General features: G+C 63.1%; 56 protein-coding genes and 3 tRNA genes (1 of these 59 cut by a window edge). 32 read left to right on the top strand and 27 right to left on the bottom strand.

The window, feature by feature from the left end; genetic code table 11:
• The 6 genes from QZ650_RS09415 to QZ650_RS09390 form a co-directional block, all read left to right on the top strand.
• Positions 1-755, top strand: the 3' portion of a protein-coding gene (locus QZ650_RS09415) for an FprA family A-type flavoprotein (protein ID WP_292518727.1). 460 nt of this gene lie to the left of the window's left edge; the window shows 755 of its 1215 coding nt (coding positions 461-1215); the start codon falls outside the window, past its left edge; it ends in the stop codon at positions 753-755.
• 460 nt (positions 756-1215) lie between these two features.
• Positions 1216-1350, top strand: a complete 135-nt coding sequence (locus QZ650_RS09410) for a hypothetical protein (protein ID WP_292518726.1) — start codon at positions 1216-1218, stop codon at positions 1348-1350.
• A 92-nt stretch (positions 1351-1442) separates the two neighbouring features.
• On the top strand, positions 1443-2501 hold the full coding sequence (locus QZ650_RS09405; protein WP_292518724.1) for a flippase-like domain-containing protein: 1059 nt from the start codon (positions 1443-1445) through the stop codon (positions 2499-2501).
• Between the two features lie 101 nt (positions 2502-2602).
• Positions 2603-3280 carry a DUF5612 domain-containing protein gene (locus tag QZ650_RS09400; RefSeq protein WP_292518722.1) on the top strand — a complete coding sequence of 226 codons (678 nt, stop codon included), beginning with the start codon at positions 2603-2605 and terminating at the stop codon, positions 3278-3280.
• Positions 3280-3858 (top strand): L-threonylcarbamoyladenylate synthase, encoded by a 579-nt coding sequence (locus QZ650_RS09395; protein WP_292518720.1) that lies wholly within the window; start codon positions 3280-3282, stop codon positions 3856-3858. The genes QZ650_RS09400 and QZ650_RS09395 overlap by 1 nt, the downstream gene beginning before the upstream one ends.
• Positions 3855-4784 (top strand): DNA polymerase subunit beta, encoded by a 930-nt coding sequence (locus tag QZ650_RS09390; RefSeq protein WP_292518718.1) that lies wholly within the window; start codon positions 3855-3857, stop codon positions 4782-4784. Before QZ650_RS09395 ends, QZ650_RS09390 begins: the two co-directional genes overlap by 4 nt.
• Here QZ650_RS09390 and QZ650_RS09385 read toward each other — a convergent pair whose 3' ends face one another.
• Positions 4785-5447: a Dna2/Cas4 domain-containing protein gene (locus tag QZ650_RS09385; protein WP_292518715.1), complete on the bottom strand. Its 663-nt coding sequence runs from the start codon at positions 5445-5447 to the stop codon at positions 4785-4787. It lies immediately after the preceding gene.
• A 148-nt stretch (positions 5448-5595) separates the two neighbouring features.
• On the opposite strand from QZ650_RS09385, the gene QZ650_RS09380 reads away from it, so the two are divergent.
• From QZ650_RS09380 to QZ650_RS09365, 4 genes are all read left to right on the top strand, one after another.
• Positions 5596-5892 carry a DUF3467 domain-containing protein gene (locus QZ650_RS09380; protein ID WP_292518713.1) on the top strand — a complete coding sequence of 99 codons (297 nt, stop codon included), beginning with the start codon at positions 5596-5598 and terminating at the stop codon, positions 5890-5892.
• A 73-nt stretch (positions 5893-5965) separates the two neighbouring features.
• A tRNA-Thr gene (locus QZ650_RS09375) sits at positions 5966-6037 on the top strand.
• 296 nt (positions 6038-6333) lie between these two features.
• Positions 6334-8406 (top strand): copper-translocating P-type ATPase, encoded by a 2073-nt coding sequence (locus QZ650_RS09370; RefSeq protein ID WP_292518711.1) that lies wholly within the window; start codon positions 6334-6336, stop codon positions 8404-8406.
• Between the two features lie 261 nt (positions 8407-8667).
• A complete protein-coding gene (locus tag QZ650_RS09365; RefSeq protein ID WP_292518709.1) occupies positions 8668-8859 on the top strand; it encodes a hypothetical protein in 192 nt (63 codons plus the stop codon).
• A 65-nt stretch (positions 8860-8924) separates the two neighbouring features.
• On the opposite strand, the gene QZ650_RS09360 is transcribed toward QZ650_RS09365, so the two are convergent.
• Positions 8925-9590 (bottom strand): dihydrofolate reductase family protein, encoded by a 666-nt coding sequence (locus QZ650_RS09360; RefSeq protein WP_292518707.1) that lies wholly within the window; start codon positions 9588-9590, stop codon positions 8925-8927.
• A gap of 154 nt (positions 9591-9744) precedes the next feature.
• Between QZ650_RS09360 and QZ650_RS09355 the strand changes: the two genes are divergently transcribed.
• The 3 genes from QZ650_RS09355 to QZ650_RS09345 all read left to right on the top strand — a co-directional run bounded on the left by QZ650_RS09355 (position 9745) and on the right by QZ650_RS09345 (position 12337).
• The gene (locus tag QZ650_RS09355) at positions 9745-10986 is read left to right on the top strand and encodes an HD domain-containing protein (protein ID WP_292518704.1); all 1242 of its coding nucleotides are present in this window, start codon (positions 9745-9747) and stop codon (positions 10984-10986) included.
• 48 nt (positions 10987-11034) lie between these two features.
• Entirely contained in the window at positions 11035-11376 is a 342-nt protein-coding gene (locus tag QZ650_RS09350; protein WP_292518703.1) for a hypothetical protein, read from the top strand.
• Between the two features lie 88 nt (positions 11377-11464).
• Positions 11465-12337 carry an alpha/beta fold hydrolase gene (locus QZ650_RS09345; protein ID WP_292518701.1) on the top strand — a complete coding sequence of 291 codons (873 nt, stop codon included), beginning with the start codon at positions 11465-11467 and terminating at the stop codon, positions 12335-12337.
• Here QZ650_RS09345 and QZ650_RS09340 read toward each other — a convergent pair.
• Positions 12294-12584 (bottom strand): hypothetical protein, encoded by a 291-nt coding sequence (locus QZ650_RS09340; RefSeq protein WP_292518700.1) that lies wholly within the window; start codon positions 12582-12584, stop codon positions 12294-12296. The genes QZ650_RS09345 and QZ650_RS09340 overlap by 44 nt on opposite strands.
• Before the next feature lie 267 nt (positions 12585-12851).
• Here QZ650_RS09340 and QZ650_RS09335 point away from each other — a divergent pair, with 267 nt between their 5' ends.
• The 3 genes from QZ650_RS09335 to cysE are packed head-to-tail and all read left to right on the top strand — an operon-like array spanning position 12852 to position 15387.
• Positions 12852-13436 carry a hypothetical protein gene (locus QZ650_RS09335; RefSeq protein WP_292518698.1) on the top strand — a complete coding sequence of 195 codons (585 nt, stop codon included), beginning with the start codon at positions 12852-12854 and terminating at the stop codon, positions 13434-13436.
• Between the two features lie 56 nt (positions 13437-13492).
• Positions 13493-14419, top strand: coding sequence for a cysteine synthase A (gene cysK, locus QZ650_RS09330; protein WP_292518695.1), 927 nt, complete (start codon positions 13493-13495; stop codon positions 14417-14419).
• A 14-nt stretch (positions 14420-14433) separates the two neighbouring features.
• Positions 14434-15387, top strand: coding sequence for a serine O-acetyltransferase (cysE, locus tag QZ650_RS09325; protein ID WP_292518693.1), 954 nt, complete (start codon positions 14434-14436; stop codon positions 15385-15387).
• 55 nt (positions 15388-15442) lie between these two features.
• Here the strand turns inward: cysE and fdhD are convergent, their stop codons facing one another.
• Complete coding sequence (gene fdhD, locus QZ650_RS09320; RefSeq protein ID WP_292518691.1) at positions 15443-16222, bottom strand: formate dehydrogenase accessory sulfurtransferase FdhD; 780 nt, start codon at positions 16220-16222, stop codon at positions 15443-15445.
• On the bottom strand, positions 16222-17406 hold the full coding sequence (locus QZ650_RS09315) for a cysteine desulfurase (RefSeq protein WP_292518689.1): 1185 nt from the start codon (positions 17404-17406) through the stop codon (positions 16222-16224). The genes fdhD and QZ650_RS09315 overlap by 1 nt, the downstream gene beginning before the upstream one ends.
• A gap of 175 nt (positions 17407-17581) precedes the next feature.
• On the opposite strand from QZ650_RS09315, the gene QZ650_RS09310 reads away from it, so the two are divergent.
• Positions 17582-18370: a 4Fe-4S binding protein gene (locus QZ650_RS09310; RefSeq protein WP_292518687.1), complete on the top strand. Its 789-nt coding sequence runs from the start codon at positions 17582-17584 to the stop codon at positions 18368-18370.
• Positions 18371-18391: 21 nt separating this feature from the next.
• Here QZ650_RS09310 and QZ650_RS09305 read toward each other — a convergent pair whose 3' ends face one another.
• The 3 genes from QZ650_RS09305 to QZ650_RS09295 all read right to left on the bottom strand — a co-directional run bounded on the left by QZ650_RS09305 (position 18392) and on the right by QZ650_RS09295 (position 21863).
• Positions 18392-19090 (bottom strand): hypothetical protein, encoded by a 699-nt coding sequence (locus QZ650_RS09305; RefSeq protein WP_292518685.1) that lies wholly within the window; start codon positions 19088-19090, stop codon positions 18392-18394.
• A gap of 110 nt (positions 19091-19200) precedes the next feature.
• Positions 19201-21459 (bottom strand): RND family transporter, encoded by a 2259-nt coding sequence (locus QZ650_RS09300; protein ID WP_292518684.1) that lies wholly within the window; start codon positions 21457-21459, stop codon positions 19201-19203.
• Complete coding sequence (locus QZ650_RS09295) at positions 21456-21863, bottom strand: hypothetical protein (RefSeq protein WP_292518681.1); 408 nt, start codon at positions 21861-21863, stop codon at positions 21456-21458. The genes QZ650_RS09300 and QZ650_RS09295 overlap by 4 nt, the downstream gene beginning before the upstream one ends.
• Positions 21864-22147: 284 nt before the next feature.
• On the opposite strand from QZ650_RS09295, the gene QZ650_RS09290 reads away from it, so the two are divergent.
• Together QZ650_RS09290 and QZ650_RS09285 are read left to right on the top strand one after the other, a co-directional pair.
• On the top strand, positions 22148-22789 hold the full coding sequence (locus QZ650_RS09290) for a helix-turn-helix domain-containing protein (RefSeq protein ID WP_292522495.1): 642 nt from the start codon (positions 22148-22150) through the stop codon (positions 22787-22789).
• 382 nt (positions 22790-23171) lie between these two features.
• On the top strand, positions 23172-23927 hold the full coding sequence (locus QZ650_RS09285; RefSeq protein ID WP_292518677.1) for a TrmB family transcriptional regulator: 756 nt from the start codon (positions 23172-23174) through the stop codon (positions 23925-23927).
• Positions 23928-23957: 30 nt separating this feature from the next.
• Here QZ650_RS09285 and QZ650_RS09280 read toward each other — a convergent pair whose 3' ends face one another.
• The 4 genes from QZ650_RS09280 to QZ650_RS09265 all read right to left on the bottom strand — a co-directional run bounded on the left by QZ650_RS09280 (position 23958) and on the right by QZ650_RS09265 (position 28151).
• Positions 23958-25271: a serpin family protein gene (locus QZ650_RS09280; protein WP_292518675.1), complete on the bottom strand. Its 1314-nt coding sequence runs from the start codon at positions 25269-25271 to the stop codon at positions 23958-23960.
• A gap of 76 nt (positions 25272-25347) precedes the next feature.
• Entirely contained in the window at positions 25348-26322 is a 975-nt protein-coding gene (locus tag QZ650_RS09275; RefSeq protein WP_292518673.1) for a TIGR03885 family FMN-dependent LLM class oxidoreductase, read from the bottom strand.
• 94 nt (positions 26323-26416) lie between these two features.
• Positions 26417-26680, bottom strand: a complete 264-nt coding sequence (locus QZ650_RS09270) for a bacteriophage holin (protein ID WP_292518671.1) — start codon at positions 26678-26680, stop codon at positions 26417-26419.
• Positions 26681-26762: 82 nt separating this feature from the next.
• Entirely contained in the window at positions 26763-28151 is a 1389-nt protein-coding gene (locus tag QZ650_RS09265; RefSeq protein ID WP_292518669.1) for an Nramp family divalent metal transporter, read from the bottom strand.
• 245 nt (positions 28152-28396) lie between these two features.
• Between QZ650_RS09265 and QZ650_RS09260 the strand changes: the two genes are divergently transcribed.
• A complete protein-coding gene (locus QZ650_RS09260) occupies positions 28397-28810 on the top strand; it encodes a pyridoxamine 5'-phosphate oxidase family protein (RefSeq protein WP_292522494.1) in 414 nt (137 codons plus the stop codon).
• 279 nt (positions 28811-29089) lie between these two features.
• Here the strand turns inward: QZ650_RS09260 and QZ650_RS09255 are convergent, their stop codons facing one another.
• Together QZ650_RS09255 and QZ650_RS09250 are read right to left on the bottom strand one after the other, a co-directional pair.
• On the bottom strand, positions 29090-31681 hold the full coding sequence (locus tag QZ650_RS09255; RefSeq protein WP_292518665.1) for a PAS domain S-box protein: 2592 nt from the start codon (positions 31679-31681) through the stop codon (positions 29090-29092).
• Positions 31682-32002: 321 nt separating this feature from the next.
• Positions 32003-32075, bottom strand: a tRNA-His gene (locus QZ650_RS09250).
• Between the two features lie 374 nt (positions 32076-32449).
• Between QZ650_RS09250 and infB the strand changes: the two genes are divergently transcribed.
• On the top strand, positions 32450-34231 hold the full coding sequence (infB, locus tag QZ650_RS09245; protein ID WP_292518663.1) for a translation initiation factor IF-2: 1782 nt from the start codon (positions 32450-32452) through the stop codon (positions 34229-34231).
• Between the two features lie 116 nt (positions 34232-34347).
• Positions 34348-34746, top strand: coding sequence for a 30S ribosomal protein S6e (locus QZ650_RS09240; RefSeq protein ID WP_292518661.1), 399 nt, complete (start codon positions 34348-34350; stop codon positions 34744-34746).
• A gap of 124 nt (positions 34747-34870) precedes the next feature.
• Here the strand turns inward: QZ650_RS09240 and QZ650_RS09235 are convergent, their stop codons facing one another.
• Positions 34871-35338, bottom strand: coding sequence for a DUF2240 family protein (locus tag QZ650_RS09235; RefSeq protein ID WP_292518659.1), 468 nt, complete (start codon positions 35336-35338; stop codon positions 34871-34873).
• Entirely contained in the window at positions 35335-35757 is a 423-nt protein-coding gene (locus tag QZ650_RS09230; RefSeq protein WP_292518657.1) for a hypothetical protein, read from the bottom strand. The genes QZ650_RS09235 and QZ650_RS09230 overlap by 4 nt, the downstream gene beginning before the upstream one ends.
• An 89-nt stretch (positions 35758-35846) precedes the next feature.
• Between QZ650_RS09230 and QZ650_RS09225 the strand changes: the two genes are divergently transcribed.
• Both QZ650_RS09225 and QZ650_RS09220 read left to right on the top strand, forming a co-directional pair.
• Positions 35847-37286 carry a bifunctional metallophosphatase/5'-nucleotidase gene (locus tag QZ650_RS09225; RefSeq protein WP_292518655.1) on the top strand — a complete coding sequence of 480 codons (1440 nt, stop codon included), beginning with the start codon at positions 35847-35849 and terminating at the stop codon, positions 37284-37286.
• Positions 37283-37621, top strand: coding sequence for a DsrE family protein (locus QZ650_RS09220; RefSeq protein WP_292518653.1), 339 nt, complete (start codon positions 37283-37285; stop codon positions 37619-37621). Before QZ650_RS09225 ends, QZ650_RS09220 begins: the two co-directional genes overlap by 4 nt.
• Before the next feature lie 10 nt (positions 37622-37631).
• Here QZ650_RS09220 and QZ650_RS09215 read toward each other — a convergent pair whose 3' ends face one another.
• A complete protein-coding gene (locus QZ650_RS09215) occupies positions 37632-38009 on the bottom strand; it encodes a 30S ribosomal protein S8e (protein ID WP_292518651.1) in 378 nt (125 codons plus the stop codon).
• Between the two features lie 104 nt (positions 38010-38113).
• Positions 38114-38761: a hydrogenase nickel incorporation protein HypB gene (gene hypB, locus QZ650_RS09210; RefSeq protein WP_292519338.1), complete on the bottom strand. Its 648-nt coding sequence runs from the start codon at positions 38759-38761 to the stop codon at positions 38114-38116.
• Between the two features lie 54 nt (positions 38762-38815).
• Between hypB and QZ650_RS09205 the strand changes: the two genes are divergently transcribed.
• The 4 genes from QZ650_RS09205 (at position 38816) to QZ650_RS09190 (ending at position 41184) form a co-directional block, all read left to right on the top strand.
• Positions 38816-39088: a signal recognition particle subunit SRP19/SEC65 family protein gene (locus tag QZ650_RS09205; protein WP_292518649.1), complete on the top strand. Its 273-nt coding sequence runs from the start codon at positions 38816-38818 to the stop codon at positions 39086-39088.
• A 2-nt stretch (positions 39089-39090) separates the two neighbouring features.
• The gene (locus QZ650_RS09200) at positions 39091-39735 is read left to right on the top strand and encodes a histidinol phosphate phosphatase domain-containing protein (protein WP_292518647.1); all 645 of its coding nucleotides are present in this window, start codon (positions 39091-39093) and stop codon (positions 39733-39735) included.
• Between the two features lie 338 nt (positions 39736-40073).
• Positions 40074-41090, top strand: a complete 1017-nt coding sequence (locus QZ650_RS09195) for a transcription initiation factor IIB (protein WP_292518645.1) — start codon at positions 40074-40076, stop codon at positions 41088-41090.
• 22 nt (positions 41091-41112) lie between these two features.
• Positions 41113-41184 (top strand) — tRNA-Ala (locus tag QZ650_RS09190).
• Positions 41185-41484: 300 nt separating this feature from the next.
• Here the strand turns inward: QZ650_RS09190 and QZ650_RS09185 are convergent.
• Both QZ650_RS09185 and QZ650_RS09180 read right to left on the bottom strand, forming a co-directional pair.
• Entirely contained in the window at positions 41485-41733 is a 249-nt protein-coding gene (locus QZ650_RS09185) for a hypothetical protein (protein WP_292520857.1), read from the bottom strand.
• Positions 41734-41829: 96 nt separating this feature from the next.
• Positions 41830-43005, bottom strand: a complete 1176-nt coding sequence (locus tag QZ650_RS09180; protein WP_292520859.1) for a PQQ-binding-like beta-propeller repeat protein — start codon at positions 43003-43005, stop codon at positions 41830-41832.
• Positions 43006-43132: 127 nt separating this feature from the next.
• Here QZ650_RS09180 and QZ650_RS09175 point away from each other — a divergent pair, with 127 nt between their 5' ends.
• Positions 43133-43612, top strand: a complete 480-nt coding sequence (locus tag QZ650_RS09175; protein ID WP_292520861.1) for a C-GCAxxG-C-C family protein — start codon at positions 43133-43135, stop codon at positions 43610-43612.
• On the opposite strand, the gene QZ650_RS09170 is transcribed toward QZ650_RS09175, so the two are convergent.
• Positions 43584-44690, bottom strand: coding sequence for an acyltransferase (locus tag QZ650_RS09170; protein WP_292520863.1), 1107 nt, complete (start codon positions 44688-44690; stop codon positions 43584-43586). The two genes, QZ650_RS09175 and QZ650_RS09170, sit on opposite strands and share 29 nt — an antisense overlap.
• 67 nt (positions 44691-44757) lie before the next feature.
• Here QZ650_RS09170 and QZ650_RS09165 point away from each other — a divergent pair, with 67 nt between their 5' ends.
• A complete protein-coding gene (locus QZ650_RS09165; protein WP_292520865.1) occupies positions 44758-45543 on the top strand; it encodes a YhfC family glutamic-type intramembrane protease in 786 nt (261 codons plus the stop codon).
• Here QZ650_RS09165 and thiL read toward each other — a convergent pair.
• Genes thiL through QZ650_RS09150 form a run of 3 tightly spaced genes read right to left on the bottom strand, consistent with a single transcriptional unit; the run spans position 45540 to position 49202 of the window.
• Positions 45540-46406, bottom strand: coding sequence for a thiamine-phosphate kinase (gene thiL / locus QZ650_RS09160; RefSeq protein ID WP_292520867.1), 867 nt, complete (start codon positions 46404-46406; stop codon positions 45540-45542). The two genes, QZ650_RS09165 and thiL, sit on opposite strands and share 4 nt — an antisense overlap.
• Positions 46399-48348 (bottom strand): DUF460 domain-containing protein, encoded by a 1950-nt coding sequence (locus tag QZ650_RS09155; protein WP_292520869.1) that lies wholly within the window; start codon positions 48346-48348, stop codon positions 46399-46401. Before QZ650_RS09155 ends, thiL begins: the two co-directional genes overlap by 8 nt.
• Positions 48345-49202, bottom strand: a complete 858-nt coding sequence (locus QZ650_RS09150) for an RIO1 family regulatory kinase/ATPase (RefSeq protein ID WP_292520871.1) — start codon at positions 49200-49202, stop codon at positions 48345-48347. The genes QZ650_RS09155 and QZ650_RS09150 overlap by 4 nt, the downstream gene beginning before the upstream one ends.
• Positions 49203-49251: 49 nt before the next feature.
• On the opposite strand from QZ650_RS09150, the gene QZ650_RS09145 reads away from it, so the two are divergent.
• A complete protein-coding gene (locus tag QZ650_RS09145; protein WP_292520873.1) occupies positions 49252-50241 on the top strand; it encodes an ATP-binding protein in 990 nt (329 codons plus the stop codon).
• A 369-nt stretch (positions 50242-50610) separates the two neighbouring features.
• Here the strand turns inward: QZ650_RS09145 and QZ650_RS09140 are convergent, their stop codons facing one another.
• Together QZ650_RS09140 and QZ650_RS09135 are read right to left on the bottom strand one after the other, a co-directional pair.
• Positions 50611-51333, bottom strand: coding sequence for a glucose-6-phosphate isomerase family protein (locus QZ650_RS09140; protein WP_292520878.1), 723 nt, complete (start codon positions 51331-51333; stop codon positions 50611-50613).
• Positions 51333-52616, bottom strand: coding sequence for a CARDB domain-containing protein (locus QZ650_RS09135; protein ID WP_292520880.1), 1284 nt, complete (start codon positions 52614-52616; stop codon positions 51333-51335). The genes QZ650_RS09140 and QZ650_RS09135 overlap by 1 nt, the downstream gene beginning before the upstream one ends.
• A 64-nt stretch (positions 52617-52680) precedes the next feature.
• On the opposite strand from QZ650_RS09135, the gene QZ650_RS09130 reads away from it, so the two are divergent.
• Complete coding sequence (locus QZ650_RS09130) at positions 52681-53472, top strand: TrmB family transcriptional regulator (protein ID WP_292520882.1); 792 nt, start codon at positions 52681-52683, stop codon at positions 53470-53472.
• On the opposite strand, the gene QZ650_RS09125 is transcribed toward QZ650_RS09130, so the two are convergent.
• Entirely contained in the window at positions 53466-54212 is a 747-nt protein-coding gene (locus tag QZ650_RS09125) for a DUF128 domain-containing protein (protein ID WP_292520884.1), read from the bottom strand. The two genes, QZ650_RS09130 and QZ650_RS09125, sit on opposite strands and share 7 nt — an antisense overlap.
• Positions 54213-54283 lie beyond the last annotated feature (71 nt).

Genomic DNA, 54283 nt, shown 5'->3' with positions numbered 1-54283 from the left:
CCGAGGACGCTATCCTCTTCCCGAACGACGCCTTCGGCCAGCACATTGCAAGCGCCGCCCGGTTTGACGACGAACTCGGAAGGGACGCGGCGCTTGGGCATGCACAGAAGTTCTTTGCGAACCTCATCATACCGCTCGCACCGAAGGTCTTAAAGAAACTCGACGAGGTCGGGGGTCTCGGGATCGATATCCGGATGATCGCACCGAGCCATGGGATCATCTGGCGGTCGCATGTCGGGGATATCCTCAAGGCCTACACCGACTGGAGTCTGGGAGTCTCGAAGGACAAAGTCACGATCGTCTACGACACTATGCACGGATCGACCACGATGCTGGCAAAGGCGATCGCCGAGGGTGTCATGGCCGAAGGTGCCGATGTCCGGGTCTGCCTCCTCGCCGACGGCCGCTACGAGGGGACGCACCGGAGCGAGATCGTCACGGATATCCTCGACTCGAAGGCGGTCCTCGTCGGGTCGCCGACGCTCCAGGACGAGGTCCTCCCCACGGTGGCCGGGTTCCTCAGTTACCTCCGCGGGCTTCGACCCGGTCGTCTTGGAACGAAGAAGATCGGGTGCGCGTTCGGGTCGCACGGCGGCATGGGCGGTGCGGTCGCCCAGGCGAATGATGCCCTGAAGGCTGCCGGGATCGAGGTGATCGACGGCGGATTTCAGGTGAATTACCGGCCGGACAGCGACGAGATCGCCCGGGCCTACGAACTCGGCCGGAAGGTGGCGCAGGAGATCCGGTCACGGTGACGCCTCCCCGAACTCCGGACTGCACGTCCAACCGGGATCGGGGGGAGCGACTCCGGTCTGCGTGCCCGGAGTCGGAGGGGACGCGGCACGGCCCGGTGCCCTGCCGTCCATGAGAGCGATATCACCACTCCTATCTCTAAACTCTTCATGCCGCGCGCCAGATCCCGCTCCACCTACTCCCCGGGCGGATACCCTTTTTTACCACCTATGTCGCTCTCCCACGCATGATCCTTTTCTTCAGGACTTAATCAGGAAATACGGCATTTCCCGGGGCTGCATCGACGATGCCCTCGACCCGGATGCGCTGGGCCGGGTCAGGAGGCTTGACGGCTCCGTCTGTATCACCCTGCTCCCGTGACCTCGACGTGATCTCCGACCTGATCCGGAAGGCGCGTATGCAGTCACCACCGACCGGAAGGGCGCATTCCTCCTGGCGATTCTGCTGGAAAGCAACCGCAGGATGAACTTGACCCTCCCGTTCGAGAGGCACGCCCTCGCGTTCAGGATCATCGCCTTGATGGTCGTTCTTGCGGCGACGACCTTTGTGATCACGAGGATTGGAGAACTCTTCGGTCTCGCCCGGCACCGGGGATGAGATCTGAAGGGAGGAAACGTAATCATGGTCTGCGTCCTCTTCCCCACGGTGCTCCACGGAACAGGTGATCCGCAGGGGGGCGGGGAACGGGCATGAGGAGCCGGCGCTGGATCGCGCTCTCGCTCCTGGTCAGCGGCGCGGCTCTCGCAGGCCTCCTCGCGGCGACCATCACCCCCGAGACGTGGGCCTACCTTGGAGAGGTCAACGTCACTGCCCTCCTCCTCCCCGTGGGGCTCAGGGCCGGGGCAATCTTCTGCCGGATCCTGAGACTCGGGATTCTCTGCCGCGGCCTCGGCTACACGGTGCCGTTTCGGAGCGTTATGACCGCTCAGTTCCTCTCGCTCTTTGCCGGGTCACTTACCCCCGGCCAGGTAGGCGGTGAGCCGGTCCGGATCCACCGGCTCTCGCGCGCCGGGCTCGCCGTCGGGGATGCCGTCGCCGTCGTCGTCGTCGAGCGGGTCATGGACCTTGCCGTCTTTATCACCCTCACGTTCGCCGCCCTCCTTGCCGTCCGGCATCTCTGGAGTTACCTTGCCGCCACCGTCTTCTACCCGGTGGCGACATTTCTGCTCCTCGTCCTCGCCCTACTCACCGCGCTCGTCGTCCTGGTCCGCCGCCCGTCCCTCATGAAGCGGGTGGTCGGCGGCGTCGCCGACCGGGTGCTCGACCGGTGCGGCCGGAGCCGGCGCTGGCTCCGGTTCTGTCCGGCCACCCGGAGCGCGGAAACCCTCGCGGAGCGGATCGGCCGCGAGACCGAGACCTTTGTCGCGGGCTCTTCCCGGTTTGCACGGGCCGGCCGGCGGGCTCTCGCCGGCGCGCTTCTCCTCGCGGTCATTGAGTGGATCCTCTACTTCTCCGTGGCGTCCGCCCTCCTCACCGCGCTCGGCCTGCCTCCTTCGCTCGCGGAATCGCTCCTCTTTCAGGGTATCCTCCAGATGGTCGCGACCATTCCGCTCATCCCCGGCTCTGCCGGGATCGCCGAGATCGGCGCCGCCACGCTCTACCATCGGGTTGTCCCCACCTACCTCCTCGGCCTCTATGTCGTCCTCTGGCGGCTGTTCCTCTACTACCTCAACATCCCTCTCGGCCTCCTTGCGGGCGCTCTTGCCGCGAGGAATGAGGCCGATCCCCACCACATCGAAAACCTATAACCCTTATGAGACCAAAATCTATCAATCAGCGTGAATATGACCGAATTTTTACGGTTCAGCAGACGATTGGAGAGTACCCGGATCTCCGGCGAGGGAGGGTCATGACCACCGATACCGATATGTATGCCTTAAGTATCATCACCGAGAACCGGGCCGGCGTGCTGCGCGACGTGGCCACGGTGATGGCGGATTATCAGGCCAACATCCAGATGATCCAGCAGTCGATCATCACCACCGGCCCGAACACCGGGAAGGCCTACCTCTACTTCGAGTTCGAGGAGTGCGGGAACCACGGCGAGCTCATCGCCGATCTCGCGCGGGTCCCGTCGGTCGTCGACGTCACGATCTACCCGCCGTTCTCCCGGATTTTTGGGTGCAGGGTGATCATCATCGGCGGCGGCGCACAGGTGGCGCAGGTGGCACTCGGCGCCGTGAACGAAGCGGACCGCCACAACATCCGCGGCGAGCGGATATCGGTCGATACGATCCCCCTTGTCGGGGAGCAGAACCTCGCGCTTGCCGTGGACGCGGTTGCCCGGCTTCCCCGTGCGTCCATCCTGGTGCTCGCGGGGTCGCTGATGGGCGGCGAGGTCTCGCGGGCCGTCGATCGGGTCCGGCAGGCGGGCATCCCGGTGATTGCCCTCAAGATGGCCGGGAGCGTCCCGGAGCATGCCGACCTGGTCGTGACCGATCCCATCCAGGCCGGGGTCTTTGCCGTGATGCACGTCAGCGGCAAAGGAGTCTTTGATATCAATCGTGTGCGTGGGCGTGAGTTCTGATGGATCCGATCGATATGGCTGTGCGGGTGCTCTCGCGGGACGGGCTCATCGTCTATCCGACCGAGACGGTCTATGGCCTCGGGGCGGATGCCCTCTCCGAGGACGCAGTGATGCGCGTCTACGAAGCCAAGAACCGGCCGCTCAGTAAACCGATATCGGTTGCGGTCTCGGATATGGAGATGCTTGCCGCCATCGCGGTGGTGGACGACGCTGCCCGGGCCTTCATCGAGCGGTTCCTGCCCGGGCCGGTGACGGTGATCCTCCCGGCGAAGTCCTGCCTGCCGGAGATCCTCACGGGCGGCACCGGTCTCATCGGCATCCGGTGGCCCGACCATCCGATCGCCCTCGCTATCATCGCCCGGCTCGATTCTCCCATCACGGCCACCAGCGCGAACATATCCGACGACATCGCGCCGACCCGGCCCGAGGAGGTCTCTGTCCCCCACGACTACCTGGTCGACGGCGGGGAACTCCCCGGGACGCCGAGCACGGTGGTGGACCTCCCCGCCCGGCGCATCCTGCGGAAGGGCGCGGAATGGGAAGCGGTGGGCGCGTTCCTGGAGGCTCTGCAACCATGACCTCAATACGACTCCGTGACTTCATCGAGGATCGCGAGGGCTGCCTCTACGCGGTCTCAAACTACGACAACGCCGACCGGATCGGGTGTATCCTCCGCTACGTCCCCGACGCGGACGGGGGGCGGACGAGCCTCTCCGGCCGGCGCTACCGGAAATACGACTTTTCAGAGGCCTTCGCCTGGGTCCGGGAGCATAGACCGGAGTACCTCGATTCGGTTCACCGGGTGCCACGCTCCGACGTCGTCCGGGTCTACAAGCCGGAGGAGGAGATCGGGAAGGTGGCGGTCCGAAACGAGCGGGTCCGAAGGCTCCTCTCCCGCTTCGACCTCCCGGCGGGCTCGTTCGGATGCACGGGGTCGCTCCTCTGCGGCCTGGAGAACGCCGCCTCCGATATCGATCTCGTGGTCTACGGGGACGCCTGGTTTGCCGCCCAGCGCCAGTTCCGGCGCCTCGTCGAGACCGGGGTGATCCCGGGGATGAGCACTGCGATGTGGCGGAAGGTCTACGACAAGAGGGTTCCGGAGATATCGTTCGACGCCTTTGTCCTCCACGAGCAGCGGAAGTGGAACCGTGGGGAGTTCGAGGGGACCTACTTCGACCTCCTCTACACCCGGGCCTACGGGAACCTGGACGCAGTCCCCGCCGGGAAGGGCGGGGTTCTTGGCCGGGCGACGATCGAGGCGACGGTCACGGACGCCTCCCTCTCCTTCGACAGCCCGGCGGTCTACGCGGTGGACCACGACGAGATATCCCGGGTGCTCTCCTTCACCCATACCTACTCGGGCCAGGCGCTTGCCGGGGAGGTCATCGAGGCCAGGGGCGTCGTCGAGGAGCACGGCGACGAGCGGTGGCTGATCGTCGGGACGACCCGCGAGGCGAAGGGCGAGTACATCATCTCGAAGACGCTGCTGGAGAACGCAGGGTAGTCAGAAAAGGTCCGAGAGCCGCCGCGGGCCGGCCGTGCACCGCTCGAAGTGCGGGCAGCCCTCGCAGGGGGCCCGGAGGGGTCGCGGCGGGACGTCGCCGGCCACAACCTGTTTTGCCGCCCGGACCGCCTTGATCATCTCTCGCCGGTCGCGCGGCTGGGGCTCGACGAACCTGCAGGCCCCGCCTGTGACGTACTCGACGTAACCGCCGGTGACAGGTTTCCCGAGGGTCTCGTGCAGGCAGGCAACGTAGCAGGCGACCCGGAGCCGATCGGTGCCGTAGGCCCCGGCCTTCGGCGCGGTGCTCGACCGGGCGATGGCGAAGGTGCCGTCGGAGAAGACCTTGTCCACCCTCCCGCGGATACCGAGGATGTCCGACTCGACGGCGAGGTCGGTCTGGACCGGTGTCTGCCAGGTGGTCTCCCGGCAGGCGGCGACGCATTGGTCGAGGAGGTCCCGGGCCTCCGGCGGTGCTTCGGGGAGGACGCAGAGGACCTCCCGCCAGATCTCCTCCTCATCAAGGAGTTCGCCGAGGTGTGTGGAGACCTGTTTGCAGACGGTGTAGCGGAGCGACTCTTCGCGCTCCTCCGACCGCTCGAAGTAGTAGCGCCGGGGGCATATGTGGCAGGCGATGACGGCGGATACCGGGATGTAGTCGGTCATGTGCAGCGAGTCCGTTGGAGGAGAGGTTCGCTTTCCCCCTTTATATCCGGATACCCTCCGCACCGGCGCGGTCTTCCCGGCCGCCGGAGGAGGGTGGGGATCGGGCAAAGACCAACTCTTATGCCGGAGCGGATCACAGAAGAAAGGTATGGCTAACCGCGAGATATCGGTCAACATCCCCGGCGACCTCGACCCGGTCTACTCGAACCGAATCCAGATTGCCTACAAGGAGGACGAGTTCACGTTCCTCTTTCTGCACGAGATCCCCGGCATGAACCAGGCCCGAGGGAAGGCGATCGTCTCGATCAGCCCTCGCCACGCGAAGAACCTGGTCGCGGTGCTCGCGAAGAGCGTCGCGGACTACGAGCAGAAGTTCGGCGCGATCACCACCCCGGAGGCCGCCCCGCACCAGGAGAGCAACGTCACCATCCGGGGGTACTCCTGAACGGGAGCGGACCGATGGGTCCCCGGCAGGTGATACCTTTTTAATTCCGGACGTGCAACAGTATAAGGCAGTTGCCGCTGTGGCTTAGTGGTATAGCGGCTGATTCGTAATCAGCAGGTCGGGGGTTCGAATCCCTCCAGCGGCTTTTTTGCAGGTTCACGTCTCTTCTCGATTTTGAGCATTCTTCCGTATCCGCATGTGCCTGCTCGAGGTTCTTTCGGGGACCTGATGTATCCATCGTTATCCCGGCCCCGGACCGTATTCCCCTCCGGAAATCCCCGGTGAACGAGGGGGATGATAAAGATAATTTACTCGCGATAATATCCGTTGCTATCTGGAGTTCGGGATCACTCTCTGCGTGGTGTCCTGTAGCGTCCCGGCCGGGTGAGCAGGGATCTGAGTTACGTGTCGCGCGAAGGTCCCCACCCAGAGGTGTAGTGTATGGATCGGGAAGACGAGAGCACCACGCATCAGCACCATGCGGGGGTACATGAAGAAACGCCCGGCAAAGGGCAGCAGTACGGGGAACAGGTTAAGGAAGCAGAGCACCACGCCAAACACCACCCGGGAGCCCACACGCACGCGATGGTGGACTTCCGGCAGCGGTTCATCGTCTCGACAATCCTCACCATCCCGATCCTTGCACTCTCCCCCATCTTCCAGTCCGCTCTCGGCTTCACACTCGTCTTTCCGGGCTCCAACCTTCTCCTCTTCCTGCTGGCTACGGTTGTGTACTTTTACGGCGGCTATCCGTTTCTGAACGGTATCCTCGACGAGGTGCGCGTCCGGTTGCCCGGCATGATGACCCTGATCGCGGTCGCCATCACCGTCGCCTACGTCTACAGTTCGGCCGCGGTCTTCGGGTTCGTCGGGGGCGAGGGATTCTTCTGGGAACTCGCCACCCTGATCGACATCATGCTGCTCGGGCACTGGATCGAGATGCGGTCGGTGCTCGGGGCTTCCCGCGCGCTTGAAGAACTGGTCCGGGTGATGCCCTCGGAGGCCCACCGCCTGCGGAACGGCTCGACTGAGGATGTGGCCGTGGAGAGACTGAGAGTGGGGGACCGCGTCCTGATCCGCCCGGGGGAGAAGGTGCCGGTCGACGGGGTGGTGGTGGACGGAGTCTCCACCGTGAACGAGGCGATGCTGACCGGCGAATCGGCGCCGGTCACCAGAGGTCCGGGAGATACCGTCACGGGCGGTTCGATCAACGGTGAGGGATCCCTGGTGGCCGAGATGAAGAAGGCCGGAAAGGAGACCTACCTTGCCCAGGTTGTCGAACTCGTGCGCACAGCACAGGAGAGCAGATCCCGCGCTCAAGATCTGGCGAACCGCGCCGCCTTCTATCTGGTCGTGATCGCCCTTTCCGTTGGGTTCATCACCCTGGTCGCATGGCTGCTCCTCGGGCAGGGACCCGGGTTTGCAATCGAGCGGGCGGCGACGGTGATGGTGATCACCTGCCCCCACGCCCTTGGCCTTGCCGTGCCCCTGGTGGTCGCGGTCTCCACCGCCCTCGCGGCACAGTCGGGTCTCCTGATCCGGGAGCGGCAGGCGTTCGAGCGGGCGAGGGATGTGCAGGCAGTGGTCTTTGATAAGACCGGAACCCTCACGGAGGGTCGGTTCGGGGTGACCGATCTGCTCCCCTTCCGGACACTCTCCGATCCACTCGAGGTGTTGCGCCTCACCGCCTCCCTGGAGGCCAACTCCGAGCACCCGATTGCCCGCGGGATCGTGCGGAGTGCGGAGGAGAAGGGGCTTCAACTCATTCCGGTCTCGGGGTTCCGGGCCATCCCGGGGAGAGGGATCGAAGGAACCGTCGACGATGCGTTCCTGAAGGTGGTCAGCCCGGGCTACCTGAAAGAAGCGGGAGCCGAACCTGCCGATGAGCGGGTCGAGCGGTTGAAGCAGCAGGGAAAGACCGTGGTCTTTCTGTTAAAGGACGATCTGCCCCTCGGGGCGATCGCGCTTGCGGATATCATCCGGGGTGAGTCAAGGGAAGCGATTGCACGGCTGAAGGGAATGGGGATCCGGCCGATGATGCTGACCGGGGACAACCGGCACGTTGCGAGGTGGGTGGCTGAAGACCTCGGGCTCGATGCCTACTTCGCCGAAGTGCTGCCGCACGAGAAAGCGGAGAAGATCCGGGAGGTGCAGGCTCAGTACCGGGTTGCCATGGTGGGTGACGGGGTCAACGATGCCCCGGCGCTCGTCCAGGCAGATGTGGGGATCGCGATCGGGGCGGGGACCGACGTGGCCGTGGAGAGTGCGGATATCGTGCTGGTTCGGAACGATCCTCGTGACGTAGCGGACATCATCCTTCTTTCGAGGAAGACCTACAGAAAGATGATGCAGAACCTGCTCTGGGCGACGGGCTACAACACGTTTGCCATACCTCTGGCGGCTGGGGTGGCGTACGGGATTGGCCTGGTGCTCACTCCGGCGATCGGTGCCATCCTCATGAGCGCAAGCACGGTCATCGTCGCTATCAATGCGAGGACACTCTCGCTGCACTGATACAAGAGATGCGGGAATCTCTCCGGCGGCAGTCCGTCTTCCTCCCGATCCTCAGACCCGCACGGGCAACAGCAAAAGGCGATTTGGATGCGCTGAGGGATACCGCTCATGCCCCGGCGCTCTACCGCGGATACCGGTACGTGAATACCCGCGAAGAAAGATCCATCCCGATGACCTCCCTCCATTTCTCAATATAATGACCCATGGAAGACAATTCAAAAGAAGGATATGATATCGCCGCGTATTCATGATACGAAACCCATGGAATACAGCATCGGCAGGCTGGCGGTCACCATGTATCTCCTTGGCATCATATTCCTGATGCACTTCTCGGCGACGCGCTTCTACTTCATCGGGTCCGATCCGACGGGATTCAGCACCGGAACCATCGGTCTGGTCATCTGCGCCGTCGCGGTCGTTCTCACCGGTGTTGCCGCCTTCACCCGGAGATGAAACCGTATTCTCCGGTCGACCGGCAACCCCGGTGAGGGGGACCGGGTGCTGAACCTGTACGCCCTCTACTTCTTCACCGCATACACCAGGTGGACCGTGCCCCGCCCCATCGGCCCGGCCTTCTGGAGTTCCAGCGTTACCCGGTTCCCGACCCGGCCGAGGAGTTTCTTCTCTCCCTCGCCGACAATGACAGGATGGACGATCAGGCTGATCGTATCCGCGATCCCCTCACGGACCAGGACGTCGTTTAAGTCGGGGCCGGAGTCAGAGACCACCCGTGCTATGCCGAACCGCTCCCGGAGTTCCCGGAGCGCTGCCTTAAGGTCTACCCGGCCCTTGCCGCACCGGATGAACGGATATTCGCGCTCGCGGAGGTAGTCGATGTAGTCCTCCGGCGTCGTCTCCGAAACGAGGACGACGACGTCCTTTGTATGCTCCATGTTCCGGTAGAAGTGGAGCAGATCTTTGAGCACGCCCCTGCTGTCGACGATGACGGAGGTGGGGCTTGGGTCGTCCGGCCGGACCACGGGCCGGTGCCGGTCGGCCTCCGCTTCGGGCTCGTTGATATCCATAAACATCTCGATCCCGGACTTTGCCGTGGCCGAACCCACGAGGACCGCCTCCGGCTCGAAGGCGAGAAGTGCGCCGTAGTGCATCCCGAGGTCGACCTCAAAGCCCCGCACCGCGTGATCCAGGCTCACGCTGTTGTGGATGATGACTTTCGGGTACATACCGGGAGGTTACGAACGCCCGGGATATAAGGCGCATGGATCCGTGTCTTCTCCGACCCCCTCCTGTCGGAAAGGAAAACCCTATCCCTTCTCCCGGCCGAGAACTCTTTACCGGAAGGGCTCCCCGGAGGAGCACCGTCCCGGAGGATTCCCGATGGAGATCCCGCAGAGCATCTCCGGCCGGATGGCCGAAAGCATGACCGCCCGCGAATCGTTCCTCTCGCCCCGCGCGACCCGGAACCGCGACTACATCAGGAGGTCCGGCCATAAACCCGAGGAGCCGGTGATCCGGCCGCCGTTCTCTCGGGACGCCGACCGGATCGTCCACTCGAAGGCTTACTCGCGCTACATCGACAAGACCCAGGTCTTCTACCTGGTCGAGAACGATCACATCACCCACCGCGTCCTCCATGTCCAGCTCGTCTCGAAGATCGGGAGGACGATCGGGCGGCCCCTCGGCCTGAACGAGGACCTGATCGAGGCGATCGCCCTCGGCCACGACATCGGCCATGTGCCCTACGGCCACCTCGGCGAGAGGTTCCTCGACGACCTCTGCCGGGAGCACGGGAGCGGAGGGTTCCAGCACAACGTCCAGAGCGTCCGGTTCCTTGATACCCTCGAGGACTGCGACCTCACGCTGCAGGTGCTCGACGGGATCCTCTGCCACAATGGCGAGGTCCACGATCAAAGCCTTGCGGTGGAGGGAGAGGCTGGATGGGGCTCGTTTGCGGCGAAACTGGAGAGGATCGAGGGCGGAGGCGACGCCCTCCCGCTCACCGCCGAGGGGTGTGTCGTGAGAATTGCCGACAGCGTCTCCTACCTCGGCCGCGATCTTGCGGATGCCCTTGAGGTCGGGGTCATCGGCGATGACGATCTTGCGGAGTTCCCGGAGAACTGCACGGCTCTTTTCGGTATCACCGGGAGGGAGGACTTTTCCGAGATCAACCGGAGGGTGCTCGACGTCCTGATCAAGGATATCGTCGCGATGAGTTACGATGCCGACTGCATCGCGTTCTCGCCCGAAGCCTCGGCATGCGTCGCGGCCTTCAAAGAGTTCAACATGCAGCACATCTACGAAAACCCGAGGCTCCTTCATAACCGGGAGAAGATCCGGTTCATGTTCGAGTTCCTCTTCGACCGTATCCTTGAGGATATCGAGGAGGAGCGCGAGGACTCGCCGGTCTACGAAGAACTCATCTGCGCCCCGTGGGTCTCCGGTGCATATGCCGATACCGCCGCGCCGGCGGAACTTGCACGGGACTTCATCGCCGGGATGACGGACCGCTACTTTGAGTGGGTCTTTCAGCAGACTATCTTCCCGAAGAGGACCCGGTCAAGGTATCCGGACAGGAGGCCCGGACCGGCCGTGAACCCCGCCTCAGACCGATGCGTATAACCCGCCGGTTCCTACGAATTCATATAGCGCTGCTTGCTGACCCTCTTCATGCGCAGACCGATACTCATTCTGGGCCTGGTCGCGGCTTTTGTCCTTGCTGCGGGCTGTATGGGGCTTGCCGGCCCCGACCCGAAGGTCGTGCAGGACTCTGCGACCCCGGATATCAGCCTCTCCAGAGGGCTCGGATATAGCGTGAACGCGGAGATCCAGAACGACGGGAGCGACGGCGACGTCACCGTGACGGCGAAACTGATCGACGAGCAGAAGGGTTTTGTCCGGGATCAGGTCTCGACGGTGGTCTTCATCGCCTCGGGGGAGACAAAGAAGGTCAGTCTCGCGCTGGACGGGGATGTCGGCAGGACATATACGTACAGCGTTGAAGTGAACTGATCCGGAACTCGTATGCCGGGAGGGGCCGTCTTCGCCCCGGGCGATGCGGGGCTCCCGCCGAAACCTACATCGTGGTGAGCGCCAGATTATGGGTTATGAACCGCTGCCGGTGCAGGGGAGGCGTGGCGCTATTCTGACGAATGAGAGGCTCCCGGCCGTCCTGGTCCACGGGTGGCGGAGCCATCCCGGCATCTGGAACCGCCTCGCACCCGTGCTCACCGATGCCGCGGTGCCCTTCTGGAGGTTTGATTACACAGGCATCCAGAATGCCGGGACAGAGGCGATCGCCCTCGCTCTCCAGGACTGCATCCACGAAAAGCGGGAGGAGACCGGCTACGACGGCCCGGTCGATATTGTCTGCCACTCGATGGGGACGTGCATCGCCCGCTACCTCCTCGAGGTGCTCGACAACAACCGGGAAGAGAATGTCCGGCTGCTTGTCGGGATCGGTCCGCCGAACAACGGCTCCGCCCTCGCCGAGCTCTTCAACGACCCCGAGCAGGGTCCGGAAGTGATCCGGCGGCTTGCCGGCGTCTTCGTCCCGCCGGACTACGACCCCGGGGAGGATACCATCGTCCAGGAGTTCCGCCCCGGGAGCCGGACGGTTGCGGCGCTCCGCCACGCCGGGACCCGCGACGACATCGCCTACCGGATCATCCTTGCCGCAAACCGCACCGGGACCCCGGCGTTCTTCCCGGCCTTCGACGGCAGAACATGGGAACTCGCCCCGGACGGGGAGTGGCGGACGACGTATGCCGGCGACGGCATCGTCCCCCACACCGATTCTTACCTCCCCGGCGCGGGGATCGACGTCCTCCCGGCGGACCCCGGAAACCTCGTCCGGCACCCGGAGCACTACTGCCACACCATGCTGCCGAGAAATCCCGAGGTCATCGTCCGCGTCACGAAGTACCTCACTATCTTCGGAGAGCCTGCCGTGCGGACTCCGCCCAGGCGTTAATCGCCCGCTCCAGGTCCTCTCCGGCCTTCCGTGCCGCCTGCTCGATATGCTCATGCCCTTCGGGCGTCCCGAGGAGGTGGTGGCCTGCGTTCATCACATCGTTGACGGCTTTCCGAACCGATTCGGACGCTTCGTGCATGCGTTCTTCAACGGTAGGAGCAGCCGGTGCGGGCTCCGCCTCCTCCGGTGCAGGGGGAGGGTGAGGGATCCACCGTCCCCGCTCAAAACGACCTTCAGTCTCGCTCATGAGCGGTGATAGGTCTCTCCTGGATAAAAACCTGCTTTTTTACACCACACTCCCCCGGGCCAATTCCTCCTCTGGATCGGAGGACAGGTCGGGTAGCATCGGCTTATCCCGGCGCGTTACATGCCAGGCCGGGGATCAGGGCGGGGTCCGGGCTTTTCGAGACCTGCCGGGCACCATCCGGCCCCCGGGACCCTGCCGGGCACTCCAGCCCCGCCCGGGGCTCTCCTGCGGACAGGTTCATCATCCCCCGGGCACAGGTGGAGGCCCATGAACCTGGTTGCCGCTGTCAGGAGATGCAAGCAAGCGCTCTCGTCGGGGGACTGCCGCCTTGTGGTCGCGCGAGATGCTGTGCTCGTCTTCCTCTTCCTCCTGGCGGTCCCGCTCCTCCTCGGTCTCGTCTCAAGGATGTCCCCGCTGGTGGTCTTCACCCTCATCGTATCGACCCTCGTCCTCCAGGCGACCGCAGCCGTCGTCGGCCTCTCGCTCGGGCTGCACCCTGTGGTCGTGCTCGCCCTCCTCACGTCGGTGGCGGTCGCGGTCATGATCGGGGTCCTTGAAGTCTGCCACCTCTTTGCCGGGCGCTCCCGGCTGGCCCGGCGGCTTATCCGGAAGACCAATGCGAAGACGGGGAGGATTGATCCCCTGAGGCGATACGGCGTCCTGGTGCTCATCCCGACCATATGGATCCCCGGGATTGCCCTCTACGGAACCCCTGTCGTCTCGTGGCTCTTCCGGTACCCGCGAATCCCATCCCTCCTCTGCATGGTCGCAGGATGGGTGATCGCGGTCATCGTGATCATGGCGGCGACGATCGGGCTTGTCCGCCTCCTCCTGCCGGCCTCCCCGGGGTGAACCACAGGGAGAGCAAGGGTTTTACGCTGGTATGGAAGAACGGGGGATGTGATCGCATGGGACGCATCTATCGGGATATGGGGTGGGCGGTCGGGAATACCCCGCTCGTCAGGCTGAACAGGATCGTCGGAGATGCCGGGGCCACCGTCGTGGCCAAGGTCGAGGCGCTCAACCCGATGGGGAGCGTGAAAGACCGGATCGGCGTCGCGATGATCGAGGCCGCGGAACGGGACGGTAAGATCCGGAAGGGGACGGTGATCGTCGAGCCCACAAGCGGGAACACCGGGATTGGCCTCGCGTTCATCTGTGCGGTCCGGGGTTACCGGCTCAGGCTGGTGATGCCGGAGACGATGAGCATCGAGCGGCAGAGGATACTCCGGGCTTTCGGAGCCGAGCTCGTCCTGACATCGGGCGCCGGGGGGATGGCTGCGGCGGTCCAGCGTGCGGCGGAGATCGCCGCCGAGGAGCCTGACGCCTATTTCATCCCCCAGCAGTTCGAGAACCCGGCAAATCCTGCCGTGCATCAGCGGACGACTGCCGAGGAGATCTGGTGGGACACCGACGGGGAGGTGGATGTCCTGGTCGCGGGTGTCGGGACCGGCGGGACCATCAGCGGCGTTGCCGGGGTGCTGAAAGCCCGAAAACCGTCATTTATGGCGGTGGCTGTCGAACCTGCCGAGTCCCCGGTCCTCTCGGGTGGAAAACCCGGGCCGCACCGGATCCAGGGGATCGGGGCGGGTTTTGTCCCGCAAAATTACCGGGCAGACCTGGTCGACGAGGTCATCCGGGTCACGTCGGAGGAGGCGTTCGCCACAACCCGCCGGCTGGCGCGTGAGGAGGGGATATTCGTCGGGATATCGTCTGGTGCCGCGACCCACGCCGCTTGCGAGATTGCCCGAAGGAAGGAGTTCGCGGGGAGACTGATCGTCGTCATCCTCCCGGACACCGGGGGGCGTTACCTCTCCACTGGCGTATTTGACTGAACGGAGGAGTGACGGTGGGCATCAGGGAAGACATCCAGACAGTCTTTGCAAAAGACCCGGCAGTCCGGTCAACCATCGAGGCGATCTGCTGCTACCCCGGCCTCCACGCCATCTGGGCGCACCGGATAGCGCATGCCTTCTACCGCCGCCGGCTCTACTTTCCAGCGAGGTTTGTCTCCCATATCGCCCGGGCGCTGACCGGAATCGAGATCCACCCCGGCGCGAAGATCGGCCGCCGGGTCTTCATCGACCACGGGTCGGGTGTCGTGATCGGGGAGACGGCGGAGGTCGGTGACGACGTCCTGATCTACATGGGCGTGGTGCTCGGGGGGACGGCGCTCGAACGGACCAAAAGGCACCCGACGATCGAGGACGGCGTTGTCATCGGGTCGGGGGCGAGCGTTCTCGGCCCCATCACCGTCGGGCGCGGGGCAAAGATCGGGGCGGGTTCTGTCGTCGTCCGCCCCGTCCCCGCCGGGGCGACGGTCGTCGGGGTCCCGGGCAGGCTTGCCGGCCCGAAGTGCCAGAGGGGCCAGGAGCGGCTCGGTCGCGGCGACCTCCCCGACCCGATGCTCCGGGTGGTCAGCCGCATGCTTGATAGGCAGAACCGGATTGAGGAGCGGCTCCGGGCGGTGGAGCGGTCGGGACTTGTTGCCGGGAGACGCCAGGAGGAGATCGCGCTTGAGGAGAGTGTTCGGGCGGCGTTAAAAGAGGTGATCGACCCGGAGGTCGGGATCGATGTCGTTGATCTCGGCCTGATCAAGGCGATCACCGTCCGGGACTCATCGGTGCTCGTGGAGATGGTCCTGACCACCGCGGCCTGCCCGCTCGTCGACCATCTCACCGAGCAGGTCCGGCGCCGGGTCCTCGACGTGAGCGGCGTCCGGGACGTCGAGGTGCAGGTCCTCGACGAGCCCTGGGACTGGGACCGGTTCTTCAGTCAGCGCGATGTCCTTGGGAGGATATAAGTGAGGGGTGAGAGCCCTGGCTGCTCTTCCTGACCGGCATAATCTCCCGGGCCTCTCACTCGCCACCGGGTGCTGGCGAAGCGCCGCGAACCCGCTCCGGCCCGGTGTAGATATTCATCTTCCTGCTCCGCACGAATCCGATGATCGTGAGCCCGCCGGTCTTCGCGGCCTCGACGGCGGCGGTGGTCGTCGCTCCCCGCGAGACGATCACCGGGATGTTTGCGACCAGGCATTTTCGGACCATCTCGGAGGAGATCCGGCCGGAACTGACGGCAAACGTCCGCGAGAAGTCGGTCCCCGATAAAAGGCCGTGGCCGACGACCCGGTCGAGCGCGTTGTGCCGGCCGATATCCTCAGCGACCCGGATCACCTTCCCTTCTCCGTCGAAGAGCCCGACGAGGTGGATGCCGCCGGTTATCCGGTGAAGTTCCGAGTCGAGGGTCTCTTTCGTCGCCGCCCGGATCGCCCCGGGCACGAGGGTGAGGTCCGAGCGGATGGTCGGGAGGCGCCCGGCATCGAGGAACGAGGTGCTTGCGCCGCACCCGGAGAGGACGGTCTTGTGCGAGGTCAGGATCGCGAACGGGTTCTTGGTGAGGACGCTCGCGGTATTCCCCTCGATCCGGATTGACTCGATCTCCATGAGATCCTTGACGATCCGCTCCGTGTAGAGATACCCCGCGACGAACTCCCGGAGCATCGTCGGGCTCGTCATCGCGGTGAGTGCGTGGCGCCCGTTGACGGTCACCGAGAGGGGTACCTCCTCGACGACGGGGTGGGTTCCGGCGACGAACGTCTCGCCATCGACCCTGACGATTGGCAGTTCCCGGTAGAGCATCAGATCGCCCTCCGGGAGAGTTCTTCGACGGTGGCTATCATCGTCTCAACCTCCTCATCGGTGGTGTAAATATAGGTGCTCGCCCGCACCGTCCCGTTCGGGAGGTCGAGATGCTCCATGAGCGGCTGGCAGCAGTGGTGTCCCGACCGGACCAGGACGGCGGATGCCTCGTCGAGGACCTGCGCCACCTCGTGCGGGTGCATCCCCTCGACCGTGAACGAGACAACACCGATCCGGTCGGCCCCTGCATCCTGGCCAGCGACCGTAACCCTATCAAGCGCCGCGAGCCCGTCGATCAGCCGCGCGGCGAGCCGCTCCTCGTGCCGCCGCACTGTCTCCATCCCGATCTCCCGGAGGTATGCCGCGGCCCGTCCAAGCCCGATGGTGCCAGCGATCGGCGGCGTTCCCGCCTCGTAACGCTCCTCGCCGGGAGCGAGGGTGTAGCCTTCCGCCGTCGCGCTCTCGATCGAACCGCCGCCGACAAAGAGCGGTTCGAGGTCCGGCTCGCGCATCCAGAGCCCGCCCGTCCCGGTCGGGCCGAGCATCTTGTGGCCCGAGAAGCAGAAGTAGTCGCACCTGATGGCGGCAACGTCGACCGGGATGTGCGGGGCTGACTGGGCGCCGTCGATGAGGAGCCGTGCGCCCCGGTCACGGCAGATCCCGGCGATATCCCGGACGGGGAGGATGGTGCCGAGGACGTTTGAGGCGTGGGTGACGGCGACGAGCCGGGTCTCGTCGCGGACGGCTGCCTCCAGGTCGGCGAGGTCGAGATGACCGTCCGCCTCCGGCCGGACGATATCCACCGCGACCCCCCGCTCGCGGAGCCGGAGCCAGGGGAGGAGGTTGGAGTGGTGTTCGAGGAGGGTCGTCACCACCCGGTCGCCCTTCTGCCAGGCGAGGCCGGCGGCGACCATGCCGATCGCCTCGGTGGTGTTCCGGGTGACTGTGAGGGTGCCCCCATCCCCGCCGATGAACGACTTTATGGCGTCGTGGGCGTCCCGGTAGCGGTGGGTGGCAACGGCGGCGAGCCGGTGGACGCCTCTCCCGACGTTCGAGCGGTACCGGAGATCGTATTCGGCCATCGCCTCGACCACCGGCTTTGGGGTGAGCGATGTGGCGGCGCTGTCTAAGTAGATGAGGTCCCGGGTGATCGGGAAGTCTGACCTGCACTCTTCGATCTTCATACGGCCTGTTGATGGTAGCAGTTGTTAAGTTTGACCCCGGCGAAAGATGCCTTTGCGCAGGGCCGGGATGCGGTATCAAGAGCATAAATGGGCCGGAAGACCTCGACGCCGGCTGCGTCCTTCCGGCACTGCCCCGGGTGAACCTTTTGTCCTGCCGGGCGCAAGAGATCGGTAGATGAACGACGACCTGAAGGCAGCCCTTCTCGACCGGTGCCGGAGGATGGAGATCCCGCTCGTCGGGATCGCGAGCGCGGACCGGTGGAAGAACCCCCCATTCCAGCCCTGGATGCCGGAAGAGTTCTACCCGCAGTCGATCTTTCCCGAAGCCCGGTCGGTGATCGTCATCGGTCTTCCCGTCCACCTCCCGGTGCTCGAGACCTCTCCCTCGATCTACTACCACGAGCTCTACAAGACCGTCAACACCCTGCTCGACCAGTATACCTACCGGCTCGCCTCCTTCCTCAATGCCTGCGGCTACCCCTCGGTATTCGTCCCCCGCGACGGCTACGGGAGCATCGAGGTACTCCAGAAGAACCCCGTCGCCTTCTTCTCGCACCGCCACGCCGCCCTCCTTGCGGGGCTCGGGACGTTCGGCGTGAACAACACCCTCATAACACCGGAGTACGGTCCCCGGGTCCGGTTCGGATCGGTCCTCACCGCCGCGGACCTCCCACCCGATCCGCTGCTCGGGGAGGACCTCTGCACCCGGTGCATGCTCTGCGTCCGTGCCTGCCCCGCAGGAGCGCTCGATGCGCGGGACTACCCCCGGGGCCTCACCGATAAAGCGTCCTGTGCGGCAAACAGCGCCGAACTCGCCCGGCGCCACATCTCCCCCTGCGGGATCTGCATCAAAGTCTGCCCGGTGGGGGAGGACCGGCGGCACTACGGCCGGACCACAACCGCCGGTGGTGAAGATCCACGCCGCCGGGCCCGGGCGCACGTGCAGAAATACGGCGGGCTGTAAGCCCGCCTGCCGAAAAAGAGGTTATTCTTTTCTCATCCTGCCCATCAGCCGGTCCATCATCTCCGGCGCGCGGTCGCGAAGGCCGAACCCGACGATGAGGGCGATCGCCGCACCGAGGCCGAGCCCGACTCCCCATGCGATCGGGACGATGAAGACATAGATGATCGAGAGGTCGAGCAGGAGCTGCTGGAGCGCGAGGATGGCGACGACGAAGTAGAGAAATGCCCGGAGCAACATCGCGATCAATCCGAAGCCCTGGATCTGCTGCGTCTCTCCCATATGTGTGAGGAGGTCGATCAGCCAGTCGATCAGGATGAATCCAGCGACCAGGATGATAATGAACGCGAGGATGTTCGGGATGTAGGCCACGATGGCCGCGACTGCCAGTGTGAGTGCCGGAATCTGCAGAACGCTGACTGCTGCAAGGATTGCGATAAGATAGATGAACCAGCGGACGATGAGATCGAAGAGACGACTTATGTTCGTCCCGGACCGCTCAATCTGCTGGCCGACCGATGTCTTCCTGAGCGCGTCATCGACACCGAGGCGATCAAGAACCTCGGAGACGACTCTGCCGAGAATTCGCCCGAGGATCCAGCCGATGATGAGGATGATGATCGCTGCAATGACGTTTGGTAGAAACAGAATGACATTGCGGGCCAGTTCTTCAACCGGCTCAAATGGCGCCAATACCTGCGCCGTGAGGTCTTCATTTGCCACGGTATACCACCGGGGGAAGGATATTGTAGGTACTATATAAATCTTGATATGGCTGCCATATCTGGTGATGCAGAGAAGCCGTTGCCGGAAGCGGAGGGCGATAAAAGGGTTTATTCCGGGTTAGCGGCTCCTGCCGGCACCCGGGAGCGGCCGCTGAAGCGGTACATCAGCGCGAGGATCGCCGGCATCACGACGATCCCGCCCACGAGCGAGAACCCGACCGAGATCACTGTCACGATCCCGAAGTTGCTGATGATGTTGAACGTCGAGAGGGTGAGTGCCGAGAACCCGAAGACCGTCGTCAGCCCCGATACCGTGATGGCTGTCCCGATCTTCTGCACGGCGGTCTGGACGGCATCCAGGAACTCCATGCCCCGGGCAAGTTCCTCTTCGCACCGTTCCATGATCAGAATGGTGTACTCGGACGCGACGCCGATCGTCATCGACCCGAGGACGGCCGTCAGCGGCGTATATTCGAGGCCGAGGAGGTACATGATCGCCCCGTTCCAGCCCACGATGAAGACGATCGGGATGACCGGCGAGATGGCCGAGAACTTCCGGTAGACGAGGACCAGGAAGCCGAGGATGAAGACGAACCCGATCAGGGTCATGTATGTCCTCGAATCACTGATGTCGTCCATGACAGCGGCGAACATCTCCATCTGGCCGGTGAGCCTCACCGTCACGCCGGCCGGCGGGTTGTTCCACGCAACGTCGTTCTGTATCCTCCCGACCTGGTCGCGGGCGACGCTCATCTCCATATCGACCGTCGAGAACTCAAGCACCGCCTCCAGGTTCCCGTTGAGGTAACGGGAGAGGGTCGACTCCGGAATCCGGGCAACGATGGCGTCGACCTCCCTCTCGGTCGAGGGGAGCACGCCACCGTTATACTCCCGGATCAGGGTCGCGACACTTGTTACCCCGGTTATCTTGTCATTATGCTCCTGCTCGTAGACGCCGAACTGATCAATCCAGGCGAGCGTCTCCGGTGAGAGGACGTCGTCCGCGAGCACGACGACCGGGATGGTGCTTGTCGAGCCCATGACCCGGGTGAGTTTCTCAAGGGAGAGAAGGGCGGGCATATCGCCGGGAACGAAGGTCTTCTCATCCGCACTGACGGGGACGCTCTGGTCGAGGTAGAAGCCTCCTGCCGCGACGACTGCAAAGAGCATGATGACAGGGATCGGGTATTTTGCGACAGTATAGGCCAGCCGCCCGAGAAGCCGGTCGTATCGTTCGATGAGCGATTCCCCGCCCGATGGTTCGGTCCCGGCGGATACGGCCTCTTTTTTCGGCCGGTAGCGGGTGACGATTGCAAAGACCGGGACGATGATGAGCGCTGCGATGTAGCAGGAGACGACCCCGATGGTGCAGACCATCCCGAAGTCGGCCACCATCGGCACCGGCGCAAAGAACATCGCGATGAACCCGAGTGCCGTCGACAACATCGCGATCAGGATCGAGGGCCCCATCTGGGTGACGGTGGCCCATACGGCCTCCGGGATCGTGCCGCGCCGGATCTCCTCATCAAACCGGGCGTGGAGCTGGATCGCGTAGTCGATCCCGATCCCGATCAGGACCGGGAACGCCCCGACCACCACCATGCTGATGGGAATACCAAAGAGGCCCATGAGCCCGAAGGTCATGATGAGGCCGACGGCCACAATCCCGACCGGGAGAAGCCGGTAGCGGACATGGGAGAAGAGGAACATCACTGCGAAGACCATCAGGATCATGGCCACGAGGATCAGCATGCCCGTCTCGGATCCCATCGCCTCGCCCATCTCCAGCGAGAACGCAGGGTTGCCCGAGACCGTGACCGTGAGCCCCGCCGGGGGCTCCGATATGGCGACGATGGACTTGATGTTCCCGACAACCTGCTGCTGCGCCTCCATGGTGACGCCGGGTTCAAGGGCGATGACGCTGATCGTCATGAGGTCTGAAGGCAGCATCCGTTCAACCATCTCCGGCGGGGCCTGGCCGATGATCGCATTGATCTCCGCCGTGGACGACGGCAGGGTCCCACCGTTCGCCTGTTTTAAGAGATCGACGACGCCGGAGACGGAATCGACGTAGCGCTCGTTCCTGAGATCCTCCTGGAGGTTGTCGATGTATTCGAGGATCTCGGGGCTCCGGACGCTGTCCGTCTCGTAGAGGAGCATGATCGCGTCGGAGCCATAGGTCTCGACGTAGTGGTTCAGGAGCGCGCCGCGGGGGGTGGTCTTGTCGAGGTAGGCGTCGTCGCTGGTCTCCATCGAGACCAGCGAGAGTCCGAAGCACGCCACGATGAAGATGGCCAGGGCGACCCCGGCGACGGTCCAGGTGTGGTTGTTGACGGCGGCGGCGAGCCACTCGTAGGGGTTCCTCATGCCCTCTCCTCCGGAGTCTTCTCCCCGTACTCGGCGATGATTGCCGTGGTCACCGCGTGAGCTATCTCGCAATCGTCTCTTTCGGTGGTGTCAATGCCGTATTCCTCAGCAGTGCGACGGAGTTTTATAGAGTCAAGGATCCGGTAATTGTGGCCGGCATCACCGGTTCTTGCCGCTCCTGTCAGAACGCACGAGACCAGGGATGCCGCCGGCTCCTCGGCCATGGCGAGGCGGTGCAGCAGGGCTACGGCCCGCCGGTAGTCCGCCGGGGGAAGGAACCCGGCCTCGGTCCATACCTGGTCGGTCTCCTCATAGAAAGATTCTGTATGGGACATTTTACGATGCGCCGGTCTCTTGAGCGACGATCCGCCGGATCGCCGGTGAAAACCGGTATTACAGGTCATTGAGCAGTTCACGTCTCTCCTCTTTATATATGACTCATCTGCTGGAGTTACTGTTTTTAAGGGACGGGATATGAACTTACTGCAACCCGAACAGGGGCAGGTATCGCAGTCCGGCTCCCGGACGGAGTTGTCCGGAGCAGGTTCTCTCATGCTTCCCATATCAATCTGTATTGGGGAGTTGGAGGATTCATGATTTTCCCGTATATGTACGGGGTTTATGTGGGCGGTGTTCCACACAACATATGCGCAAGATGATTGTCGAAGTCTGCCTGAAGGATCCGTTAATGGGCAGGCCCCCTGACACTGCGTTCCTCAACTGGATGGTGAAAGATCTCCTGGACAGGATCGAATCCGTGAAAGTCCTCGAGTTGCTCAAGGTGAACTTTGAGCGGGGTGAGGAAACGGTGGTTGCCGAGATCACAATGAAAGTGGGATGCACCGCGAACGACCTTGAGTTCCCGGAAAGTCTCGGTTCTCTTGAGGTGCTCAAGGTCGACGGCAGAACATATACCTGCTTTCTCCGGATCGTCATCCGGGACGAGTTCCTGCTGGAGAAGATGCGTGAGTTCGACCTGGACATCATCTGGACGTTGCCTATATACAAGTCCCGCGACCTGCACATCTACACCTGCATCGGCGATGCCGAGAACCTGAACAAAGTTCTCCGTCTCCTGTCCACCTACGGCGAGGTCCGGAACGTCATCTTCGAGGAGGCAACCTTCTCTGAGAACGGGCCGCTCTCGGCTCTCACCCGGAGGCAAAGAGATCTCTTGCTCGCGGCGAAACGCTACGGCTACTACGAGTATCCCCGAAAGATCACGAGCCAGCAACTCGCAGAAAAACTGGGCATCAGCAAGACCACCGCGATTGAGCATCTGCGCCGGGGCGAGGCCCGCCTCATCTCCATGCTCCTTGCCGGCTACTGACGGCAGAAGCCGGCCGCTGCCCGAGAAGGCATATCGGGTGACGGGCGCGCGGGCGACGGCTCAGCCACGCCTGAGCCCGCCGCCGGTGCCGCTGGATACATTCAGAGCATGTTGATGACGGATCCCTCCGCTCTAAGGCCGGAGGATTGTTCTGCTGGTTCAGGAAGTATCGTTCTGCGTGCTGCTCTCGTCCGCTCTCCAGTGCAGCCGTTCTCGAAGGGGCATCCCGGCCCGTTTGCGTGGAGTCTGTTTACGGTGTATGCCCGGCCTCTGGCAGGCGGCTGCCGTGTGGGCGCGGTCTGCGAGGAGAGATGGCCCCTCTCTCGCAGATATCCGTCTCTATCAGGAAACCATAAGTTTGTTGCAACTCAATAGAGGTGCAATGACTGCTGAGATTCTTCCCGGGCTCCGGGCCGTCGGGATGAACGAGTACGAGGCAAGCGTCTACTCGACACTCGTCGGGCTGCAGAAAGCGACCGCCCGGGACATCCATGAGGTGAGCGGGGTGCCCCGGGGACGGATCTACGAGATATTAAACGACCTGGCCCGGCGTGGGTTCATCGCGGTTGAGGAAGGCTCTCCCTCCTCCTACTACATACTCGACATCGATGTCGTCTTCGACCGGCTCAAAGATGACTACATCCGGTCTCTTGAGGAGACACGCGAGGCGTTAAAGAGCCTCTCGGTCAAACCGCGCCTTTCCCCGGATTCGTTCTTCATCCTCCGGAGCGGCTGGGCAATCGAGAACCATATCTCCGCGCTCTTCCGCCGGGTGAAGAAGAGCATGGTGATCCTCTGCTATAATCCCGGGTTTCTCCGGAAGTACTGCACGACCCTCAAACCCCTCGAGCGGAAGATCGATCTCTACGTGGTCGTGCGGAACAAGGAGGAGTATGCCGGGATTAACCTCCCCATCTACGAGGCGGAAGGAACCGTCATTGACCTCATGGATGCCCGGCCGGTGAACGAGTCCGTGATGGAAGGCGCGAGAAAGGACGAGTGCGCAATCCTGGTCGACGGCCGGGATTTCTTTGCGATTGCTACGGCCGGATCCGGGCAGTATGCGGTGATCGGCTCGGATATGCCGATCATCGGCTACCTGCAGAAGACGATCGTCGAGAGGCTCGCGGAGGAATGAGGGGGGAGGGCCGCCTGATCGGTCCCTTCCTTACTGCCCCTCCGGGTTTACGACCCTCCCTGCAAAGAGGATCGTCCCGGAATCCTCCTCGACGATGAGGAAGACGAACGGGTGGTCAGCCCGGAAGACGGGCGTTCTGTCCTCAAGGGGTGCGCTCGCCAGGTTCATGACGACGCCGGTCGCCGCCGCGGCCTCGGTGCCCTCTTCGTTCACGTCCACAAACGCCTTATGGACGACGTCGCTGATGAAGAGATCCTCTGTCCCATCCATCCCCGAGAAGTTGGCGGCATCAGAGAACGCCGTCGGCATCCCCATCGCCGCAAGTGCCTGCGGGAGGCTGTACGTCGTCTCAAGCGTGAACTTCGGGAAGACGACCCTGACGCGCCGGTCGGTCAGTGAATCCCGGATATCCGTGAGCGTCCCGGCGTCGAGAGCCTCCTCCGCCGCCGTCAGGTTCTCTTCCCGCGGAAGAAGGACGAGCATCGAGAGTCCGGCTCCGTCAGCGTGCGCATACGGCATCCTGAGCACCTGGAGACTGTCAGTCTCCGCGTATCCATAGATCGCGTCCTCATCGGTCCGGTGCATCATCGGGACCTGCACTGCTTCGCCCGGAGCAACCCGGAACTCTTCCTCCGTCGTCTCTTCGGGGTCGAACTGCATGGCCCAGGTACCCTTGAAGTAGATCGCGTTCGTGATCACGAGCCGGGTCAGGGGATCGATCGTGCCGGAGGGGAGGAGATCGCGGATCTTATCCTCGGTCTTCTCTTCCACCCAGCGGTTGATCGTCTGCCGCGATCCCTCAGAGTCGTTGACGAAGTCAAGGTTTGTTACGTTCGCCCCGTACCACCGTCCGGCCACGTCGATGTACTCCGGGAGGAACGGGTAGGTCTCCTCTGCCCAGAGAGCGTTTGCGGTTCGGAGGGTGTAGTTCTGGTCCCCGCTGTTCAGGCTGGCGTCAAGCCCGGCAAACCCGGCTCTCAGGAGGCTCATGTTCTCCGGGAGGTGGAGGACCGCACTGATCTCATCGGCGGTTGTGCCGCGGGCGCCTTCGTGGGTGATTGCCAGGGCCGAGGAGATGCTGTAGGGCGAGAAGAAGATGTTTTTGCCCGCGGCTCCCGGGTCGCTTGCGAGGTGCCGGTAGAGGTCGGCCGCGAACCGGTTGTTCCCCGCCGAGACGTTGCCGGTGACTTCTGCTGCTGTCTGGCTATTCATCGGCTCATTCCCCCCGGGAGGTGAAGTGGGGCCGGTAGTTGTTGTTTGCGGCGTATCGGTGCACCCGGCAGCGATGCAGCCGATCACGATGAGGCCTGCGAGAAGGGGCAGGCCGCTAATCCTTCCGTTCATAAAGAGCGATATGGCACCCGGGATTGTTATGCGTAGCGCTATCGCTCGGGGTCTGCAGTTGTCCTTCCGTGAACGGTCACCCTGCTACCTCCGGGAGGACCTCGCGCCCGAAGTCCTCGATAAACTCCTCCTGTCCCCGGTTCACGTTGTGGAGATAGAGGTGCGAAAAGCCGAGATCGATGTCGTCTTTGAGCCATCGGACGTGCTCCTGCAGATCCGCCGAGACGCGGATCTTCTCGCAGACCTTCTCAGGCTCAACGAACTCCCCCATGGCCTCGAACTCTCCCGGCTCCCGGAGGGTCTCGAGCACAGCTGCCGGGAAGATGTTCGCCCGCCATTGGTCCCATGCGCCGGCTCGAGCCTCATCGTCCTCCCGCGCGTAGGAGAGGTCCACCTTGAGGTACATCGGCTTGCCCTCCCCTCCCCCGCGCCGGAACGCCCCGACAACCTCTGCAAGTTTGTCTTTTGGCATCGCGACGGTGATGAGGCCGTCGGCCCATCCGCCGACCCATTCTGCGGTCGCGGACGTCAGGGCGGCGCCGAGAAGAAGCGGCGGCTCGGCCGGACGGGTGTAGAGGCGGGTGTTGACTGTGCGGACCGGGAAGTCGGCCGTGACTGTCTCCCCCGCCCAGAGCCTTCGGATGATGGTGGCGGCGGCGAGGAGCCGGTCGTTTCGCTCCGGCTTTGAGGGCCAGACCTCGCCTGTGATGCTCTCGTTCAGGGCCTGGCCGGTCCCGACGGCGACGAAGAGCCTGCCGGGAAACATCTCCGCGAGCGTCGCCGCCGCCTGGGCGAGGATCGCCGGGTGGTAGCGGTAGCCCGGCGTGCAGACCACCCCGGCCGGAAGCGCTGTCGCCTGGAGCGCCGCGCCGAGCCACGACCACGCGAACCCGCTCTCCCCCTGGGCGGGGGTCCAGGGGTTGAAGTGGTCTGAAGAGAGTATGCCCCGAAACCCGGCCCTCTCAGCGCTCCTTGCAAGGTTTAGAAGCACCCCGGGAGGAAACTGCTCGTGCGATGCGTGGTAGCCGACCGTCACCGTTGATTCTGCCATCGATGCCGCCTCCGTGCCGGTTCGTCTCCTGCGAACCGGTGGGCAGACTGGATCTCTGGGTATTTAAAGCGTATCTGCGCCTGCACCCCCCGGTTCACTTCTCTTTTGCGAGCGTATTGTAGAGCAGCCCGAAGATGGCTGCTGCGCCAAGTCCGTCGATGAACCCCCAGAGTAGTCCGATGACGCTCCCTTTCGGGCTGACGCGGTAACCGGGGTATATCCGCCTGATGAGTTTCCCGTATCGGCTGCCCCTTCCATGGGTGTCCCGCGTGAGAAGCAGCCACCAGGTCAGGCTAAAGATCCCAATCCCCCAGAACAGCCCGCCCGCAAGGGCGAACGCTTTCAGGTCGAGTTTCATCCTATCACCTTCCCCCTCTCCGGGGCGCACCCTCTCTCCCATGGGCATAATGAATGTGCCGCACCGGTGAGCGCGGGTTCACTCACGCCAATCCCAGGACCTCGATGTAGATGTAGTAGACCGAGAAGGCCGCAAAGAATACGCCCACGGCAAACGTCAGGGCGGCGACGAAGAGGGATGGCCGGAACTCGGCCGGGAGCGTCCGCCGGTTCAGGTAGATCGTCATGAAGGCTACCGCCGGGATCTGGATCGCCTCGATGATCCCGGCTATGGCGAGGGCGGTCACCGGTTCGAGCCGCACCAGGACGAAGATGAGCGGCAGGATGCCCATCAGCCCGATCAGGTAGATGTAGCGATAGAACCGCATCGAGACCCAGCGCCCCGTTGCCCTCATCTGCCGGGCGATGAAGATCGACCCCTGGCCGAGCATCCTGGTCCAGCCGTCCAGGTTGGCGACGAGGGTGCTCCAGAAGGCGAAGAACGCAGCGAGGATCATCAGCCAGGCTCCCGGCGGCCCCCAGACCTCCCCGAGGAGGACCGAGAGGACTGCGGTCACTTCCGGCCCCTCCGGGAGAAGGCCCTCCGGCCGGAGGAGTTCGGTCCCCAGGATGAGGAGGGCGATGAGCAGGAGGAGGACGATGGCCGCGGCGATGGTCGTCGATATGGCCATGAGCCGGAGCCAGCCCCGCATCTCCTCCTTCTCGCCCCGGGAGAGGTGCGTGATATCCGGCAGGTCTTCCTCCTCGATGACCCTCTCTTCCCCACCCTGCCTGTGCACCGTGTAGTAGGCGGCGCCGTAGCCCCGGGCCGTGAGCCAGTAGGAGTACCAGATGAGGCCCGCGGCACCGGACATCACGAACCCGAGCCAGGGGAGGAGTTCGGCGAAGACGACGTCGGGCGGGAGGGTCGGCACGAGGCCGGCGGCGAGCGGCACGATGCCGGGGAAGACGAAACCCGCGGTGGTCACCAGGGCGATGATGATGGCGAGTGCCATCACAATGGATGCGCGTTCTACGCCCTGGTACCTCCCAAAGAAGACAAGAGCGAGCGAGACGAGAAGGACAATCGCCGCCCATGCTGTGAAACTCCCGGGTAGGACAAGTATGATGGCGGAACTCGCGGAGCCCGCCATCCCGGTGATGGTCGCGGCTGCGACGAGGAACTGGGGGATCACGATGACCCAGATGCCCCAGTTCGCCGGCCCGGGGAGGTTCTTGATCCCCTGGAGGAGCGAACCGCCCGTCACGACCGCGTAGCGCCCGATCTCGATCGAGAGCACCGTCTTTAAGAATATCGCAAGGATGAGCGTCCAGAGGACGGAGTAGCCATAGAGTGAGGCGATCCGCGGGGTGAAGAGGAGTTCCCCGGTCGCGATGGCGGAGATCATCCATATGATCGCGGGCCCCATCCACGCGAGGGCCTCCCGCCCGCGTGGGGGTGGGGGGACGATAGTCCCGTCTTTGCCGGCCATGGTGCCACGCCCTGCACGGTCCAGGTATACATAAGTCTTGCCGCCGGCGACCTGGATCCCGGGGAAAATGTTGGAGGTATTCTCAGGCTGCGGCTGCGGGCTGCCATGAGGGGGTTTCCTCAGAGCGATAGCGGAGTGCTGCACCGGAATACCTATGAGCATGCCCGTGAGACAGGGCCGGGATTGCCCGCGGTCCTGGCATTGTCAGGGCGCGGCCGTTTCCGGTGTGATGATCCATGGTGGTAATGCCCGATACCCTCGTTGCGCTCCTCAAAGACTGGCATTCGGTCCCCGTCGCGACTGTCGGAGCCGACGGGATGCCCAATGTTGCAGCCAAGTCGGTTATGGTCAGGGATCTCGAGACCCTCGTCTGGGGCGAGCTCTACTTCATGCAGACCTACGAGAACCTCACGCGGCACCCTGTCGCGTCGCTCTGTGTCTGGGAATGGACTCCACCGTTTACAGCGTACAAGGTGAAGGGGAGGGTCGTGATCCACAGGGACGACGACGTGACAGCGGCGCTTGACAGGAGCGTCTGGGGCGGACACAGCGATGAGTTCGCGGCCCGCATAGAAGGGATGGCAGCCGTCGTCCTCACGGTCGAAGAGATCTACGACCAGACCCCCCGCCTCGAGGCAGCAGGAACGCGGATCGCGTAGGTCGTATGGGTGGACTGCCCCGTGCTATCGGGCGGGATTTTCCGCATCACAGTACCGGTGCCCCCTGGAGATTGCCTCGTTGTCGATACGGAGACAACGGAGAACTTCAGGATGGGCCGGTCGCCTCCCCGCCCTGTCGCGGTTGCCCGGCTGCTCTGTGATGTTGACGGGAGAGGTCATGGGGAGGGGCAACCGGCACCTGCGCGGCCATGGGGGAGAACGAGAGGATGCGCAGGCTGAATGAAAGGGGAGTGCTGCACCTCTTCTGCAGCACCGACGCTACCCGACTTTTCTGAGCGTGAACCGGAAGGCCGCCCCTTCCTCCGGCATGCCTTCTATCCGATCCTCGACCCGGATATGCCCACCATAGCGCTCGACTAAGGTGCGGACGATGAAGAGCCCGAGCCCCTGGCCTCTCCCCCGTGCCATGCCCCGTTCAAACCGGGTGAAGAGTTTTCGTTTCACCTCGTCGGGAATGCCCGGACCGGTGTCTTCGACCGAGACAAGCACCTCACCATCGCATTCCTCGACCCGGACGGTGATCTCGACCTGTGGTCCGCCATGCTTGACAGCGTTGCCGATGAGGTTGGCAAAGACCGTAGGGAGGAGACCGTCCGCCAGCACGCTGATCTCCGGGTCGATGTATCGGATTGCCACATCGGGGAAGGTTGCTATCTCTTCCCTGATGACCGCGTTGAGGTTCACCGGCACGAGACCCGTCTCCTCGTGAGCCCGGCGGATGGTGGCTACGTTCTTGAGGATCTCGGTGCTCCGATCGATACTGGCGTGGAGTTTCTCCGCATAAGTCTTCAGGTCGCCGTCGGCGAGGTCCGTCAGGAGGTCGGCGTACATGCTCGAGACGTTGTTCGCGTTCCGCACATCATGGGTCATGATGTCAAGGTAGATATTCGCCTCGTCCCGGGCTGCTTCAAGGTCCTTGCTCTTCCGGACGAGGTCATCTGTCCGGCGCCTGAGGGCTTCCTCCGACCGCTTCCTCTCGGTGACATCGCGTGCGTTTACCAGGTGGCCGCGGATGGTCGGCTCGCCCAGGAGATTGATGCCGGTCGCATCGAGATACAGCCAGTCTCCCGATCGGTGCCGAACCCGGACTTGAAGGAAAGTCCTCTCCCCGGGCCGGGCGAGAGCATGCCGCAGCGCGTGCTGGACCCGCGGCAGATCCCCGGGATGGACCATATCGAGGATGCGCCTCCCGATGAGGTCTTTTGGCGCGTACCCGCCGACCGATCTCACCGAAGGGCTCGCATACGATATCTTCCCTTCTGCATCAAAGATGAGGACGATATCCGAGGCGTTCTCGGTGAGCAGCCGAAAGCGTTTCTCGCTCGCCAGAAGCGTTTCTTCCGCCCGTTTCTGCTCCCGGAGATCGATGCCGACGCCAATAAAGGTGTTATCCGAGAGGCTGATATTCGCCCAGGAACTCTCGACGATGCTGCCGTCTTTTGCCGTCGCTCTCCACTCCCGCCATCCGGGTTCAAGCGACTGCATAAACTCTGCAACCTTTGCCCGGTAGTCCGGGTCAGGGTAGACCATGGTCATGAAGTCACGGCCGGCAGCATCTTCCTCCGTCCAGCCCAGGATCTCGCGGAGCGCCCGGTTGAACCGGAACTGCCGCAACTCCGGGTCGAAGATGGCGATCATGACCGGTATTGTATCGACAAGCCGCTGGAACATCTCCGCCTGATGGTGCAGATTCTCTTCTGCCCGCTTCCGGCGCGTGATGTCCCGCGAGATGGCGAGGATAGCCGTTTTTCCCCGGTATGGAAAGACCCGTGACGAGGCTTCTATCGGAATGCGCCTCCCGTCGCGGGTGAGATGGGCTGACTCGAAGACCATGTGGCCGATCTCTGCGACCTTCCTGATACGGTCGGGCACGAGAGCGGCAAACTCCGGCGGGACAATCTCCGCGAGGTTCATCGTCAGCAGTTCTTCCCGCGAGTAGCCGAGGCGCTCGATCGCTGCCTGGTTCACGTCAAGGAATCTTCCGTCGAGGTCGTGGATGAGGAAAGCGTCGCTTGCACTCTCAAAGAGGGTGCGGTACTTCTCTTCGCTCTCCTGCAACGTCTCTTCGGCCCGCTTCCATTCGGTGATGTCGGTGAAGATGACCGCGAACCGGTTCTTCTCCCGCATCGGATAGGCATCGATACCGTGCCACCGGCCGGACTTCGGGTTGTATTCCTCAAACCGCACCGGCTTTTGTGTGCGAAGGGCCCTGTCGTAGCGTTCAAGCCAGAGCGGCTCGGTGCCCGGGTAGATCTCGGTGAACCTCCGGCCCACGATCCGATCGCGGCGCGATCCCATAGCACGCTCATAGGCAGGATCGACGTCGAGGACGAGATAGTCGACGGGCCGCCCCCCGCTGTCGTAGACCATCTCGTTGAGCGCAAAGCCCATTCCCATCGATGCGAAGACCTGCTGGTATCTCTCTTTGCTCTCCCGGAGGGCATCTTCCGCCTGCTTCTGCCGGGTGGTCTCCTGGAACCGGACGAGGTGCATGCCCCGGAACGGTTCGTCCTCGACGGGGATGGTTGAGACGATGACCCGGCGCTCCCGGCCGTCCGGTGACAGGAGCGTGCAGGTAATATCGATGCTCTCGGCCTGCGCGGAGAGCGAGGCCGCTATCTTCTCCGTGCACTCCTCTTCCATGATGCACAATCCAAGGTGCCGGCGCACGAACCTATCCGCATCGCTGTCGTGGAGGGTATTCCGGTCGACGCCGAGAAGGCGTTCAAGCGGGCGGTTGATCCAGCCCACCCGGCCTTTCTGATCGATGAGGAGCACTCCCTCGACGAGCGCATCAAGAATGACCGATGCTGAGAGCAATTCTGACGAGGAGCATTGGGGTGGATTCATTTTACGCCGGTACTCCTGCGGGTTGGATCTCACAATTATAAAAAAAGATGGTGCATAAAACCTCTCGATCCTGAACATCCTGGGATTGTACTCTCTGTCATCATCGGAGCCGGAGTCGTTCGGATCCGGGGCCCACTCGGGCGCCAATGGGTGATCTGTTCACGAAAGTAAGGGACTCCTGTCGAGATTCAGCAGTCGTTAAAGGCCGGTCGGATGGTTAAACGGCAGGCATCCTTGAGGAATAGCCGGCTCAGGGCAATCTAGACGCCGGATGATTATCTCCTGTAGAATCACGATAAGCGGTTTATGAGAGAATAAGAAGGCCAGGGCCGAGATTCGAACCCGGGTCGAGGGATCCACAGTCCCTTAGGATAACCAACTACCCCACCCTGGCAAGGTGCTCATTATAGTTGGTGGTTGGATTTGATTAAGGTATCTCTTCACCACGTCCGCACCCCCGCCGGGATTGCCGGCAGTCTCACGATCTGCCGGGCATCCGGCCGGGACGCGGCTTCGTCTCTGCCGCCGGGGCCGGCGCGGAAGATGCCTCTCCTGAAGGCGAACGGGTCCGGACACTGGAGGTGCGTGACGGACAGCGGGCAGAATCATTAATAGACCCGGTGCTCTATAACGTACCAGCGTTCCGGGCGCCGAGCGACGCCCCCGGAGTAGGGGCGGCAGCCCTCATATGGCGTGATTCAAGAAAAACGGCCAATATTCCAGATTTTTCGGGATTATTCGTCCTGCATATACCGGAAGGTGATAATCATGGCAAAACAATCAACGATCAGGACCCCCATCGTCTGCGTGATGGGCCACGTAGACCACGGCAAGACATCGCTCCTGGACAGGATCCGGGGTTCATCGGTGGTCTCGACCGAAGAGGGCGCGATCACGCAGCACATCGGCGCCACGCTCGTCCCCATCGATGCGATCACCCGGATGGGCGGAGCCTTAAGCAAGGTCAGCGTCAATGTCCCGGGCCTGCTCTTCATCGACACCCCCGGACACCATGCCTTCACCACGCTGCGTGCGCGCGGCGGTGCACTCGCCGACATGGCGATCGTCGTGGTGGATATCAACGAAGGGTTCCGCCCCCAGACGATCGAGGCACTCCAGATCCTGCGCAACTCCAGGACGCCGTTCGTGATTGCGGCAAACAAGATCGACCGCATCCACGGCTGGCGCGTCCAGGAGGGTCAGCCGTTCTTAAAGACGTTTGCCCAGCAGAACGAGCGCGTCCAGGGCACGCTCGAGACGAAGGTCTACGAGCTCGTGGGGAAACTCTCCGACCTGGGCTTCAACTCCGAGCGGTTCGACCGGGTCTCGGACTTTGCGCGGAACATCTGCATCGTGCCGACGAGCGCCCTCACCGGGGAAGGCCTTCCCGACATACTCATGGTCCTCATCGGGCTCGCCCAGCGCTACATGAGCGAGAGCCTCCGGGTCAGCGCCGACGGTCCCGGCGCCGGCACCGTCCTTGAGGTGAAGGAGGAGCGCGGGCTCGGGATGACGCTCGACGTGATCCTCTACGATGGCACCCTCAAGGTCGGGGATGAGATCGTCGTCGCGGGGAACGACCAGATCATCGAGGCCAAGGTGCGCTCCCTCCTAAAACCCCGCCCGATGAAGGAGATCCTGATCGAGGAGCGGTTCGAGCGGGTCAAGTCGATCACCGCCGCTGCAGGGATCAAGGTCGCGGCCCCGAAACTCGACGGGGTCATCGCAGGCTCCCCCCTCCGGGTCATCCGGGGCGGCAACAGGGAGGAGGTCGTCGAGCAGGTCCGGCATGAGATCCAGGATATCCAGGTGAATCTCTCCGACATCGGCGTCATCATACGGGCGGACACCATCGGGGCTCTTGAAGCCCTCTCAAAAGAACTTGAGGGCCACCAGATCCAGATCATGCGGGCCGCTGTCGGGCCGGTCACCCGCCACGACGTCATCGAGGCGGGGACGATCCGCGACCCCCTGTACAGCGCGATCATCGCCTTCAACACACCGGTCCTGCCGGACGCGATCGACGCTCTTGCGGACGCCGCGATGTCGCACGTCAGCATATTCGAGGGGGGGGTCATCTACCAGCTCCTCGACGACTACGTCGAGTGGCGTGACGAGAAGAAGCAGGAACTCGAGCGGCAGCAGTTCGAGAAACTGATTATGCCCGCCAAAATCCGTATCCTCCCAAACTGCGTCTTCCGGCAGAGCAACCCTGCGGTGGTCGGTGTCCGGGTCCTTGGAGGGAAACTCCAGAGCGGTGTCGACCTTGCCCTCCCGAACGGCAAAAAAATCGGCCGTCTCAAGCAGATCCAGGCCAAGAACGAGACGGTCCAGGAGGCGGAGGCGGGAAAAGAGGTGGCAATCTCCATCGAGGGGCCGACGGTCGGGCGCCAGATCAACGTCGACGATGACCTCTACGTGGACGTCCCCGAGCGGCACGTAAAGGTGATCGAGCGGGAGATGATCAATCAGTTGAGCCCGAGTATGCGGGAGATCCTGGAGGAGTTCACCTCTCTCAGGCGCCGGGAAGATCCCTTCTGGGGTAAGTGAACCACCCTGCCGGGGATGGGGCTTCTCCCGATCAACCTTTTCCCTCAGCCCCGCAAAGGTAGACTTTTAATACCATATTCTCAAATTGTATAGGTACTTTCGAAGGAGTCGTCAACATGGTTGATTTTAAAATTATCCTATCAGACCCGGAGACCGGGCGTTCATATAAGGTTGATGCGACCGGCCCCGCCGCAGGAGCGCTCATCGGCAAGCGCGTCGGTGACGAGATCGACGGGGGCATCCTCGGCCTTGCGGGCTACACGATCAAGATCACTGGCGGGACGGACAAGACCGGTATCCCCGCACGCCGTGACCTTCCCGGACCGGCACGGAGAAGGCTTCTCCTCTCCGAGGGTGTCGGGTTCCACCCTGTCATGGACGGGGAACGCCGCAGGAAGTCGGTGCGGGGCAACGAGATCAGCGCTGACTTCGTCCAGATCAACGCCGCCGTGAAGACGAGCGGTGCAAAACCATTAGCCGAATACTTCAGCCAGCCCGAGGCGGCAGCTGAATAATCAGCACCCCTTTTCTTCAGAAGCGTTCGCTTCAGAGCGGGCGAGAGATCGCGGTCAGGCTGCTGCACCCCCTCAAAGAGTCGCCGTTCGGTTCTAACGTTAGAGGAGGGTGTGCCCTCCCCGTTTATCGCTTCTTTGCGACTGACTTTTGCAGGGCGGGCAGTTTGTCCTCGAAGGCCACCCCGTACTTCTTTGCGAGGATGACCACTGCCGCCTCCACCCGGAGGTTGCCGTCGAAGTTGTCGGTGACGATCCGGTGGAGTTCGGCAACGATCTCCTGCGGCGATCTCCCGGTCGCGGCGGCGATCCGCCCGATCAATTCCTCATAGGGGCTCTCCGCCGCCGCGAGGACATCGGAGGTGGGCTTGAACCCGAGGGGTATCGAGACCTCCGCGACGTCAAAGAGCGGCCGGATCCCTCCTCCGTCGAACTCGATGAGCCCTTCCGCTTTCGCTTTATCCAGGAGCTGGTTCGCCTGCTCCTTGTTCATCCATTTCCGGTCGATGGCGATGTAGAAGACGAATTCGCTCCTCTGCAGCCGCTCTTTTCGCATGTGTTTGAACGGCGCGGCAACCGCAATCTTGACGCTCACTCGCAGGCACCCTTGAGGATTCTTCGCAGGTCCATCGCATCCAGGTCGCCAAGGCGGCCATCCTTTGCGATATAGCACTCCGTCACCGGGCCCTTGTCGACGATTCTGAGGAAGAAGACGTTCTCGGAGACCGGGAGCCGTTTTTCCGGGGTAAGAAGGGTCTTCTGCAGGTCGACCCGGAGATCCGCCACCTCGCTGACGTTCCCGGAGAGCGGCAGCAGAGCGCCGAGGTCCTGGAACTGCGTCCGTCCGTCCGCGATCTCGAAGAGAATCCGTTCTTTGACGAGACCGTCGGCCCCCCGGACAGTCGTATGGGTGTCGTGCATACGGGCTATGCAATTAAGAACTTCGCGAAACGGTCGGGAGAGTTCGAAATCGAGGTCGATCGACTGGGGAAAGCGATGATATATCCTGCGCATCACTAAAATTGAGGTCTGCGGAACGTAAAAAGGATATGATCCCGCCAGAGATCCAAAGGTTTTTGGCAGCCTCTCTCCCTCCTGCACCCATGGCTGCTCACCTCACGCTCCTGCAGATGAACGACTCGCACGGGTATCTGGAGCCGCACCAGGAATTCTTCTACGCCTCCGGCCCGCCTCGCTACCGGATGGCAGGGGGCTATGCACGGATAGCCACGCTTATGGAGGAGATCCGCGATGCGCGGCCGGATGGGGCGCTCGCGTTTGACTGCGGTGATACCATCCACGGGACCTACCCTGCCGTCCAATCGGAGGGCAAGGCCTTCGTCCCGATCCTCAATGCTCTCGGGTTCGACGCCATGACCGCCCACTGGGAGTTCGCATACGGGCCAGAACAGTTCCGGAAGGTGGCCAGGAGGCTCGACTACCCGGTTCTTGCCGACAACTGTTACGACGACACGACCGGTGATCTTGTCTTCCCCCCGTATACGGTCTGTGAGACCCGGGATCTGCAGGTGGGCGTTATCGGGATCGCCGCTACGATCATCGATAAGGTGATGCCGAAATCCTTCTCGGAGGGGGTCCACTTCTCTCTTGGCAATGCCGAACTCCCGGATCTGATCGCTCACCTCCGCGACGAGGAGGGTGTAGATCTTGTCGTGGTGATATCGCACCTTGGTTTTCCTCAGGAGGTGAAACTTGCCGGGGAGGTGGATGGGATCGACGTCCTCCTCTCGGGGCACACCCACAACCGCCTTTTTGAGCCGGCGGTCGTGAACGATACCATCATCATCCAGTCCGGCTGCCACGGCTCCTTCCTCGGGCGTCTCGATCTCGTGGTGGAGAATCGGCGGGTGAAGCGTTTCGACCACGAACTCATCGTCGTCGGGGAGGAGATCCGGCCCGAGCCTGAGGTCGAGGAGATGGTCGGGCGGGTCATGGACCCGCACCGTGAGTGCCTCTCCCGGGTCGTCGGGGAGACCCGGACCCCTCTCAACCGAAACACGGTCCTTGAGGCAACGATGGACAACCTCCTGCTTCAGGCGCTCATCGACGCTACCGGCGCAGAGATGGCCTTCTCGAACGGCTGGCGCTACGGCGCTCCGGTGCCGCCGGGTCCGATCACGGTAAACGACCTCTGGAATATCATACCGGTCAACCCTCCGGTCTCGACGGTCGAGATCACGGGCCGTGAGCTCCGGGCGATGATGGAGGAGAACCTGGAGCGGACATTCGCGCGCGACCCCTACGATCAGATGGGCGGCTACATGAAGCGCTGCATGGGGGTCACCCTCTACTGCAGACTCGAAAATCCGCCCGATCTCCGGATCCAGGAGTTCTTTGCGGCCGGCAAAAGGCTCGATCCGGGCGCTGTCTACCGCGCGGCGTTCGTCACCGGCCAGGGTGTGCCGGCGAAGTACGGGAGGAACCGGCAGGACCTCGATATCCGGGCGGTCGAGGCGCTCGAACGTTATCTCGCGAAAGGACCTGCCAGCGCTGACCTCTCCGGGAGCGTGACGGCGATATGACACTCACCTACCGTGTTGTCATCCACCTGGACGAGGCTCAAAAGACACCGCTCGCCCTGAACAATGCAAAGAATATCATCGCCGGTCTCGAGGCGGTCGAGGTGAAGGTGGTGGCCCACGCCGGCGGGGTCGAGGGGCTCCGTACTGATGGATCGCAGGCGACGCTTATGGACCTGCTTGCGCGGCATGGCGTCCGGTTTGTTCTCTGCGAGAATACCCTCCGTTCCCGGGGTTTGACCGCAGGGGATTTCCCCGACTACATGGAGACCGTCCCGTCGGGCGTCGTGGAACTGGTTCTCAGGCAGGCGGAAGGCTGGTACTACATCCGGCCGTAAAAAAAGGGTATTATGCGATCAGGACAGCGTTGACGACGCCGTCCTGGCTCGGCCTGCTGACGATCCGGGCGCGCCCTATGTCTGTCTTGATGATGGCGCCCTTTGTCAGGAGTTTCCGCCTGACATAGTTCGGGTCGGCGCTGTTTGCCTCGACCGTCTCGATCTTCGCCTTCCGGGTCTCGCCGGTTGCGGGATTTGAGACCGTCGCATAGTCGATCCGGAGTGCCCGGACCTTCTGGTTGCCGCCGTAGGTGCGGACAACCTTCTTGCGTTCTTCACCGATATGCGTCTCTGCCGGAGCTCTTCCGATCTCCGACCTCTTCTTGCCCTGGGAGGTGTGGTAGCGTCCACCCGACGGCTTCCTTACTGATCTTCCTTGCCACTGCATGTGACCACCGAAATACTCTGTTGAGGACGCGATACCCTCAAGGGATAGCAATCTCTCGTTAAAGTGCTATAACTATTCGAGACCTGGATATTTAACTCTGCTGATCAGGCGAGGATCGCATCCAGCAGATCGTCCAACCCCTCTCCGGTCTTCATATTCGTCCGGAAGACCTGCATCTCCGGGTTGTAGCGGTGCATGTCCTGCTCCATCCGGTCCAGGTTGGCGCCGATGAGCGGGGCGAGGTCAACCTTGTTGATGACGCCGATGTTACTGCTCCTAAACATCATCGGGTGCTTGTTTACCACATCGTCCCCTTCGGTGGAACTGACGACAACGATCCTCTTCTCGGCACCCAGCCGGAAGTCGGTCGGACAGACCATGTTGCCTACGTTCTCGATGAAGAGAATGTCGATCTCGTCAAGCGGCAGGTGCTCGATGGCGTGCTCCACCAGGTGAGCGTCGAGGTGACACTCCTTTCCGGTGTTCGCGTTGTAGGCCGGGACGTCGAGGGCGACGATCCGCTGGAAATCGTCATCCCCGTAGACGTCCCCGGCGATGGCCCCGACACGGAGCCCCCGCTCCCGGATCAGGGGCACGAGCCGCTCGATCGTGGCGGTCTTCCCGGACCCGATGGCACCGAGGAGGTCAAACGCCCGGATACCGTGTTCCTTGAGGAGATTCGCGTTGGCGTCAGCAATGCGGTTGTTGACGTCGTAGATGTCCTTCTCCACATGGACGTCGATATGGTGCATGGTAAGTACTGTGATCATGATCTGTTTATAGGTTAACACTCAAACTCTACGGTAATGAGCGCAGAACGCATCCTGTACCCCTGTTACTTTGACGCCACGCTGGAGCGGCGGGAAGGGCGTCGCGTCCCCAAAAATCTCGGCGTGAAGTCCCCGGAACTTCCTGCCATCGAGGCGGTGCTGCGGAGGATGAAGGTCCCGCACCGGGTGGAGGAGCACCACCACCCCGCCCGGTGGGCGGAACGTGAAGGCCGGATCGTCGCGGAATGGGAAGGGAGCAAAGAAGACCTGATCCGGAAGGTCGCCCGCAATCTCCCCGGGCGGAAGTGACCATGTACGACCTGCACACCCACACCATCCTCTCCGATGGTGAACTCCTCCCGACAGAACTCGTCCGGCGGGCTGCCGTGCTCGGCTACGATACCCTTGCCATCACCGATCACGCGGACGCTTCCAACCTCGCGGGCCTGGTGGAGTCGGTTGCCGGGGTCCGGGATTCGGCGGAGTGTTACGGCGTGGAACTCCTCGTCGGGGTGGAACTTACCCATGTTCCGCCGTCCCTGATCCCGGCGCTTGCGCGCGATGCAAAACGGCGCGGTGCAGATATCGTTGTGGTCCATGGTGAGACGGTGGTCGAACCGGTCGCCCCGGGAACAAACCACGCTGCCTGCACGTGCGAGTACGTGGACGTGCTCGCCCACCCGGGGTTCATAGAGGTCGAGGATGCGCGGATAGCGGCAGAGCGCGGAATGGCGCTCGAGATCACCTCCCGGGGGGGACACAACCGGACCAATGGTCACGTGGTGCGCGTGGCACGGGAGGCCGGTTGTCTTCTTACGGTCGATTCCGATACGCATGCGCCGTCTGATCTGATGTCAAAGGAGGCACGGCGGGCGGTCGCGCTCGGTGCCGGGTTGACAGAGGCGGAATCCCGGAAAGCTCTTTTCCTGGATATAAATCGTATCCTTCAGAAGTGAGATGGAGTATTTATAATTTAGCAAAATGTTTTTATACTTCCAGGGTCAATATATATATGTTACTAAATACATCCTACTATAGGATCCCCTAGAGGTTGCAGTTTGCGGTTAATCGGACGTTCTGTAAGTGTTTGCGGTAATCGCTTGTTAATCTTGCGATGCGATGCCGCACAGTTGCCTCGCCTCTATGGCGAGGCTCTCGATCGCCGGTTAAAACCCGTAGGGAAAGTAGTCGACATCTTTGGAAATATATCATCTCCCTATGCCGTAGTCCTCTGCTACAATGGCTGTTCAGTGCAGGTTGGCGAGAAGATCTTTGCAAAATAGGTGTATTATCGATGGCAGAAGTTGAGAAACTTAAACAGCTGCAGTTGCAGCGTGAGGCCCTGAAGAAGAGAGGGGAGCAGCAGAAGGTCAAGGAGACGGAGAAGAAGCGTACCGAAGAGAGCGTTCAGTCTGTCTGTCCCGAGTGCGGCAGCCGGCAGCTCGTCCACGACTACGAGCGTGCCGAACTTGTATGTCAGAACTGCGGTCTTGTCCTTGACGAGGAGTTCATCGATCGCGGTCCCGAGTGGCGTGCCTTCGACCACGATCAGCGCATGAAGCGCTCCCGTGTCGGCGCCCCGATGACGTTCACGATCCACGATAAGGGTCTCTCGACGATGATTGACTGGAGGAACCGGGATTCCTACGGTCGCGCAATATCGAGCAAGAACCGCGCCCAGCTCTACCGGCTCCGGAAGTGGCAGCGGCGTATCCGGGTCTCGAACGCGACCGAGCGGAACCTGGCGTTCGCGCTCTCGGAACTGGACCGGATGGCGTCTGCGCTCGGCCTGCCCCGGAACGTGCGGGAGACCGCCGCAGTGGTCTACCGTGATGCTGTGGACAAGAACCTGATCCGCGGGCGGAGCATTGAAGGTGTCGCGGCAGCGGCACTGTATGCGGCATGCCGGCAGTGCAGCGTACCCCGGACGCTTGATGAGATCGCGGAAGTGTCCCGGGTATCGAGGAAGGAGATCGGGCGCACCTACCGGTTCATCTCGCGCGAGCTCGGGTTAAAGCTCCTGCCGACGTCCCCGATCGATTACGTACCGCGCTTCTGCTCGGGCCTGAACCTGAAGGGTGAGGTCCAGAGCCGTGCGGTCGAGATCCTCAGGCAGGCCGGAGAACGCGAACTTACGAGCGGCAGAGGCCCAACAGGCGTCGCTGCGGCCGCCATTTACATCTCGTCGATCCTCGGCGGCGAGCGGCGCACCCAGCGCGAAGTCGCCGAGGTTGCGGGTGTGACCGAGGTCACGATCAGGAACAGATATAAGGAACTGGCAGAAAAATTAGATATCGAGATCATACTCTGATCTCATATCACCCCACTCCCTTGGGCTCGTAGATCAGGGGTAGATCGCTACGTTCGCAACGTAGAGGCCGCGGGTTCAAATCCCGCCGAGTCCATTTTCCTGTTTTCGTGCTGTGTTCTTCAGGGCCTATAGGCGACCGCAGGTCGCCGGGGGTTTCGAAAGGGGCGCAGCCCCTTCGGTTGGGACAGGGAGGCCGCGGGTTCAAATCCCGCCGAGTCCATTTCTCTTTCTGCTTGATAGCACATTTTAAGAAAGCTTTCACTATTTCGTAACAGGATATTCCCATAGGCGACCGCAGGTCGCCCGGGGTTTCGAAAGGGGCAGAGCCCCTTCGTTTGAGACGAGCAAAGCCCCTTCGTTTGAGACGGGCAAAGCCCCTTCGCTCAGCGTCCCCTTATTCCTCCTCCTCATCCTCCTCCACCTGCTGGCGCGCGATCCGCTCTTCGCCCTTCTTTGAGGTCTCGTGCTCCGCCCGCGGCCTCGGGGTCTCGGGTGCCCCCGGCGGGCGGCTGGGTGCCCGCCCCTCGTCAGCAAGTTCGGCCGGGACCGGGCTGTAGACGATGTCGGTCCCTCTGTCCTCGAACGGCACCTCCTCGGCAGGCCCCTCTTCCCGCTTTCGTCTCCGTTTTTCCTCCAACTGCATCACTCCCGGGCGGTCGCGGTCTCAGCCTGGACTGCCCGGGTGGGCCTCAGCCCGGGAATGTAAAAAGATGTCGAAGGGTGGTGTGTCGCCCCCCGCTCACCGGCGCCGGAGATAACACGCGACCCCGGCTGCCCCAATGGCAAGGAGCCCGATGAGTGCCCCCTCCCCGCTCGCCAGGGTCGGGGTAGGTCTGGGCGTGGTGCTCTCCCGGGGCTCTTCTGCTGCCGCCGGCACCGGGGCATCGGCTGTCCGGAAGATGAAGGCCCGTTCACCCGCGCCCGCCGCGAGGTAGTCGCCGCTGTCCGAGAGGGCGATCGCCCCGGCGAGAGCCCCGGCGTCAAACGACCAGCGCATCTCCCCGCCACTGTTCCAGAGATGGACGGTCCCATTGGCGGTCCCGGCCGCGGCAGCCTCGCCCCGCCGGGAGATGTCCACGGCGAGGACGTCACTTCCCGTCCGGTTCTTCCAGAGAAGGCCCTCGTCTGGCCGGTAACAGTCCAGATCGCCGCCTTCCTTCCCGACGACCGCGAACCGTCCGTCCCCGGAGAGGGCGAGCGCGAGGATCGGCGCTCCGGTGGGTGTCGCCCGGGAAAGTATCCCCGCCCGCCTGTAAATCTGGAGAGCGCGGTCCTGGCCCCCGGCGGCGATGACCGCCCCATCACGGGAGACGTCGACCGCGGTGACCGGACCGTGGGCGAGCGCCTGCCATATCACGTTCCCCCGCCTGCCGAAGTAGTAAACAGCCCCGCTATCGCTCCCGGCAACGACGTAGTTGCCGTCCTGAGTGAGGGCGACGGACGAGATAGTCCCGGCAGATGCCCTGGCTCCCGTCGAGAAGTTCCAGCCCTCTTCGCCCCGGTGATCATAGAGGGTGAGGCGATCGCTCCCGACCGCGAGGGTCAGGCCGTCCCCGGAGAAAGCGAGGCCGCGTGCGGGCCCTCTGACACTCCGGGTCCAATGGGTGTTGCCCTCACTGTCGAGAAGGAGGAGATCGCCCGTCTCGGTCCCGGCGGCGATGTAATCCCTGGCCCCGGCGACTGCGACCGTGGTTACGGGGCTCCCGGCGCTCACGTTCCAGGAGACCGTGCCGTCCTGCTGGAGGCAGATGATCCTCCCTTCAGCCGTCCCGGCGACCATATATCTGCCGTCTGCGGTGATCGCGACATCGTTGACGATGCTTCCTGTCGATACACTGTGGTACGTGGCCTCTGCCCCGGTCACCACCGGGATCATGATGGCGAGCAGGGCGATGATCAGCGCTGTTCTTCTCATGGTCTGCCCCTCCGCGGAAGCGTATTCGCGGAATAATTCTACTTTCTCGGGCGCATTCTAAAACTGTTTCGAAATAGAGCGTTGTTGCGTAACGTTGAAGCCACCAAGCGCACTACCAGCCACTCGAATGAATCAGACGGAGAACATATCACAGGAAGCGGCCTCCCGCTTCAGGCAGGGCTACAACTGTGCACAGGCGGTCGGTTCGGTCTTCGCCCGCGACGCCGGGGTGCCTGAAGAGACCATCCTCCGGGCGGCCGCCGGGTTCGGCGCCGGGATGGCACGTACAGGGGGTGCCTGCGGGGCTGTATCCGGAGCGGTCCTTACCATCGGACTCATCGTCGGAAGCACCGATTGCGACGAAAAAGAGGCGAAGGAGAGGACATATGCTCTCACCCGGGAGTTCATCACCCGGTTTGCCGAACGAAACGGTTCTGTCTCCTGCACCGAACTCCTCGGGTGCGACCTCTCGACCGCCGGGGGGCAGGCGCGGGCCCGCGAACAGAACATCACCCGGATTCTCTGCCCCGGGTACGTCGGTGACGCAGTCGAGATCCTCAAGGAGGTCCTCGCGCCCGTCACTTCCGGGCGGCCAACCACCGGGTGAGCGGCTCGGGCAGGAACGGCAGCCCGAACAACCGTGAAAGGTCGGCGGGCCTGAGGTTCTTTGCCGCGAGAGCCCGCTTCTCGATGAGGTGCCAGGAGAGGAACGCGAGAGTGAACGTCACGGCAAACGAGAGCCCGCAGAGCGCCGGGAGGGTGAGCGCGTTCCCCGTTACCCCGATGACGGTCTGCTGGATGGGGTAATGGTAGATGTAGATGCCGTAGGAGAAATCCCCATGCCGCCCGAAGGTGTTCAGGAACGGGACCGGGAGGTGTGCGGCATAGACTGTGAGGTAGGGGATGGCGATCATCCCGGCGACGGTCAGATAGGGCGTCAGGGCCGAGAGCCCGAGCAGCAGGAGCAGCGCTCCGGCGATGGCGGGCCGGTAGGCGATCCGCTCCCGGTGGAGATAGAGGTAGGCCCCGATGAGGAAGTAGAGGGTGAACCGGATCTTCGACATCCGGGGGTCGTCGAACCAGGCCATCCAGAGCAGGACGTTGATCCCTGCGAGGGCCACGAGAGCGCCCTGCCGGTGCAGGAGCCCGGCGATCCCGAGGGCCGCCACGACCCCGTACATGAAGACCTCAAGGGGTATCGTCCAGAGCGAGCCGTTGACGTAGGTCCACGGATTCTCCTGGAAGAGGCGGATCGCCGACCCGTCTTCAAAAAACGGGACGGTCGCGAGCCCGGCGGGGGAGAAGAGGGCCGAAAAGTACTCCCCCGGTGAGAGGGACGTCATCACCGGGCCGATGACGAAGAGCGTGATGAGGATTGCGGGGATAAGCCCGGGGACCACCCGGAGGAATCGTTTCCAGGCGAACCGGAGCGTTGAAGAGGTCGATTCCCAGCTCGCCGTGATCAGGTAGCCGCTGGTGACGAGGAGGACGGCAAGTCCCGCCTGTCCCATGAGCGCGAGTGGGTCGTACATCCCTATGCCGACGTAGCCGAGCCTGAGGGCGTAGGCGTGGGTGACGACGACCGCCACCGCCGCAGCGAACCGCAGGAAGTCGAAGTTGTTCGAGAACCGCCCCCCGGGGATGCTCGCGCCTCCCAGGACCGCTCCCGGGTGATCTGTAGTCATGGCGATAAAATCCTTTTCTCACTATACAGTGGGAATTATTATATAATTAGTTAAAATATTCTCATCCATGGACCCGCTGGTTGTCGCCACGTTTGCCATCGTTGCCCTGCTCGAGATCATCGTTCCGCTCGCTCTCGGCTACTGGATCGTCAAAAGATTCGGCCTTTCATGGCGGGTCTTCATCCTCGGCGCCCTCTTCTTCATCGTCGTACAGATTGTCCACGCGCCGCTCGTCATCGTGACGCAGACTCCACTCTACCTTGCCGTCCTCCCGTTCGGCACGACAGCGGCGGTTGCCGCCCTCGCCGTCTACCTCGGCCTCATGGCCGGGCTCTTTGAGGAGATCGGGCGCTACCTCGTCTACCGCTATCTCTTCCGGCGCCAGGACATCGCCCTCACCCGCGAGAACGGTCTCCTCTTCGGGGCCGGCTGGGGCGGCGTCGAGAGTATGATCGTCGCCCTGATCGTCCTTGCCGGCATGCTCTCCTACATCGTCATCACAAGCGACGGGGGAGTCCTCCCCCTGCCCGACGACCCTGCCGTCCAGGCAGAGGTCGAGGCCGTCCGGGCCCTTACCCCGCTCGATATCCTGCCCGGGCTCGCCGAACGGATGATGACGATCACGTTGCATATCGCCTGGTCGCTGATGGTGCTTGCCGCCGTCATCTATGGTAAAAAGGTGCTCCTCGCGCTTGCCATCCTCTGGCATGCCGCCGTGGACGCCGCCGCTGTCTACCTTGTCCAGATGCAGGGAATCTGGGTGACCGAGGCGGTGATCTTCGTCTTTGCGCTCGCTGCTCTCGCGTATATCCTGTGGGAGTGGCGGCGGATGGGGGTAAGGGCCGCCTCCTAACCCTTCCACTCGTGCAGGTATCCCCGGCGTTCGAGTGGCTTTTCGTCCGCGAGGACCGCCCGTTCCTCTATGACCTCCCCGATGATGTGCGCGGTGACCCCCGGAACCGGGAGAATGTCCGGCGGAGCGGTGAAGAGGAGCTCGAAATCCCCCCCGCCGTAGAGCGCGAGTTCCTGGGCCTCGTCGTCCGGGACCCCGGCCGGGAGCGGGAGACGGGCGGTATCGATGGAAAACCCGCAGTTGTTCACCGCGAGAAGGTCATACAGCGAGAGGGCAAGGCCGTCGGAGATATCCATCATCGCCGAGACCCCGGCATGGCCGAGGGCCCGCCCCTCCCTCACGCGAGGCTGCGGTTCGAGAAGTTCTCTGATATGCCGGTCGTAGCCGAGGAGGGCGGCCTGGGCCTCGCCGAGCGGCCCGGTGACCGCGACGACGTCGCCCGGCCGGGCTCCCCGCCTCCGGACGAGGTACGCTGGGGCGACAGTCCCGAGCCCCGTGCTCACGATCGTCAGTTCGCCGTGGGCGTCGAGATCCCCTCCCGCGAGTTCGGCGCCGAACGTCGTGCAGCAGTCCCGGGCACCCTCCATGATGCCGCGGAGGCGCTCCGGCCTATCAAGGCCAACCGCGAGGAGCACCTCGCCCGGCGCGGCACCCATGCTCGCGATATCCGAGAGCGTGACGGCCGTCGCCATCCAGCCGATCTGCCAGTCGGTCATCCCGGTGGGAAAATCGGTCGTCTCGTGGAGCATATCGGTGCTCGCGACCATCGCGAGGTCGCCGCAGGGGATGACGGCGCAGTCGTCTGCAAGGCGCTCCGGGTCGATGATCGTCCCGATAAGCCGGTGCAGCCCTCGCTCATCCACCGCGGCGCACCTCCTTCTCCCGCTCGCTCCGGTACTCCTTAAAGAGATACTCGACCCGCTCGGCCTCCTGCTCCCGGAGAAACTCCTTCTGCTCCTCCTCCCACTCGCGGATCGCCTTCTCGACGACCCCTGTCTTTGCCGCCCCGGTCCTGCCCCGGATCTCCGGGCCGACGGTATCTGCAGGGAGGAGGGGAAGATCTACCTCTCGTGCGACCCGGACCAGGTGCGGGTCGGGGCGCTCCCCGTCGATGACCAGCGCCCGCACCCCCGTCCCCGCAAGGTCTTTGACCACGCCCCGACCCCAGCCGTGGGCCTGCGGGATGTAGAGGATATCTCCCGCCGATATGCCGATCCCCTCCTGGAGGCCCCGGACCCCCTCGCGGGTGAGGGAGTCGAGGACCTTGAGCGGGGTGTAGTCCTCGGAGACCTCGATCTTCGCGACCGTCTGCATCCGTTCCAGGCGTTTCTTCAGTTTGCGGGACCGTCGCCGCTCTCCGCGGAGCTGCTCGCGCAGGCTCTCGATGGTCGCGTCTTTCGTCGCCAGCTCCGCGTCCCGCTGGATCTTCCGCTCGGTCGCGGAACGTGCCCGGCGCAGGCCCTGCCGCAGTCGCTCCACCTCACGATCACGCTCCCGGAGGTCCTCCTGCAATTCCTGGACGTAACTCCTGAGCCGTTTGACCATCCCGTCGAGCGCCATCACCCGCTCGTCCTCGACCGGCCGTTCCGGGGCGGGGGCTGCCGGTTCGACCTCCTTTGGCGGGGGCGGGGTCCCCTGCAGGTCCGCGAGCACCGTATCGAGCGGCTGGCCCCGGAGCACCCGCGCCCGGACTTCGTCAAGGTCGACTCCCGGCTTGACTCGTTTGGCGATGTTCCGGAACTTGTTCTGGAGACTCCGGTAGGCGTCCAGCGCCGCCGAGAGCGAGTCGCGCTCGTGGTCGTTCGTGTAGGAGAATGGGGCGGTCAGGGCATACTTCGTCTCCACCGAGAGCGACTGCTTCGGGGTGTAGGGGATGGCGTTGAACGCCCGCCGGATCTTCTCGACCGAGTAGGGCATCTCGCGGACGTCGGAGGCGATGATGAGCGGCTTTCCCGCGCGATAGAGTTCCTCGATGATATCGGACATCGTCATCTGGCGGGAACTCGAGAGAAGGACCAGGTTGCCGTCGAGGTCGACGGCGGCGATCCCGGTCGTCGTCCCCGGGTCGAGCCCGACGATCAGGTAGCGGGGACGGCTGGAGAGCGGTTCGAATCGTATCCGGTCGAGTTCTCTTCCGGCTACCCGGACCTGGACGTCGGCGCCCCGGGAGGAATGGACCGGGACCATCTCCCGGGGGGCCTTGACCCGGAAGGCGACCCGGGAGAATCCCCCGAAGGCTTTTGTCTCCTTCTTCTCGTAGTCGAGGCCGGCGCCCCGGAGCCGCCCCTCGATCTCCCGGGCCTTCTGCATCACACCGCCGTGGATCTTCCGGGCATAGCGGTTCTGGCTCCACCCGCCCCGGCCGGGCGATCGGTGCCTGCTCACCACGATGTCGGTGGTGTTCTCAAACGCGATCACCTCGACGCCCGCTCCGAGCGCGGCCACCCGGGCGGTGGTCCGTGCCTCTGCGTAGGGGTCGAACTTGTTGAAGCTGATGTTGTAGCGGGCTGCGACCTTCGGGAGACTCTCTGTGCGCTCGCCGCCGGTCACCTGGACGAGTTTTGTTGAGGGCGGGAGTGACTGGAGGAAGGCGTAGAGTTCGCTCCGGTCGGCGGCGATCTCCTGGATGCTGTCCACCGCGAGGATATCGGGCTCTTCGGCGGCAAGGAGGCGCTGGAGCCGGAACCCGGTGACCTCCTCGACGTCAAAAACCTCGCCGTCTTCCACCCGGGCGAGGGCGTAGACGGGCCGCCGGGTGCGGGAGCGTACCGAGCCTTTGATGATGTCGATCCCGAAGACCTTCACTCCACCACCCGTGCCAGTGCTTCGTCGAAGGCGTACTCGAGGCCGTATTTCCGTTTGAAGTACTGGAGGATGTTCTCGATGTCCCGCCTGAGGATCTCGTCGGCGTTCGGATGGGCGGTCTCCACCCACTGGGGCCAGTCGATCAGCCAGCACTGCCCCTCGTCGACCATGACGTTGAACTCGCTTAAGTCGCCGTGGACGATGCCGAGGCGGTATGCTTCGCGGATGTTGTCGAGGATCTCGTCGAGGATCGGCCGGGGTTCCGCCAGGGTCGCCCGCGAGAGGTTGACGCCGGGGACAAACGACATCGCCACGACGTGCCGGTTCTGGTCGATGGGGAGCGGCACCGAGACGGCGGGGTGGAGGGTCTTCAAGGCGTCATACTCCATCTTTGCCGAGTTGCTGGAGGCGAAGATCCAGGGGCAGTGCCCGGCCTCCGGCATGTAGCCGCGCTTCAGACGGGCCGACTGGAACGACCGCTGTCCGACACGGTGGAACTTGAGCACCACGACCCCGAGCCCCATCGCCTCGTAGACCTCCGACTCCTTCCCGACGCCGATCAGGGTCCCGAGCGCCTGGACAGTGCCCCGGCGGGTGAGGGTATGGAGGGCAAGGCTGTCGTAGCCGTTGAAGACAAGGGCATAGCCCTCGTAGGGAACCTTCTCGTACCTGACCATGTCCATGGCCATCAGCCTGCCCAGCCGGTAGGAGATCTCGGACTCCGAGAACCTGGTGGCCGACTTGAGCACATCGAGCGGCACCCACCGGTACCGGCGCATGAGGCGTTCGAGGGCGAGCAGGATCCGGAGTTCGTAGGCGTGCAGGGATCGCACGTATTCTGCAGGAACAGGCATCTTCTACACCATTTATGTGGGCCGGTGATAAAAGGATGATCGAGAAGACATGCAGTGCAGCAAGTGCCGCCGCGACGCGGTCATTTTCCAGCGATACTCGGGGCTGCATCTCTGCGAGCAGCACTTCAACCGCGATTTCGAGGCGAAGGCGAAGCGGGCAATCCGGGAGCACCGCTGGATCAGGCCGGGAGATACGGTGGCGGTGGCGCTCTCGGGGGGCAAGGACTCGAGCGCCGTCCTCTTCTTCCTCCACCGGCTCCTCGGCGAGCGCCGGGATGTCCGGCTGATGGCGATCACCGTGGACGAGGGGATCAGCGGCTACCGCGACCCGAACCAGGCCCGGGCGATCGCAGACAGCGTCGGCGTCCCCTGGGTGACGGCCTCATTCGTCGAAGAGTACGGGATCACGCTCGACGAGATCGTGGGCCGGAAAGGGACGAATCTCTCCTGCTCCTACTGCGGGGTGCTCCGGCGGGCGTTGATGAACCGGATCGCCCGGGAGCATGGGGTTACGAAGTTCGCCTACGGGTTCAACCTGGACGACGAGGCCCAGTCGGTCCTGATGAACGCCCTCCGGGGCGATGCCCCCCGGCTCACCCGCCCCATGCGGGAGGTGGCGGGGATGGTCCCCCGGATCAAGCCGTTCATGTACATCCCGGAGCGCGAGGTGGCGCTCTACGCCTTCCTCCACGTCGAGGGGTTCGACCTTGCAGGATGCCCCTACGCGGGCGACGCTCTCCGGGGGGATGTTCGCGGGATCCTTGACGACTACACCTACCGCCACCCGGCGACGAAGTATTCCCTCGTCAACCTCGGTGAAGCCCTCCGGGAGCCGGAGAGACTGCTCCCGGAAGAGGGGTTCCGGGTCTGCGAGAGGTGCGGCGAGCGATGGGCCGCAGGATGCGACGTTCCGACGGAACGGAGCAGGAGCACCGAGGGTGCGGGGCCGGAGCTTGAGAAACCCGAAGGGTTTCGAGCGTCGTGCGGGAAGGTCTGCCGGGCGTGCCAGGTGCTTGATGAGGTTCGGAAGGAAGACTGATGGAGACGAGGCGCATCTATCGGTGGCGGGGAGCAGAACTGTCCAGATGGTGAAGTTGCCCGGTGCAGTGGACCGCAGGACATTTCCGTCGGGTAAACTGGCCGAAGGGCCAGAGTTCGAGAAGACCATCGGCCTTTGAGTCAGGAGCTGGAACACCGGAGGTCCGAGGGGGCATGCCCTCTCCCTCCTCCATTGAGTACGATATGCCTGTAACCCCCACCGCCCGCGCTTCGCGCTCCTCCCGCCCCCTTCCCGGGGGCGGGCAGTGCGTGGCGATATCCGGTGCAAATCCGTAGATGGTGTTCGTTGAGGGAAAAAACGGGTGTTGTAGAGATTGAGCGGTATCCGGCCACTGCCAGAGATGCCTCTCTACCGCATGACCAGGCATCCGCCGGTCACGTCGGCGAAGATCTCCATGAACTGCTCGGGGTGGTTCAGGAACGCAACCGACCGGGGCCGCCCGATGAGATCGTAGAGCCCGACTTCTTTCTCGATCCCGAGTTCCGGGACCTCCACCGGGTTGCAGTAGCGCACCGGCGGGGCGCCGGGATAGTGGGGGTTCTTCACCAGCGCCCCGCCCTCCATCTCGTAGTAGGCGGCTCCTCTCAGGTCCGCGTAGGGGCCGTAGTTGCTTGAGAACTCCGACGAGACGAGGTTCGCCATCACGAGGTCCTCCCTCCCGGGGTTGATGGTCACGTGGCCGTACCCCGGCGGGATCAGGATCTTATCACCGGCGGTGCCCTCGATCATCACCACGTCGTCGGCATTCCGGGTCTGGAGGAGGTAGTGCCCCGTCCCCTCGAGCACCTCGTAGATCTCCGGGTAGAGTTCCCCCGCAGGGTTCTCGGTGTGGTAGTGCCCTTTTGTCTTGACGTACTCCCCGCAGAGGGTCCGGGCAGGAATGACGGTGATGTCGTAACGGACGTGGTGCTGCCGGAGCCATTCCCGGTCGCTCTCATTCCGGGCGAGGTCCCGGTACATAAAATAGAGGGGCTGTTCGGAAGTGCAGCCGGGATCTGCAAGAACCTCTTGCATCTCCTCGATCGTCCTTGCCTGCGGCTCCGGTTTAGGCCCTTCCCAGTACCCGTTCATTACCTTTTCTTACGGTACACGAATATATAATACCCTGCTCCGATTACGACAGCCGCAATAACAACGAGGAAGACCGGATTCGTAAAGATACTCCCCTGTCTTGGCTCGAGCGCGACTGTCACCTTCATGGTGTCTGATATCTTGCTGTTGTCGAGATCGTCACGGTAGCGGATCTCGGAGTCGATCCCGTATTCCTTCTCGGTGGCGTCGCCGTCGACGTTCACCTCGAACCGTGCCGTCGCGGTCTCGCCGGGGGCAAGGTCGCCGAGGAAGGCGGTGTCGTCGCTGCTGGTGAAGGGGTTGACGGCGCTGATCCGGGCCTGGGCGTTGTAGACCGTCGCGGCCCCGGTATTCTTGTACACGACCTCAAGGATGCTCTGGCTGCCCGGGCTGAGTCTCGACATCGGTGAGACGACCTCAAAGGCGATCTTGCCGCCGACGGGAAGTCCGATCGTCGCCGGCCGGGAGGTCACGGCCTTCCCTTCGTAGTCTTCGTAGGCGACCGTGATATCCAGCGGGTATGACTGGGGTTCGGCGCTGTTGGCAACCGAGACCTTGAACTTCACGTCCACCGTCTCTCCCGGCTCAAACGTTCCGATGTAGGCGTTGCCGTCGGTGGGTATGAGCGGGCTTTCGCCGTTCCTCACAACCTTAGCGATGGCGTTATTTGCCACGTCGTGTCCGATGTTCTTCAGGGTCAGGTGGACGTAGCCTTCCGTCCCGACGTTCAGCGACTCGGAGCGGACATCAAGAACCTCGACCTGGAGATCGGGTGTCACCCGGACCTCAAGAGGCAGGGTCTCTGTCTTCTTCTGGTAATTGTAGCGAAGAAGATCGCTCCCATACTCTTCGGCATCCCGCAGGTAGGTGTAGGTCACCTCAAGCGGCAGCACGTAGGTGCCCGGCTCTGCAGAATCCGCCACCTTCACGTTGAACGTGGCGGTCGCGGCGGCGCCACCCATGATGTCGCTCAAGAACTGGGGGTCCGTCTTGACGGTGAACGGCGCATCTCCGCTCTTGAGTGCTGCAGTGGCCAGTTTTGCAGTGTTCGGCTGATCGTCGGGGGTGATGAGCGTCGAGCCGACGATCTTGTGGGTATTCAGGCCGCTATTGGCTATGTTCACTGTCAGGGCAGTCTCAGCACCTGGTGCAAACTCATTGGTGCCGGCGATCGTCGCCGACAGGTCCGGGTTTCCATAGAGGTACTTGACTCCTTGCGCCGACACCGGCACAGCCAGGAGTGCCAGCAGGAGGAGCATTATCGGTACGTATTGCCAACGCATCTCGTCACCTTGTTGTTATAGTAGCAACAACATTTATCCCTGGAGGGTATATATACATGATGGCATGACCGCTCCCCGTGATATTCCAAATGACCTCATCGAATCTCTCCGATCACTGGGACTTACGAAGTATGAGGCCCTCGTGTATATCGCCCTCCTCCGGGTGGCGGGGGCGACCGCGACGGAGATCCATGAGACTTCCGGGGTTCCGCGCGCATCCGTCTACCCGGTTCTTGATCGGCTCGTCCGCAAGGAACTTGTCAGCGTCTCCCACACGACGCCCAAACGGTTTGACGCGGTCCCCCCCGACCGTGGGGTCCGAAACCTGATGCGCCGGATCGAGACCGATGCGGAGAACGCCCGGACTGCTCTTGACGCGATCTACCGGGAGAAAGGTCCGGAGGGCCGGGGCAACCGGGAACTGATCTGGACCATCTACGGGGAGGAGAATATCAAAACCCGCCTTACAGAGATGTTTCGGAGCGCTGAACTGAGCGTGGAGATGCTGGTGACGTGGGATCTCCTCCGGGGGAGCGTACTCACGCTGCTCGAACCTGTTCCCGACACCGTGCGGATCGATATCGTTACCGAGTGCTGGGAGGGCGAGCCGCCATCCCGGTTCAGTGTCCATCTCCTTCCCCTTACCACGCTGCGCGAGACCTGTTCCACGCCCGGGAACCCGCTGCCGTACCAGAGCTCCGGTGTCTTCCTGGTCGACGATGCGCGGGCGCTGCTCTGGACGGGGTTGAACGGCGAGCAGCCCTCGGCCCTCTACTCGGAGTCTGCAGGACTTGTCCAGTTTGTGCGGCGGCACATCACCAGCGTCAGGGAGTGGGCGAGGGCTACGGGTCAGTAATCGTCCAGGTAGCCCATCTCCTGGATATCGATCAGCCCTTTGAGCGCCCGGGTCACGACCGGTCGCCCTGCCTCCCTGACGGCTGCCATCGCGTTTGTGCCACCGACGATTGCCACGCCTACATACTGCGGGCTTACCGGGACACCGAGCAGCGGGACGTTCGGGGCGCCGACGTCGAGAATACCCGAGAACCCGATGGCCGCAAGTTCGTCAAGCACCGTTCCCATGAGTTGCTCGGCCTCCATGTGGCACTCGCGGATGTTCGCGAGTATGTTGCCGTTCCCGTGACGCATGACGTCGAGAATTGATGTGGTTTCCTGGGAGATCAGGACTTCCAGGGGATCGAGCGTGGTGTCGCGGTAGAGGATCATGCTCGTGAACCGCCGGGCGACCCTCCCATCGACCTCGACGATCCCGCCACCGATCGGGCTCGCCGGGATGCCGCGCTGGAGGAGGAGGGCATCGAGCGTGATGCTGCACATCGTGCAGATGGCGTGCCGGCCTTCCGGCACGGTGTAGCCGCCGATCTGCTCTCCCGGTCCGGCGATCCGGATGCGGTCGCTGATGGTGATACCGGTCTTGTGGGCCTCTTTCACGATGGCGAGCGCGAACTCGAGGTCGTGGCTCTCGATGAGCGAGAGGTTGTAGATGATCTTCCCGGCATCCTCCTCCGGACGATAGGTCACCCTGAGCGCGTACTCCTCGATGCGGTGGTTGGTAAACTTCAGGGGGACATGCATTATCAGATCTCTTGTGCGGCAGGGGAAAAAGAGTTACCTCAGGAAGCGTTCGAGATGCGAGACTGCACTCT

This window comes from Methanoculleus sp. (assembly GCF_020696975.1).
In the GTDB taxonomy this organism is placed as follows: domain Archaea; phylum Halobacteriota; class Methanomicrobia; order Methanomicrobiales; family Methanoculleaceae; genus Methanoculleus.
The sequence above is the reverse complement of the archived record's forward strand: the minus strand, read 5'-3'. Positions and strand labels throughout refer to the sequence as shown.

What these genes read in the sequence shown, in the direction of transcription:
- QZ650_RS09410 (WP_292518726.1), top strand. Translation starts at nt 1,216, where the DNA reads ATGAACTTGACCCTCCCGTTCGAGAGGCACGCCCTCGCGTTCAGGATC.
- QZ650_RS09405 (WP_292518724.1), top strand. Translation starts at nt 1,443, where the DNA reads ATGAGGAGCCGGCGCTGGATCGCGCTCTCGCTCCTGGTCAGCGGCGCG.
- QZ650_RS09400 (WP_292518722.1), top strand. Translation starts at nt 2,603, where the DNA reads ATGACCACCGATACCGATATGTATGCCTTAAGTATCATCACCGAGAAC.
- QZ650_RS09395 (WP_292518720.1), top strand. Translation starts at nt 3,280, where the DNA reads ATGGATCCGATCGATATGGCTGTGCGGGTGCTCTCGCGGGACGGGCTC.
- QZ650_RS09390 (WP_292518718.1), top strand. Translation starts at nt 3,855, where the DNA reads ATGACCTCAATACGACTCCGTGACTTCATCGAGGATCGCGAGGGCTGC.
- QZ650_RS09385 (WP_292518715.1), bottom strand. Translation starts at nt 5,447, where the DNA reads ATGACCGACTACATCCCGGTATCCGCCGTCATCGCCTGCCACATATGC.
- QZ650_RS09380 (WP_292518713.1), top strand. Translation starts at nt 5,596, where the DNA reads ATGGCTAACCGCGAGATATCGGTCAACATCCCCGGCGACCTCGACCCG.
- QZ650_RS09370 (WP_292518711.1), top strand. Translation starts at nt 6,334, where the DNA reads ATGGATCGGGAAGACGAGAGCACCACGCATCAGCACCATGCGGGGGTA.
- QZ650_RS09365 (WP_292518709.1), top strand. Translation starts at nt 8,668, where the DNA reads ATGGAATACAGCATCGGCAGGCTGGCGGTCACCATGTATCTCCTTGGC.
- QZ650_RS09360 (WP_292518707.1), bottom strand. Translation starts at nt 9,590, where the DNA reads ATGTACCCGAAAGTCATCATCCACAACAGCGTGAGCCTGGATCACGCG.
- QZ650_RS09355 (WP_292518704.1), top strand. Translation starts at nt 9,745, where the DNA reads ATGGAGATCCCGCAGAGCATCTCCGGCCGGATGGCCGAAAGCATGACC.
- QZ650_RS09350 (WP_292518703.1), top strand. Translation starts at nt 11,035, where the DNA reads ATGCGCAGACCGATACTCATTCTGGGCCTGGTCGCGGCTTTTGTCCTT.
- QZ650_RS09345 (WP_292518701.1), top strand. Translation starts at nt 11,465, where the DNA reads ATGGGTTATGAACCGCTGCCGGTGCAGGGGAGGCGTGGCGCTATTCTG.
- QZ650_RS09340 (WP_292518700.1), bottom strand. Translation starts at nt 12,584, where the DNA reads ATGAGCGAGACTGAAGGTCGTTTTGAGCGGGGACGGTGGATCCCTCAC.
- QZ650_RS09335 (WP_292518698.1), top strand. Translation starts at nt 12,852, where the DNA reads ATGAACCTGGTTGCCGCTGTCAGGAGATGCAAGCAAGCGCTCTCGTCG.
- cysK (WP_292518695.1), top strand. Translation starts at nt 13,493, where the DNA reads ATGGGACGCATCTATCGGGATATGGGGTGGGCGGTCGGGAATACCCCG.
- fdhD (WP_292518691.1), bottom strand. Translation starts at nt 16,222, where the DNA reads ATGCTCTACCGGGAACTGCCAATCGTCAGGGTCGATGGCGAGACGTTC.
- QZ650_RS09315 (WP_292518689.1), bottom strand. Translation starts at nt 17,406, where the DNA reads ATGAAGATCGAAGAGTGCAGGTCAGACTTCCCGATCACCCGGGACCTC.
- QZ650_RS09310 (WP_292518687.1), top strand. Translation starts at nt 17,582, where the DNA reads ATGAACGACGACCTGAAGGCAGCCCTTCTCGACCGGTGCCGGAGGATG.
- QZ650_RS09300 (WP_292518684.1), bottom strand. Translation starts at nt 21,459, where the DNA reads ATGAGGAACCCCTACGAGTGGCTCGCCGCCGCCGTCAACAACCACACC.
- QZ650_RS09295 (WP_292518681.1), bottom strand. Translation starts at nt 21,863, where the DNA reads ATGACCTGTAATACCGGTTTTCACCGGCGATCCGGCGGATCGTCGCTC.
- QZ650_RS09290 (WP_292522495.1), top strand. Translation starts at nt 22,148, where the DNA reads ATGGGCAGGCCCCCTGACACTGCGTTCCTCAACTGGATGGTGAAAGAT.
- QZ650_RS09285 (WP_292518677.1), top strand. Translation starts at nt 23,172, where the DNA reads ATGACTGCTGAGATTCTTCCCGGGCTCCGGGCCGTCGGGATGAACGAG.
- QZ650_RS09280 (WP_292518675.1), bottom strand. Translation starts at nt 25,271, where the DNA reads ATGAACGGAAGGATTAGCGGCCTGCCCCTTCTCGCAGGCCTCATCGTG.
- QZ650_RS09275 (WP_292518673.1), bottom strand. Translation starts at nt 26,322, where the DNA reads ATGGCAGAATCAACGGTGACGGTCGGCTACCACGCATCGCACGAGCAG.
- QZ650_RS09270 (WP_292518671.1), bottom strand. Translation starts at nt 26,680, where the DNA reads ATGAAACTCGACCTGAAAGCGTTCGCCCTTGCGGGCGGGCTGTTCTGG.
- QZ650_RS09265 (WP_292518669.1), bottom strand. Translation starts at nt 28,151, where the DNA reads ATGGCCGGCAAAGACGGGACTATCGTCCCCCCACCCCCACGCGGGCGG.
- QZ650_RS09260 (WP_292522494.1), top strand. Translation starts at nt 28,397, where the DNA reads ATGCCCGATACCCTCGTTGCGCTCCTCAAAGACTGGCATTCGGTCCCC.
- QZ650_RS09255 (WP_292518665.1), bottom strand. Translation starts at nt 31,681, where the DNA reads ATGAATCCACCCCAATGCTCCTCGTCAGAATTGCTCTCAGCATCGGTC.
- infB (WP_292518663.1), top strand. Translation starts at nt 32,450, where the DNA reads ATGGCAAAACAATCAACGATCAGGACCCCCATCGTCTGCGTGATGGGC.
- QZ650_RS09240 (WP_292518661.1), top strand. Translation starts at nt 34,348, where the DNA reads ATGGTTGATTTTAAAATTATCCTATCAGACCCGGAGACCGGGCGTTCA.
- QZ650_RS09230 (WP_292518657.1), bottom strand. Translation starts at nt 35,757, where the DNA reads ATGCGCAGGATATATCATCGCTTTCCCCAGTCGATCGACCTCGATTTC.
- QZ650_RS09225 (WP_292518655.1), top strand. Translation starts at nt 35,847, where the DNA reads ATGGCTGCTCACCTCACGCTCCTGCAGATGAACGACTCGCACGGGTAT.
- QZ650_RS09220 (WP_292518653.1), top strand. Translation starts at nt 37,283, where the DNA reads ATGACACTCACCTACCGTGTTGTCATCCACCTGGACGAGGCTCAAAAG.
- QZ650_RS09215 (WP_292518651.1), bottom strand. Translation starts at nt 38,009, where the DNA reads ATGCAGTGGCAAGGAAGATCAGTAAGGAAGCCGTCGGGTGGACGCTAC.
- hypB (WP_292519338.1), bottom strand. Translation starts at nt 38,761, where the DNA reads ATGCACCATATCGACGTCCATGTGGAGAAGGACATCTACGACGTCAAC.
- QZ650_RS09205 (WP_292518649.1), top strand. Translation starts at nt 38,816, where the DNA reads ATGAGCGCAGAACGCATCCTGTACCCCTGTTACTTTGACGCCACGCTG.
- QZ650_RS09200 (WP_292518647.1), top strand. Translation starts at nt 39,091, where the DNA reads ATGTACGACCTGCACACCCACACCATCCTCTCCGATGGTGAACTCCTC.
- QZ650_RS09195 (WP_292518645.1), top strand. Translation starts at nt 40,074, where the DNA reads ATGGCAGAAGTTGAGAAACTTAAACAGCTGCAGTTGCAGCGTGAGGCC.
- QZ650_RS09185 (WP_292520857.1), bottom strand. Translation starts at nt 41,733, where the DNA reads ATGCAGTTGGAGGAAAAACGGAGACGAAAGCGGGAAGAGGGGCCTGCC.
- QZ650_RS09180 (WP_292520859.1), bottom strand. Translation starts at nt 43,005, where the DNA reads ATGAGAAGAACAGCGCTGATCATCGCCCTGCTCGCCATCATGATCCCG.
- QZ650_RS09175 (WP_292520861.1), top strand. Translation starts at nt 43,133, where the DNA reads ATGAATCAGACGGAGAACATATCACAGGAAGCGGCCTCCCGCTTCAGG.
- QZ650_RS09170 (WP_292520863.1), bottom strand. Translation starts at nt 44,690, where the DNA reads ATGACTACAGATCACCCGGGAGCGGTCCTGGGAGGCGCGAGCATCCCC.
- QZ650_RS09165 (WP_292520865.1), top strand. Translation starts at nt 44,758, where the DNA reads ATGGACCCGCTGGTTGTCGCCACGTTTGCCATCGTTGCCCTGCTCGAG.
- QZ650_RS09150 (WP_292520871.1), bottom strand. Translation starts at nt 49,202, where the DNA reads ATGCCTGTTCCTGCAGAATACGTGCGATCCCTGCACGCCTACGAACTC.
- QZ650_RS09145 (WP_292520873.1), top strand. Translation starts at nt 49,252, where the DNA reads ATGCAGTGCAGCAAGTGCCGCCGCGACGCGGTCATTTTCCAGCGATAC.
- QZ650_RS09140 (WP_292520878.1), bottom strand. Translation starts at nt 51,333, where the DNA reads ATGAACGGGTACTGGGAAGGGCCTAAACCGGAGCCGCAGGCAAGGACG.
- QZ650_RS09135 (WP_292520880.1), bottom strand. Translation starts at nt 52,616, where the DNA reads ATGCGTTGGCAATACGTACCGATAATGCTCCTCCTGCTGGCACTCCTG.
- QZ650_RS09130 (WP_292520882.1), top strand. Translation starts at nt 52,681, where the DNA reads ATGACCGCTCCCCGTGATATTCCAAATGACCTCATCGAATCTCTCCGA.
- QZ650_RS09125 (WP_292520884.1), bottom strand. Translation starts at nt 54,212, where the DNA reads ATGCATGTCCCCCTGAAGTTTACCAACCACCGCATCGAGGAGTACGCG.